This is a genomic window from Hirschia maritima DSM 19733, from assembly GCF_000378345.1.
GTDB classification, from domain to species: domain Bacteria; phylum Pseudomonadota; class Alphaproteobacteria; order Caulobacterales; family Hyphomonadaceae; genus Hirschia; species Hirschia maritima.
Genome location: NZ_KB899544.1, coordinates 807,403 through 865,073, shown reverse-complemented (window position 1 = coordinate 865,073; position 57,671 = coordinate 807,403). Strand labels below are relative to the sequence as shown.

Here is a 57,671-nt window from a genome sequence, read left to right as displayed (position 1 = left end):
TTCCATAGCAAAAGCACCCAGGTCTGGCGTTTCCCAATCCGAAACCGTCATCGGGTCACCATCAAACCTTCGCCACACAACATCTCCTTCATCTACGAACTCAGTGTTATCCAGCAAACCTAATGTCTTGCGTATCTCAGCAAGGCTACTCACATGGCGTTCAATCTGGGTGTCTCTTTCTTCCCAGTTTAACCAAGTCGTTTCGTTATCCTGAGCATAGGCGTTGTTATTCCCTTTTTGAGACCGCCCAAACTCATCTCCTGCTGTAAGCATAATAGGCCCACGAGACAAAAATAAGGAGGAAAGAATCGCTTTTAAATCAACTCGGCGTTTCGTAATGATTGCTATATCGTCTGTGTGACCTTCCACGCCATTATTCCACGATATATTTTCATTGTGGCCGTCCCTATTTGACTCGCCATTCTCGAAATTGTGCTTCTCTTCGTAGGAAACTAAATCCAACAAAGAAAAACCATCATGAGCAGCTACAAAATTTATAGAGCGCGTCTTGTTTTCAGATGAAAGATCAGATGTCTGAAAAATATCAGCAGAGCCACACAAGCGCGTTGCAAACTTGCCCACCATGTTATCTTCATTCCGCCAAAACCGTCTTACATCATCGCGATAGGCATCATTCCACTCATAAAAACGTGACGGGAAGTTTCCAAGTTGATACCCTCCCGGGCCTATGTCCCACGGTTCAGCTATCAGCACACAATCTTTGAGCACATCGTCAGCGAGTATTTCTTGCAATAATTCCGCTTGTGGATTGAATTTTCCATTGTTTTCATCTTCTCGCCCGAGAGCCGGTCCAAGATCAAACCTAAAGCCATCAATGCCTGCATATTCGACGAAATAACGCATAGAATCCAAGATCAATCGACGAACTATTGGGTGGCTGCAATCAATTGAGTTTCCACAGCCTGTATCATTAATCAAATGCCCTGGTTCGTTCTCAAAATTACGAAAATAAGACTGGGCATCCAACCCACGAAAACTCAATGTTGGGCCATGTTTATCGCTTTCACCATTATGGTTGAAAACAACATCCTGAAATACAGATATTCCAGCTTCATGAAGGGCTTCGATGGCTTTACGAAGTTCAACGATACCGCCAGGCGCTATTTTCGGATCAAGTGCAAAATAGCTTACAGGATTATATCCCCAACTATTATTCAATCCCAATGGAATGAGGTGGCGTTCATCAATCCATGCTGTAATTGGCATCATCTCAACAGCATTTACACCAATGCGTTTTAAATGTTCGATCACAATCGGGTGACCTAATGCAGCGATAGTTCCCCTTATATCTTCAGGAATATCTGGATGCTGTTTAGTAAAACTCTTCACCTGAAGCTCATAGATTAAGCCACCAACAGGAAACTTGGCGTCAAATTTCTTAGCTTTAGGCAGTTCTCCGCAAACGACTGCTTTGGGCACCAATTTAGCAGTATCTATGTTTGCTTCACGTGACGCAGTTAGATCATCATCATATAAGTATGCGCGATCAATCTTGGTTGCGTATGGGTCCAATAACAATTTACTGGGATCAAACCACAATCCTCGATCGGGGTCATAAGCACCATCGGCGCGAAAGCCGTAACGCGTTCCCTCTGACAGCCCCTCTATCTCAACATGCCAATAACCTTTAGAATCCCTGTCCATCGGAATGCTGTCATTTTCCTCATCTCCGGAAAACAAGCACACATGCATTTTCGAAGCTTTAGGAGCCCATACACAAAATGATACGCCATTGGATGTGATATGCGCCCCCAAGGGCACGTTCGCTGTCATCTTACTCATTGACTACTCTACACACTCATTGAGCCGCACGAATTGATCTTTGCACAGGCTTGATCGTTTTCTTTTCTTGATACGTCGCCAACACTTGACGATACAGATCTACGTAGCGCGCCGCGCTTCTTCCCCAAGAAAAGTCCGACCTCATCCCAGCGCGTTGCATGGAATTCCAAGCTGTCTTGTCATTGTACAATTTAATCGCACGCACCACTGCCTGCTTCAGTTGAAAATGATCAGGTGGATAAAATTGAATACCAGTTGCTGAACCTTGAGCCACCGCCGCTTCGTTTGCATCAATGATTGTATCTGCCAAACCACCGACCCGCGTTACCACAGGCACACAACCATATCTCAACCCATAGAGCTGTGTTAGGCCGCAAGGTTCAAACCGAGAAGGAATAAGAATGGCATCACCACCGGCCTGCATACGGTGCGCTATTGGCTCTTCATAGCCAACTTTCATTCCTACTCGCCCAGGATGCCTTTGTGACGCAGCCAAAAAACCACGTTCAATTGCATGGTCACCTTGTCCAAGTACTGCAAACTTAGCACCCAGCGGCACCAACTCATCCAGCAAATCAACGAGCATATCCACACCTTTTTGCCAAGTCATACGTGAACACACGACAAAAAGGGGATCTTCATCATGAAACAGACCAAACTCTGTTTCCAGATCAAATCTGTTCTGACGACGATTAAGATAAGTCAACTGAGAGTATTGTTTCGTTATGTATGGATCTTCAGGAGGATTCCACACTTCATCGTCAATTCCATTGAGTATTCCGTGCAAATCTTTAGCCCGGTGATTGACCAATCCATCCAACCCCATCCCGTTTTCAGGGCGACGAATTTCATGCGCATATGTGGGGCTAACTGTGGTGATAACATCGGCAGATGTGAGGCCGGCTTTCATAAAGCCAGTCCCGCCATAATACTCCACGCCATTCATTGCCCACGCTTTTTTAGGCAATCCTAGTTTTTTGAAAATCGAGGCATCATAGCGTCCCTGAAACGCTAGATTATGGATCGTAATAATTCGCGGAATATCGGCCAATTTTGAATACCGAACATAGGCCAGAGACAATGCAGCCTGCCAGTCATGTGCATGGATTATATCGGGTTGCCAATCTTTGAGGCACCCCAACGCAACATCCGCTGCTGCTTTTGATAGCGCTGCATATCTACGCCAGTTATCTTCCCAATCTACCCCCGTTTCATCAACGTAAGGGCCACCTGGACGGTCAAAAAATTTAGGACAATCCAATACAAATACGTCATGTCCTTCGACATGATCTGATAAAATTGCTGCTTTTTGTCCAAACAAATTGCGATAGGTTTTTACCACTTTAGGGTTTTGCAATTTCCCCATAACGATGCGGTAACCAGGCAAAAATGAGCGTACGTGTACGCCCTGCTCTTTTAGCGCAATGGGCAGTGCTCCAGCAACATCGGCCAACCCGCCCGTTTTTATCAATGGATACAATTCAGAAGTCACGGACAGGACTTGCATCGTACTCCCGCCGCCATCAGAGTGCTGTATCAGCATCTGGCTCTCTAGAAATTCCAAACTCTCTTTTGTCGTCATTACCGGTGCCGCCACAATCATTATGACTCCAATTTCAAAATGAGTGTTCCAAGGGGTGGAATATTCAAATCTACTAATCCGTTTGCATCGGTTTGGATCTCTCCAAGATTACCAACGCCTGAGCCTCCGTACAGGTCTGCATCTGTATTGAGTAATTCTTTCCAAATACCTGCTTGCGGCAATTGAATTTGGTATCCATTGCGCGCAATCGGCGTAAAGTGACTAATAATTAGGATTGTTGGCGCATCCGGTGCTTTTCTTTGCCACGCAAAAACGGAATCAGCCGCCGCATCAACAAGTACCCACTCAAACCCGTCACCTTCACAATCGCGCGCATGGAGAGCTACCTCAGTCTTGTAGAGATGGTTCAAATCCTTGACTAAAGATTGCACGCCTTGATGAGGCTCATGCTCAAGAAGCCCCCAATCGAGTTCTCTTTCCTCACTCCATTCATCTCGTTGAGCAAACTCCTGCCCCATGAATAAGAGTTTCTTTCCCGGATATCCCCACATAAATGCGTAATACGCTCGCAAGGTTGCAAACTTCTGCCAATCATCCCCCGACATTTTGTTCAGAAGTGAACCTTTACCATGGACAACTTCATCATGGCTCAATGGCAGTACAAAATTTTCGGTAAAAGCATACATGAGACCAAAAGTAATCTCATCATGATGATGCGCTCTATGAATTGGATCACGGGCTAGATAGCGCAGCGTGTCGTTCATAAAGCCCATATTCCACTTAAAACCAAAGCCAAGCCCACCTTCATGCACTGGATGGGAAACTTTCGGCCAAGATGTAGATTCTTCTGCCATGGTCAACACACCAGGGTGACGACCATATAATTCCTTGTTCATCTGTTTCAGAAAATCGACAGCTTCTAAATTTTCACGCCCACCAAATTGATTTGGGATCCATTCTCCAGGTTCGCGCGAATAGTCCAGATACAACATCGAGGCGACAGCATCCACACGAAGCCCATCTACATGAAAACGTTCGGCCCAAAATAGAGCATTGTTTACGAGATAAGAGACAACTTCTTTACGCCCAAAATCAAATATCGCAGTATTCCAATCAGGGTGAAATCCTTTGCGCGGATCTTCGTGTTCATAAAGCGCAGTACCATCAAAACGCGACAACCCATGCTCGTCCGTTGGGAAGTGAGCTGGCACCCAATCAATCAATACACTAATACCAACTTTATGTGCGCCCTCAACAAAGCGAGCGAAACCATCAGGGTCCCCAAAACGCGCAGTCGTCGCGTACAAACCAGTCGTCTGATACCCCCAACTTGGGTCGTAAGGAAATTCGCTAATCGGTAGAAATTCAATGTGCGTAAACCCCATATCCAATACATATGGAATAAGGTATTCGGCTATTTCATCCCATGAATAAAAGCTACCGTCAGGATGTTGTTTCCAAGAACCTGCATGTACTTCATAAATTGATATTGGTTGTCGGCGTGCATCAGCATTAGCCCAAAACTCTCTGTGTTCTGAATCATTCCATACTCGTTCCGTTGGAGTCTCGACTATGGACGCAGTTGCTGGACGTAACTCTGACTTAAACGCAAATGGATCAGCTTTTAATGGTAAGCGATTTCCATCAGGTCCAATAATTTCATATTTATAGGAAACACCCGCATCAACATCAGGAAGGAAAATCTCCCACACTCCTGTGTCCACGCGCTTTCGCATTGGATGACGGCGGTTATCCCAATTATTGAAACCACCGACTACTGCCACACGTTGTGCATTTGGTGCCCAGACTGCAAAATGCACTCCTTTCGCACCTTCATGGTCGATGACATGAGCCCCTAGCTTATCAAACAGTCTCAAATGCGAACCTTCAGAGACGTAATAATCGTCTATCGGCCCAAGCACCGGACCAAAACTGTATGCATCCGCGATATCGTACACACTGCCATCTGCGTATTTTGCCTTGTATCTGATCGGTTGTTGCTCATCTAAATCGACAACACCCTCAAACAATCCCGCATCATGCTCTTTGTTGAGCGAACCAATACTTTTATCTTCTAGTGAAAAAGCTTCCACACTGATCGCATCTGGAAAAAATGCTCTGGCCACAAAGACCTGCTTGTCATTTTCCACGCCTTCAGGATGAACTCCCAAAATGGAAAATGGATCATTCTCTGTTGCAGAAACAAGTGCCTCCAAACGATCTGTGTAAAACGTCATTAGAGGCCCACCTTCCAGATATCTTCAGCATATTGTCGAATAGTACGGTCTGAAGAAAAGAACCCTGCGTTGGCAGTATTTTTGATTGCCATTCTCGCCCACGTTTTCTTATCTTTCCAAATCTCATCAACATGTCGTTGTGCATTGGCATAACTGCCAAAATCAGCTGCCACCATGAACCAGTCATGCTCGACGATTCCATCAATCAGGCCCTGATATCTAAATGGGTCATCGGGAGAAAAAGTTCCCGTCTGAATCGCTGTAAGTGCTTGCTTCAACTCAGGCGAACCTTCAATTACATCACGCGGGTTATATCCACCTGCGCGACGCGCAGTAACTTCATCCGCATCCATGCCAAAAATAACGATGTTATCATCGCCCACATGCTCTTTGATCTCAACGTTGGCACCATCTAGCGTTCCAATGGTGATGGCCCCATTCACTTGGAACTTCATGTTTCCAGTACCCGATGCTTCCATTCCGGCTGTGGAAATTTGCTCCGATAAATCGGCAGCAGGGAAAAGCCATTCAGCCTGAGACACATTATAATTTGGCACAAAAACAACCTTTAAAAGTCCCTGCACCGCTGGGTCTTGATTGATAACTTGCGCAACATCATTAGCTAATTTTATCGTGAGTTTTGCATTGTGATAACTTGACGCCGCTTTCCCACCAAAAATTTTCACCCGAGGTGCCCAGTCTTTTTCAGGGTGGGATCTAATCTGATCGTAAAGTGCAACAGCATGAACAATGTTCAAGAGCTGGCGTTTGTATTCGTGGATACGCTTAATTTGAATATCAAACATCGCATTTGGATCAATCCGCACTCCACAGTAATCACGCAAGTGAGTTGTCAGCTGTTCTTTTTTCTTAAACTTTACAGCAAGAAATTGTTCTTGAAACGCTGCATCATCTGCGAACTTATTCAAATCAGCCAATCTCTCTGCATCATCTTTAAATGCCGGGCCGATTGCATCTTCAATAAGGTGCGTTAGCTCTGAATTACACTGCATCAACCAACGACGGAAGGTCACGCCATTAGTCTTGTTATTGATACGTTCAGGATACAATGAATGTAGATCTTTAAAGACCGTTTGTTTCATCAAGTCAGTGTGAAGTGCCGATACACCATTCACTTTGTGCGAACCCACAAAAGCCAAATTTCCCATACGAACGCGGCGTTCACCACTTTCATCAATTAGGGAGATAGCAGACACAGCTTCCTCACTAATTTTTTCAGACTTCCTGACCTGTTTCAGAATGTGTGCATTAATTGCGTAAACCAGCTGCATGTGGCGCGGCAATAGGCGCTCGAACAGTGGCACTGGCCAGCTTTCCAACGCTTCTGGCAGCAATGTGTGGTTTGTATAGGAGAATGTTTTACGGGCGATATCCCATGCTTCTTCAAACTCAACATCGTGCTCATCAACCAATAAACGAACCAACTCAGCGACCCCAACGGCAGGGTGAGTATCATTCAATTGGATAGAGGCGCGCTCATGTAGTGTCTTTATATCCCCAAAGTCCTGAATGTGACGGCGTACAATGTCTTGTATGGAAGCTGATGTGAAGAAATACTCCTGACGCAGACGCAGAGATTGCCCAGCAATAGAAGAGTCAGCCGGATATAATACTCTCGTAAGAGAGCTAGCACGATTGCTCTCCCGCAACGCTCCCTGATGCTCTCCGGCATTGAATTTATCGAGCAGAATCGGATCAATTGGTTGCGCACTCCATAATCTTAGAGTGTTGACCTGATTTCCCCGCCATCCCACGATTGGTGTATCATAAGGCGTCGCAACAACTCTCTCTTGCGGACTCCAAGTCATTTTCCCGGGTGTACCTAGAGTTTGCTCGGCTGCTTCTACTTTTCCAGCAAAACCAATCTCGTATGAACATTCTCTGCGTTCAAATTCCCAAGGGTTTCCATGCGCAAGCCATGTTTCTGGCAACTCTACCTGCCAACCATCAGATATTTCCTGACGAAACATACCGTTTACGTATCGAATGCCGTATCCATATGCGGGCACGCCAACAGTCGCCATACTTTCCATAAAACAAGCAGCAAGACGCCCCAACCCGCCGTTTCCAAGCGCCGCATCCGGTTCTAGTTCAGCGACAACATCCAGATCAGCACCAAGGCTAGCCAATGCTTCCTGCATCTGATCCAACATTTCCATATTGGACACAGCATCACGCATCAATCGTCCGATAAGAAACTCAAGACTCAGATAATAAACACGCTTACCTTTATCATCGTGAAACTCTTTTTTGGTGCGAATCCACGCATCGATAATCCGGTCACGAATCACCAAAATCACGGCGTGCAGCCAGTCATGCTTGTGTGCATTTGCGGCGTCTTTACCGACACGATATGTCAGGCGCTCCACAATCTCTTTCGACAGTATTTCTGCGTCAAATTTACGAGGTTCAGGACGAGGCAATCCATCTTGCTGCTGGTTCATATCGAATCCTCAAAGTCTTATTGGATCAAACTAAAATTAGTACGCGTTCTTTGCTCTACTAACTCTACTCGTTTGGTTAACAAGATTAGGGATACGCTATTTTTTTCGATTAGAAAGCGAATTTTTTATGATGCAATCGCCAAATTCACTAATGTGATGAATTTTGAAGCGTAAGTTTTGCCTACAGCCCAGATTTTTCCTCTAACCCAAGCGCGATGTTCAAGTTCTGAACTGCCGCTCCCGAAGCACCTTTTCCCAGATTATCCAATCTAGCAACCAGCCTAACTTGATCGTCACTACCAAACACAAACAATTCCATCATGTTTGTTCCGTTCAAAGCTTCAGGTTCTATGCTTCCAACTGAATCACATTCTTCAAGTGATTTAACATCAACAAAAATCTCATCACCATAGAAAGCACTCAACACGTCATGGATATGTGAACGCGATGGTGAGTTCGGTAAAGACCTTGTGATCAAAGGCACTTCCACCAACATGCCTTGCGCATATCGACCAACAGCGGGTGCAAACATGGGCAGAAAACCCAACCCTACATGAACTTTCATTTCTGGAGGGTGTTTGTGACTTTGCGCTAATGCATATCCACGAAAAGCTTCTTTCGTGTGATTTTCCGATGCTTCGTCTTCAAACATCGAAATCATACCTTTACCACCACCAGTATACCCAGACACAGCATTCGTTGTCACAGGATGATCAACTGGAACTATGCCCGCTTCCACCAATGGACGCATCAAACCGATAAAGCCAGTTGGGTAACAACCTGGGTTCGAGATACGCTTTGATTTTGCGATAGCTTCTCGTTGTCCCTTCGCCATTTCAGCAAAACCATACACCCAACCATCCGCAATACGATGAGCCGTTGAAGCATCAATGATGACTGTATTCGCATTTTCAACAAGCGACACAGCCTCTATTGCCGCCGCATCGGGCAGACACAAAACAACAGCATCGGCAGAATTGATCATACGCGCGCGTTCATCGGCGTCTTTACGCCTGGTAGGATCAATCGAAACAAGCTCTAAATCCTTGCGATCACGCAACCGATCTGCAATCTGAAGACCTGTTGTTCCTGCTTCACCATCGATGAACACTGTGGGGGCCATGTTCTAATTCCTCGAAATCGTAAAAACGAATAAACCAGACAAAAGAAAGGGCGCTGTGACAAATGCCAAGCGCCCTCTCCAGAAATATTGTTTCGAAACTTAACGTTTGGAGAACTGGAAAGAACGACGCGCTTTTGCACGACCGTATTTCTTACGCTCAACCTCACGTGAGTCACGTGTCATGAAGCCGTGTGGCTTCAATGACGGACGCAATGTAGGCTCATAAGCTACCAATGCGCGTGAAATTCCGTGGCGAACAGCACCAGCTTGTCCAGAAAGGCCAGAACCTTTCACAGTACAAACAATGTCGAACTCTGTGCGGCGCTCAGCAGCAACCAATGGTTGCTCGATGATCAGACGAAGCACTGGACGTGCAAAGTATTCTTTTTCATCTTTACCATTGATTGTGATCTTACCAGTTCCTGGCTTGATCCAAACACGTGCAACAGCAGATTTACGACGGCCTGTACCATATGCACGACCTTGTGCATCGATAGTTGGCTCAACAGGAATGACAGGAGCAGCTGCAACTGCAGCAGAACCTGAGTTCAAATCTTTTAGGTCTTCTAGGCTTTCAACAGCGTCTGACATATTTAAGCAGCTTTCACGTTTTTGCTGTTCATAGAAGCGAAGTCAACGACTTCTGGCTGTTGAGCTTCATGAGGGTGCTCAGTGCCAGCGTAAACGCGCAACTTAGAAAATTGTGTACGAGACAAAGAGCTCTCTCTTGGCATCATACGCTCAACGGCCTTCTTAAGAACGCGCTCAGGGAAGCGTCCATCAAGAATTTCTTCCGCACGGCGAGATTTAATCCCACCTGGGTGGCCAGTGTGCCAATAGTAAGTCTTGTCACGGCGTTTGTTACCAGTGAAGACTGCTTTATCAGCGTTAATAATTACAACGTGGTCGCCTGTGTCAGTGTGTGGCGTAAAATCAGCGCGGTGCTTGCCACGTAGGCGCTTTGCAACGTAAGACGCTAGACGTCCTACAACAACGCCTTCAGCGTCAATCACGACCCACTTGTGTTCGACCTCGGAAGGTTTTGCAGAATAAGTTTTCATCGCTCCCTCACGGGGCCTCTTATAATTAGAAAGTTGATTGTTCAGATGAACGAGCGAGTGTGGCTACAGTCCAAGGTAACCTTTGTCAACACAAAGCTAGCAATCTCATTAGGATTCCTAGCAACATTTTTGACTTTTAGCTGTTCACCAGCCGAAAATAAGGAAGAACCAGCCCAAATTCAACCTGTTTCAGAAGTAATTGAGGAGAAAACACCTCTCCCCTTTCTACCGATTATATGGGAATCTAAACCCGCTTCAGGCGAAATTATCGATCTAGCCATTGGAAAATCCGTCAACGGATCTTTTTACATCACAGCGATTCTTAATGATGGTTCAGCTGAGACGTTTGATATTGATGGAATCCCTGTTGCGAGATCAAAGGAAGGTTTGTTTTCGGAAATTTCAACCGGTGTGCCGATTGAAGTTTCTGGTGCAAACCTTCTTGCTCATGTAACGAAATCTACTGACGGGCATTTATCACTTGCATTGGCGTCTCCTGAAAACCAAATTGTCGGTTTTGCAGCTCTGCCAAAAATAACAGATAACAGTTCTTTTGATATTCTTTGCCCAGGCTTAAGTGAATTTGCTGATGATCAAATCCACGGGAGCTATATCCGTGATGCAGTAACCTACAATTTCACGGTGGACATCTCCAGCGACAGCCCAAGTTATGATGAGCGTACTGCGGAAAAAGTTCCCGAACTAAAAAGCCTCTGTACCTCAACGTCAGCTCTTTTAAATCATGAAAGTAATGCCCAAGACGCTTTCGCTTGGTTGAATGTAAACGCTGATAACTTAATCAAAGCAACCAATACCAAATTGGGCCGAGAAAAAACATTCACTCTTAGAGAAGGCATGTCTGTTTCTGCTCCCACCCAAATTAGCTCAATAGCTACCTATACGGGTTTCATATCTATTGACTATCCCAAAGGCCTTGTTGCTATAGCTGGCAAGCACTCAGACAACATCCACAAAATCTCGTTTGTAAGTGCTGCGTCAATCATCGAAAATTTTTCAGATGATCTTGATGAAGAGTCTTCTGCATCTGAGGTGAACATCGAAGCACTACAGGAAGCTCTTCGAAATGCGCAGGAGAATTAACGCTCTCTCTGCGCTGAACAATTCCAAACAAGGATAACTGTTGAAAGGAATACTATTGTTCCCAAGGCTTGGTGCGCGAGACCAAGCCACAAAGGCGCGCCGAAGATAAGCGTAATGACACCTAATATGGACTGGCCAACCACGGCATGAGCGGTCCGTTTATACCAACCGCCTGCCGCACGTGTAAATTTGAAAGCTGTGTATATCGATAGCCCTAAAAGAATGTATGCGAAAATGCGGTGATTAAACTGAGTTGTGGCTACATTCTCAACAAAATTTCTCAGACCAAGTGAGCTATCCCAAAAAGCTTGCGGCACGAGTGATCCGTCCATCAAGGGCCAATCAGTATAGGTGCGTCCTGCATCCAGCCCCGCCACCAATGCGCCAAGCATCATCTGCAAACTTGCAACCACCAACAATGCAATTGCCCAATTTCGTGATCGATTGTCATCTATAAAACGAGGTTGTTCGCGCATAGACAGCCATGTCCAAACACATCCGCCGATGATCAAAAGCGCCAACGAAAAATGCGTCATCAAACGATATGGTGCCACATCAACGCGGGATGTATCTCCCACTCCAGACGACACCATCCACCAACCGATAAAGCCCTGCAGGCCACCAAGTGCAAATAGTGCCCACAGGCGCTTTCTCAGTTTTGGCGTGGTATATCCCATCGCCCAAAACGCAAGGAATGGAATAAGGAACACAACGCCGACCAAGCGGCCCAATAATCTGTGCCCCCATTCCCAATAATAAATGAATTTGAACTCAGATAAGGACATGCCCTTATTTTGGAGCTTGTATTCATCTGTCTGAGTTTTGTATTTTTCAAACTCAGATGCCCAATCATCGCCATTCAATGGTGGAATTGCACCAGTGACAGGTTTCCATTCCGTAATGGATAACCCGCTATCAGTTAGGCGGGTCACACCTCCTACAAGGATCATCGCGTAAACGAGTGCAGCGATGACCAGCAACCACACGCGCACCGCGCCTGCGCCACGCTCTGGGCGGATACCTTTTAAGCCAATATCAGAAGAAGAAACTTGAGAATGCATGAGTGTTTCTATAGGCCTGTTACTTGAATTGAACAAAAGCTGTTTTGCATACAAGCAATTTTTATGCTCAGTGCAAACCAACACGGGACAAGTGTTTGAATTTGCCGCAGCTGTAAACGGAGATACGCTTTGCGCAAGGTATTTGGATCAATCGGCCTTTTAACTTTTCTTGCAGCTTACATTGCGGTGGCCGCAATTATTGGCGAAAAACTACAAGGCCAAAAAATCCTGTCTATCCTATTCTACTGCATAGCGGGTATCGGTTGGGCAATCCCGTTAAAGCCTCTCCTTCAATGGATGCACGCCAAGGATGAGCCTCTGCCAGAGAACAAGATTGGTGAGTAATTTTGATTGTTGAACCGCCATTTATGCAGCACCAATATCCAAAGAACACAATGATGATGGGTCACCCTTCGATTATCGCTGTGAGGAGTCTGTTTTAGTTGTAGCTTAATTGGAATTCTGATCCACAAGCACTTTCTCAGCTTCATAAGCAAATGCCTTTACATCGGCAGAACTATCCGTGAAGAGATTTGGCATTGATAATCCCTGCTCTAATGCGAATAACTCAGCTGACATAAATGTTCCTGCGTTTATCTCGCCATCGATCTCACCATCATAAAACTTCAAATCTTTCAAAACGGACTGTAATCGCCGAATAGCTTTGCTGTGTTCAATTTTGTTAGCTTCATCAACCACTTCGCTTTCTGGCACCTTGCCAGCAAACCTTTCCTCAATTTGAGAAAAATCAGGTGCTGCCCCAGGCACGTTTGGATCGACAAGGTCTGCAAACGGTTCGGACATTGAGGCAGGTTCAGAACTTGTTTCATCCAAACTAATTGGTGCCATATAATTATAAACACCCATGCTCGCTATCGCTGCCAGTGCAACAGCAAACACCAAAGCAGCAACTAGTTTTAAGGCCGTAGATAAAAGACTCTTCTTATTGCTTTCATGTTGTTTGGTTGAGGCTTTATTTTCTTTAGGAAGCCCCGCTACCAAGCGCGCAACATCCGCGTTAAAACTCTCATGGTCGATTCGTTCGCTATTGCGCCGTGACAAAGCTTTCAAGTCGTCAGGCAATTCATCTGCTCTGGGAATTGGTGTGCCATCTAAAACAACAGGTACGACTGGAATGCCTCGTCGAAGCGCTGAGGACACTTCAATTCGAACAAAGTCATCGGGATCGTCCAGTCGACGTTGCCCAGTTGTAGGATCAACTATTGAAAGCCAATTAGCCCCAATTACAGCCAGCATCACATCACATTGGCTAACTTGGCTTTCTAAATGTTCGACAAAATCAACGCCATTGGGGATGTTATCTATATCAATAAAGATATCGCGTTTAGAATTTTTTACATGCGGTTTGAGTGCTGCATGTAAACGCCCAACAGCATGCTTACTGTCATCTCGTCGGTATGAAATGAATATCTTCGTCACGACAACTCCCGGCCAAACCAGCTGGCTAATTAAAACAGTATAAGACAGATGTGGAAGAAGTACTATTCTTAAGACAAAAGATCAGCCCTACGCAATTTTATCTTCTACCACTTTTTCATCACCGCCTTTTGATTGACGTTCCCACATTTCAGAATAGATACCATCTTGCGCGAGCAAGTCTTCATGACGGCCCTGTTCTGCAACAACGCCCTCTTTGAGAACTATGATTTCATCTGCATCAGCGATTGTGGACAAACGGTGAGCTACCACGAGAGTGGTTCGCCCTTTAGAAGCAAAATCCAACGCTTTTTGAACCTCTGCTTCAGTTGTTGAATCTAACGCAGATGTGGCTTCATCCAACACAAGAACAGGTGGGTTCTTCAATATAGCGCGAGCAATACCAAGGCGTTGCTTCTCACCGCCGGATAATTTCAAGCCACGCTCCCCAACACGTGTATCCCATTTGTCTGGCAGCCCATTCACGAAATCGAGCAATTGAGCCTGATCCGCCGCAGCCTCTATCTCCTCCAAGGTAGCGTCAGGCGCACCATAAATAAGGTTGTCTTTGATTGTGGAGTTAAACAACACGACTTCTTGAGGCACTAACCCAAGCGATTCTCGCAATGATTTTTGAGTAACAGAACGAAGGTCCTGACCGTCCAATAAGATCTCACCTTTTTCAACGTCATAAAAACGGAAAGCCATTTTCAATAACGTGGATTTGCCTGAACCCGATGGGCCAACTATGGCGAGTTTCTTTCCTGCTTCCGCTACAAAACTCACATCTTCCAATCCAGACGCACGGCTATCATGGGAAAAAGCAACATTCTTGAACTCAACCCGACCGCCCTGCACATCTAACTCTTTAGCATCAGGTGCGTCCGCCACTTCCGGCTTCATATCCATCAAGCCGAATAGTTTTTCCAAATCGACGCTACCTTGTTTAATCTCGCGCCATGCCCAGCCAAGGATATTAAGCGGGCGATATAAATTCATCAAAATAAGCGTCACCGCCGCCACATCACCCGGTTTCAAACCTCCTTCAATCGCCGCCCAAACACCCAGCCCTGCAACCCCAAACAAGCCAAGGTTCATGATGAATTCTTGACCTGCATTAAGCAAAGCCAGTGAACGCGCTGTGGACACAAAAGTCTTATTGTAAGTTAGGAATGATTCGTTGTGGCGTTCTGTTTCGCGATCTTCCGCAGCAAATGCTTTGACAGTCTCAAAATTGGTGAGACTATCTACCATGCCCCCGCGCAATTCAGTGTCTTCTTCATTCAGCACACGGCGTTGCTTCACCCGCCATTCAGTGATCGCCAAGGTAAACACCACATAGCAAATCACTGTCACAATCGCGATGATCGACATTCCGATACCGAATTTCACTCCAAGAACAATGGACGCCAGCGTGAGCTCAATCATTGTCGGGCCAATATTGAACGCAAGAAACCGGATCAGAAAATCAATAGCGCCTGAACCACGCTCAATCATACGATTTAGCGCGCCTGTCCGTCGTGTCAGGTGAAAGCGGTATGAAAGCTTTTGCGCATGACCGAAAGCTTCTACTGCCACGACGCGCATAGCATCCTGACTAATGGGTGCAAAAAACACATCTCTTAAATATGGAAACCCCGTCGATAAAAAACGGGCTCCTACCCACAATCCTATTCCAATCAATACTGGCAATAAAATAGGCTGGTCTTCAGACAGTGCATTAATGGCATCACCGAAGAATAATGGCGCAGACACAGCAAAAAGCTTAGCCGTGATCGTCAGCAATATCGCCAACACCATCATAGGCCGCCATTTTGACAATTCAGGTCGCGCCAAAATTTTCAAAATTCGGCCAATCGACGCAACAAGCCCAGCATCTGAGCTTTCAATACCGTCTGTATCTGCTGTGGCAGCTAGTTTTCCATGCCCTCTAGGACTCATAAATTCTCTCTCTGGGTGCAAACAATGAAATTTCTATGTTTTGCACTCTCCCTTTTAACACCAAACCCATATATATGATTCAGTCTTATAAATGGAGATTGTATATGTCCGGAATCAAGTCTGTATGCGTTTATTGTGGGTCTTCTAACGATGCTGACCCCGCCTATATCGAACTAGCACAAGAATTAGGTAGAGCAATTGCCAAACGTGGATGGAGACTTGTTTACGGTGGCGGAACTGTCGGCTTGATGTTCGCAGCGGCTGAAGCTGCCCACAAAGCTGGCGGTGAAGTACTGGGCATTATTCCACAATTTTTGCAACGCATTGAAGGCAATTATGATGATGTGCCTCACATTGTTGTGGAAACTATGCACGAACGCAAAAAAATGTTGTTGGACGAATCCGAAGCATTCGTTGTTCTTCCGGGTGGTATTGGCACACTCGAAGAGGCTGTAGAAACCCTTTCGTGGGCGAAACTTTCACTTCACGCCAAGCCTATGGGTTTCCTTTCCAAAAATGAATATTGGACACCATTTTTTGAATGCCTTGAGAAAATGGTCGAGCACAAATTCGCGCCCGAAAGCATGCTGGATCTCGTCTTCAAATCCGACGACCCAGAATACACATTGGATGAATTCCTCAACCGCTTTGTAGATGTGGGGTAATTCTGAATGAGCGGGCAGCCAAGAAAAGCAACCCGTTGGCGACGTAACAGAAAGTTTGGCGATGCCTACGGAGGTAGAGCAAAAGTAAAATTAGCGGAAAACGTTTTTGCCAGATGCCATAGTCTTTCTCCTCCATCTAAATTTGAAACCAAACCTATTTTAATCGAGGACAACCCTTCAAAAGGTTATTTTTTTCCTCTTACAGTGTCTGAATGCTGGCAATCTATTCAATCGCTTCCTGACTTTGAATATTCAGGTCTTACGCACATTTGGTGCCGTCGTCCTTCAAGTAAAAAACAACAAAAAGAAGAACAACCTTTTGCTGAATTTGTCTGCGGAAGCGGCGTCAGAGCTATAATTATTTATCCGTGGCCGATAAACATGGTTATGCCTCTTGGCACTAAAAAGCCAAATAACTCTGTACTAAATGAATTCAAAAAATTTGATGCGGAAGTCATACGCACAGCTCAAAATTGGGTTGTAAAATTTAGTTTACACAACCTTCGAAAATACTACGTTGACGCTCTCATTTTGCATGAAGTCGGTCACCATGTAGATTGGTACCAGCGTCACTGGAGCAAAGCAAATTCAAAAAAACTAAACGACTTTGCCAATCAGTACGCTGTGCAGAGAACCGCCACTTCCAGAGTTGTTTTCGATCATTTCGAAGAAAAACATAGCTCTTAAAATCTTGCTTTCTATCCAAGAAGACATTCACCCCGCCGAAACAGCAGGTATAACCGCAGCGGCGATGATGATCGACATCATGGCCGCTTCAGTGTCCTTGATAACTTTTACAAACTCTTTAGAGTTGATGAATTCGGCGTTCTTCATGTCTTTCAAACGAGATTTTGAAGCTTTGTAAAAGTCTTTATCCAAATTGTATTTCAAGAAACCGCCCGCCTCGGCCAAAACAATTAAAAGACCGACCTTATCGTCTATATCTTCGATTGGCAGCGAGGGATTGAGCGCTTTGCGAATCTCTTCAATCAACCCAGTTTCTATGCGGCCATTCACTGTTGGCCATTTCGTTGTTGGGAATATTCCAAGAATTTTGGATTTTTCTTCTGCGACAGCTCCTAGATCACACAATTCACTGCCGAGTGTTTTAATGAACTGGCTTTTCTGAGAAATACGTTCAGCCAAGTTTTTCAGGCTACGCGGTTTTCCATCTTCACGGATGTAATTCAAAATCTCGTTCAGGAATTTGCTATCCAACTCCACATTTTCAGCGCAGCCATATTTGGGTTTGGCTTGCTGCTGGCTTGCCAAGCTTTTGGCAAGCAATAATTCCGTCAGCGCAGCTCCCGCCAAAGCCTGCGGAAAGTATCCAGAATACAAAGAGCCTTTATCATCACGCAATGCCAACAACATAAGGGCTTGAGGTAAAGTCAGTGATGATTTCATTGTACGCTCCCAGAATGAATATTTATTCATCTAGGAGCATCACGCATGATTTTGCCGAAAAGATGGCGGTAGATGGGCGAGCTAAAAACGGTATATTATACTGCCTGAGACCATGTCCCAAGTATCTTTATCATTTCTTCTATACCCGTCACCTGATGTCTCTAGTGGCGTATAAAATGTGACATCAAACTTAGCACTCAAAGGACCTTCTAAAATTTGATATTCAGCGCCAACCCCGTATGCCACTCCCAGATAGTTCGCTGTCCCGCTACCATAACTAGAACAACGATTCGAACCGCAAAAATTTACGGCTTCTCGATTGTGTACAAATGCACCTAACCTGCCATGAAGCTTCAAACTTTTAAAAACAGGAAACTTTCCTGAAGCGAAAACCGAAGCCCCATAGTTCGTTTCCCCTCCGATTAGCAGCTCGCCTTCAATACCCAAATTCTTATTGAAATCAATTCCTCCAACAATCATACCAGATATCTCAGTCTGATTATAAGGCACCTCTTCAACTGAAACACCTCCACCAACATAAGGTTTAATTTCAGCTAAAGCAGCAGGTTGCACAACGAATAGCACCGCCAATGCGGATAAAAATTTTCTCACAATAAATTCCCCCAATGAACTCTCAGCAAACATACAATCTGAGATTTATTATTCGAATTACAAAACATTCTCAAAAATTACAACATAAAAAAAGCTATTAATTTCATGGCATTAAATAAATTATGGTTAATTCTAGACTATATCAATCACGCCACTTGTCTCTTTCCATTTACACCAAATTACTTCCCTGATACGCATTGGAGATGACTTACTGTCCATACGTACCTCTTGCTGAACACGTACTGAAAGACTGGCTGACTGGCCACGTCTGATTTCTTCCATTCTTCGCACCACCTAACGAATGAATGGAGAGAAACAATGGATAGAAAAAAATACACAGACCTTATGCGCGGTGCTGGACAGCTAGACTATGAAATCTATCTGAACACCGAAGCTTTGCTTGCTTGTCAAAAAGAACCTGAAGAACTTTGCAATCCAGACGAATTGCAATTCATGATCGTCCACCAAGTGGAAGAATTATGGATGAAATTGATGGGAACAACACTGCTCGACATTGATGACGAGATGCAAAAGCGAAACTCATTTAAAGCACTCACCCTATTTCGCCGCGTGCATATTTGTCAGGAAATGATGAGCACCCAATTGGCGTTGCTTGAAACAATGTCACCCAAGGATTATCAAGAAGTTCGTCTGCTCTTGGGCAATGGAAGCGGGCAAGAAAGCCCGGGTTTCCGAGTGCTGCTTAAAATGCCAGATGATCTGTGGAAGACTTTCACTGATGTTTATCTTGAAGATGGGTCTCGTACGCTAGAGCAAGTGTATGACAGCGAATATTCGCATGACGATGCCTACATGATCGCCGAAGCTTTGGCAGAATTTGATGAGCAATTTCAAAAATTCAGGCATGCGCACATGCAACTCATCTATCGTTCAATAGGTGTGGCCGCCAACTCTTTAAAAGGCCGTCCGGTGGAAATATTAAATGCGGGGATCAAACACAAATTCTTCCCCGACCTTTGGCAAGTTCGCGCGGAAATGACCGATCGTTGGGGAGGAATGTATGGTAAAAAACGCGACAAGCTGGAGAAGTCCGACTAATGCGTGAACTGTTTCATGTGCCTAACAATTATTTCCTGTCACACAGTGTAGGGTGTTTGCCAAAGCAGACACCTCCAACCATCACCAACAGTTTCATTCAGCCCTGGCAAAACAAAGGTGGCCACGCTTGGGAAGATTGGATGGGGATTATAGAGCAATTTCGTTCCAATATTGGGTGGTTCCTCAACACAACAGCTCAAAATATCTGTCCTCAAACAAATATCTCCAGCGGGCTAACAAAAGTCATTTATTCGCTGCCTGATTTAGGTCATCGCAACACTATTCTATGCAGTGAAGAGGATTTCCCAACCATTGGCTTTGTCCTCAAACAAGCGGAACGAATGGGATTTCAAATTCACTTTGTTAAGGGAGATGTTAGCAAAGCATCCACATGGACTGAAGCGATGGATGAAAGCGTGGGTATCGTTCACATAACACACGCATTTTCAAATACATCACAGCTCTCTCCTATAAGAGAAATATGTAAGACAGCTCGCCAAAAACACATTGTCAGCATTGTTGATATCGCACAGTCAGTTGGTGCTGTTTCAATTGATTTGAGCAAAGTTCAACCTGATTTTGCACTTGGAACATCTGTCAAATTCTTGTGCGGTGGTCCAGGGGCATGCTTTCTCTACGCCTCAGATGAAATGCTATCTAAATGTGATCCAATTGATGTTGGATGGTTTTCTCATGAAAATCCATTTGAAATGGATATCCATAATTTCAAATATGCAGATTCTGCTATGCGTTTCTTTGGTGGAACGCCATCCCCTCTTCCATTTGCAACAGCAAATAGTGCACTGGAATTATGGAAGAATATAGAACCGCCCCGAGCGCATAAACACATTCAAACCTGCCTAAATTATCTGACTGATCAAACCCCAGTTCAAATTCAGGTATCACCCGCTGAAAGTCATGTTCGCGGTGCAACTCATGTTGTTACGCCAACAAACCGAGACAGGGCGAAAACCCTTTTTTCAGAACACAATTTCCAGTTTGATGAGCGCAATGAGGGTTTCCGCTTCTCTGTGCATGGCTACACAAGTCAGAACGAAATCGAAAAACTAGGCCAAGTTTTAGCTTTGCTGGATTAGCTCAGACGCGCCAACAATTTTTCACGGCCCAATAATGCAATCACTTTATTCATTTGCGGGCCGTGGGACTGACCCGTCAGCGCAAGACGCAATGGCATGAAGAGTTGCTTGCCTTTACGGCCAGTCGCTTCTTTCAGAGCGTTGGTCCACTCTTTCCATGTGTCTTCTGTAACTTCGCCTTCTGGAAGATGTGCTGCCGCTCCCGCTATGAATGAGGCATCATCCCCTTCTAGCTCAGGCTTTGATATATCGCCGAAAAATACAGGTAACCAGATAGCCGCTTCACTAACCTTTTGCAGGTTTTCAGAAACCAGCGTCCAAAAAGCTTCGTTTGCCTGATCACCCATTGGCAATTCTTCAAGACGCGTTTTTACGTCCTCAAAAGATAATCCGTGCGTGATCTCTGCATTTAGACCCAATAGTTCTTTTTCATCAAAACGCGCTGGCGCACGCCCAATTTTGTCGAACGAAAATTCTGAAGCCAATGTCTGTAAATCATCGCGCAGTTCGACAGCGTCAGATGTTCCAATCTTGGCAAGAAGGCTAGCAATCGCCACTGGCTCAATACCGTCTTGCCCAAGCTGCTGAATCGACAATGATCCAAGACGTTTAGAGAGTCCTTGGCCATCCGCACCGATAAGCAAAGGCGTGTGCGCCATTTGAGGTGTGGTGCCACCAAGAGCTTTGAAAATCTCAATCTGCGCACCAGAGTTTGTTACATGATCTTCACCGCGCACAACATGGGTAATGTTTGCATCAATATCATCAACGACTGATGGAAGCGTATATAAGTAAGACCCATCAGCACGGATCAAAACAGGGTCAGATATAGATGATGTATCGATAGATTGTGGCCCGCGTACAAGGTCTGTCCATTCACATGGGTTTCCTGACAGTTTGAAACGCCAGTGCGGCTTGCGGCCTTCAGCTTCAAAAGCTGCTTTTTCTTCTTCCGTGAGGTTCAATCCTGCGCGATCATATACTGGTGGACGTCCACGCGATAAAGCAATTTTACGCTTACGATCCAGCTCTTCTGAAGTTTCATAACAGGCGTAAAGCAGGCCATCAGCTTTTAGCTTCTCGGTTGCCTTATCATATTCAGCAAAACGATCTGACTGTTTGAAAGTGTCATCCCATTCCAGACCAAGCCAAGATAAATCTTCCTTGATACCGTCCTCATATTCCTTTGTGGAACGCTCTAAATCTGTATCATCAATTCGCAAAACAAATTGACCACCCTGTCCTTTCGCGAACAACCAGTTGATCAGTGCTGTACGCACATTTCCGACATGAAGACGGCCAGTTGGTGATGGAGCGAAACGGACTTTTACAGTCATGGACAAAGATCTCGGATAGTTTGTGGACAGCGATAAAACGATTCATCGACATCCTGATTATTTGGATGGAGCGTGGATATAGAAAAACATGCTCAACTGCAATGGGCGGGATTAGACTTCATCCTGATCAGTCAGTGCTCATTGCTAAAACGCGGCTAATTTCAGTCAGAGAACGCCCAGATTCTTCGCGCCATTTATTAAAGGCTTCCTGCGTGGCTGCCAAAGCTTTTTTCGACGTTGGCGCTTTATCAACAATGCCTTCAGCAATCAGCCGATTAGTGACGCTTTGAGAGAGAATAAATCCATCAACACCGGAAAATCTCAAGAAGTAGGCACCTGAATAACCTCCAAGACGCGATCCTTGTTTTTTTAAGACTTCCAGTAAACCAATGTAATTGTCAGAAGGCCATTGAGCTAAAAACTCTCCGAAAGATCCATGATCTGCAATGATATCAAAAATAAAGCTCGCATTTTGCTGAACGGACCTGATTTTCGTGCCATGCCGAACTATGCGTGTGTCAGACACTAATCGATCAAAATCCTCATCATGCAACATGCGACATTTATAAATGTCAAAGCCTTCAAAAGCGGCTTCAAATCCCGGCCACATGTTTTCAACGACTTGCCAATTAAAACCAGCTTGGAAAATGCCCTTCGTCATTTGAGCCAGAAAACGGTCATCAGGCGTATCGGAGATTTCTTCTTTGCTTTTGGGAAACTGTAAAAGCTCATTCAAAGCTTTTTCACTACCTTTACGCTGTACTGAAATATCCCAAATTTCTTCAAATGAACGCACAATCATCCCCTGTCCAAAACAAGTATGTCGTTAAATATTGGAATATTTACGTTCTAAATCAAGCAATGCCGATTACTGATTATCGAGCGGCTTTCTTCCAGCCAGCAGACCAAGCTTCCTGTTCCGTGCAGAACCACCGCTCACCTTTTTTGGTATTAATGCTCGTGCGTTCATAGTCACGCTGCCCACGTACGTGGAAAATACGATTACCTGAACCAGAAGAAATGTTTCCCTTGATGTCACATCCAGCTTTGACAGGTCTAGACTGGTTTTGACGCGCACGTTCAGCATTCACCTGACGGATCCGGCGACGATAATCTTCTGGTCTTTCAAATTCGGAACGCCAAATTCCGCGCTGATTAGCATGTGCATCTTTTTCAGCCGACGCATATTTCTTAGAATACTTGGTGTAAGCGACAGCCCAGCCATTGCGGACTTGTCCTTCATTTAAATCTGTCTCGCCTACGCGGCAGATTGAAACCGAACGCTTGTATTTGTCTTTGTCATATACAGTACAAGATACAGCGTTGCGCCCGATTGCACGTTCAAGTGCTTTCCTTGAAGAACGACCACAAGCCCATTCATCACCACTGAAATTACAAGTTTGTTTCCCTTCCAGCGCATCAATACCGAACAAACGAATACGCTCATCACCGATGCGTAAGCTATCACCGTCGGTCACTTGTGCACGACCTGATATGACCTGCATGGAACCATTTGTGATTATGGGTTTATCAGTGCCTGCAATGCTCAAAGAGCCTAGTACACCAAGTACGACAGAAAAGAGAAAGCCAAGAATTTTCATACCCGCAAAATTAGCGAGCAAGCCTTAATGAAAAGCTGACAATCCAACGTTTCCTTTCAATATTTATTTATCCCATATCAATTGCGCCCGATTGCCTCATTCGACCTTAGCCCAATTCAAAAAGAACTCATTTTCCTGATAGGGTCACCAAATAAAAACAAATAGGGCTCGGGACAGGACAACAATATGAATGCGCCAGTATCAGTAGACACTCTGCGTCAACAGGCATTAGAGGCACCTGAGGCTTATTGGCAAGAAGCATCCAAACTTGTGGATTGGATGATTCCGCCTGAAACCATTCTGGATGACAGCCAGGCTCCTTTTTATCGCTGGTATCGCGGCGGTGTGATGAACACCTGTTACAATGCGGTCGATCGACATGTCGAAGCAGGTCGCGGCGAGCAGGTCGCTATAATCTATGATAGTCCTGTCACCGGCAAAAAGCGCGAATACACATATAAAGATTTGCAAATAGCCGTCGCTCGTACTGCAGGTATGCTTGTCAAATATGGTGTAACTAAAGGCGATCGCGTTGTCATATACATGCCAATGGTGCCAGAAGCGATTTTTGCAATGCTGGCTTGCGCTCGAATCGGAGCTGTTCATTCAGTTGTATTTGGTGGTTTTGCAGCAAAAGAGCTGGCAAAGCGAATAGAAGATGCAAAGCCCAAAGTCGTTATGTCTGCGTCTTGTGGGATCGAACCCAACCGCATTGTGCACTATTCTCCGTTGCTCAAAGAAGCACTCACTTTGTGCGAACACAAAGTTGAAAAATGCATCATCCTTGAACGCCCACAGAGTCCCGTTGCTTTAAATGAAGAAACTGATGTGGATTGGCTCACAGAAATGCAATTCAACCGACAGGTCGATTGTGTACCTGTCATGGCGACTGACCCGCTCTACATTCTTTATACATCTGGTACGACCGGAGTTCCCAAAGGTGTCGTCAGAGACAATGGTGGGCATGCTGCAGCTCTATGTTGGTCCATGAAAAACATATATGGCGCCCAAGCGGGTGATGTTTATTGGGCAGCATCAGATATCGGTTGGGTTGTAGGTCACTCATACATCACCTATGCGCCGCTTTTGGCAGGATGCACGACTGTTATCTACGAAGGAAAGCCTGTGGGCACACCTGACCCCGGCGCTTTTTGGCGAATGATCGAAGAATACAATGTAAACATCTTCTTCACCGCCCCCACCGCCATTCGCGCAGTAAAAGGTGAAGACCCTGATGGTGAATTCCTCAAAGGCAAAAACCTTTCCTCCCTTAGAGCCCTTTTCTTAGCCGGAGAGCGCGCAGATCCTGATACTTTGAAGTGGGCTGAAACAAAACTACAAAGACCAGTGATAGATCATTGGTGGCAAACAGAGCTTGGATGGCCTGCTTTGGCCGCCTGCATGGGTTTGGGTGATACGCACACGCTTCATGGAGCAGCAGGTCGTGCAGTCCCCGGCTTCGATGTCCAGATTATTGACGAAAACAACCAACCTGTTTCAGTTGGCGAAACGGGTGATATTGTTATCAAGCTACCTCTGCCGCCAGGTTGTTTGCCTACTTTATGGCAAGGCAATGATAAAATGCACGATAGCTATCTTGCCGAACATGAAGGATATTATTCCACTGGTGATGCGGGATTCATCGATGAAGACGGTTTCGTCCATGTTATGAGCCGAACAGATGACCTCATCAATGTGGCTGGTCACAGGCTATCCACTGGTGGGATGGAACAAGTCCTCGCTAGTCATCCTAGTGTAGCTGAATGTGCTGTTATTGGTGCAGCAGATGCCTTGAAAGGACAAACGCCAGTGGGGTTTGTTGTCCTAAAGACCAACAATAAAACAGCTGATGAACAACTCAAAAAAGAACTTGTAACAAGTGTACGTGAAACCATCGGACCAGTGGCTGCATTCAAACAAGTTCATATTGTAGGAAAACTGCCTAAAACACGAAGCGGCAAAATATTGCGTAAGACAATTCGTCAAATAGTCGATGGTGAAAAATGGGAGCCGCCTGCCACGCTAGATGATCCGGCAGGGCTAGACGCAATCATCAATATTTCAAACACCTAGAGATTTAAAAGAATGTTTCTGCCTCCTAGAAACATAATTGCCTGCTTCCATTTTCTAACCCCTCGATTTGGAAGCAGGCCCCTTTTTTTGTTTAACTATCACCTTCACCACCGACAGCGGCGGCTAGAGATGCTGCAAGGAATTTATCAAGGTCTCCATCCAGAACACCTTTAGTGTCAGATGTTTCCACGCCCGTGCGTAGATCTTTTATCATCTGATAAGGTTGTAGCACGTATGATCGAATTTGATGTCCCCATCCAATATCTGTCTTAGCATCGGCATTGGCTTGCGCCGCTTCTTCGCGCTTGCGCATTTCTAATTCATAGATACGTGCACGAAGCATATTCCAAGCAGACGCACGGTTTTTATGTTGTGAGCGATCAGACTGACACTGCACCACAATACCGGTTGGTTCGTGGGTCAATCGAATGGCAGAGTCAGTTTTGTTGACGTGCTGACCACCAGAACCCGACGCCCTGTATGTGTCGGTACGAACATCTTTTTCTTCAATATCAACGTCAATAGTATCGTCCAATACAGGTGACACTGAAACTGAAGAGAAACTCGTGTGTCGTTTTGCATTCGAATCAAATGGAGAAATCCGAACCAAACGATGCACGCCTGACTCGCTTTTTAGCCAGCCATATGCATTCTCGCCTGAAAATTTCAAAGTCGCGGATTTGATGCCCGCTTCTTCACCATCATGGCTATCTAGTTCTTCCACCTTCATGCCATGCGCATTTGCCCAGCGCACATACATGCGGCGTAGCATATTTGCCCAATCCTGACTTTCCGTACCACCGGCACCCGCATTGATCTCAACGAAGCAATCATTGCCATCAACTTCACCTGACAGTAGCGCACTCAACTCGGCACGTTCCGCTCGCTCGAGCGCTGCTGTCATTGATTCGACAATGTCTTCTTTCAGGCTGTCATCTTCTTCCAACTCAGCCATTTCATACATTTCGGCGGCATCTGAAACCTCAGATTCCAACGCCTTAATGTCATCCATTGCGTTGACGATTTTTGTACGTTCTCGCATCAGTTTTTGCGCATTTTCTGCGTCATTCCAAAAAGTTGGATCTTCGGAAAGTGCGTTCAGTTCATCTAGTCTTTTACTGGCAACATCCCAGTCAAAGACGCCTCCTTAGCAATTCAACAGATTGCTTTATTTTATCGGCCATAGCCTGAAGTTCAGGTGTCATAAATTTCTCGACAATAAACAAGCGCCCCAAATCATTCGAAACTGGGGCGCAAAAATTAGAATGCTAGCAATAGCGCTTAATAGGTGCCGTATTCAAGCTCTTGTTCAGGCTCTTCTTCAATTGGCTCTTCTTCAGGAACCAATTCATCCAGTATTTCTTCACCTTCACCATCATTGGAAAATCCCAAATCCCGAAAAGGAGTAACTTCTGGTTGAGGTTCAAATACTTGCCCTTCAGGTGCAGGAAATCCAGTTTCGTTACCACCCAAGTCCACATTGCCATTTAATGAGCCCTCATTGGATGTTGGTGTTGATGTTTCAAATCCATCACCTTGCTCATAAACACCTTGAGTTGTGTTCACGTTTGAATACCCTTGCTCATCGCCTATAGCATAGTCATTCGCTGGCAAGCTTTCACCCAATGCAAGGCGGCGCTGCATTTCGAAAAAATCATCCAAATCTTCAGCATTTCCGCCCGGTTCAGTTCCCGGTTTAAAAGCTTCAAGAATTTTGCTGAATGTGTCTGGGCCGGGTAACTCACCCGTTTTTGCATCTACTTCAACGAGGCGTACACCAGATGGTAATCGGAATGGCATTTTGGGTGCATCTTCCAACGCTTTAATCATAAAGTCTCGAAATATTGGAGCTGCAACACGTCCACCCGATTCGCCTTCACCCAATGTTTTAGGCGAATCATACCCAATCCAAACGGCTGCAACGAGGTCTGGAGAAAATCCAACAAACCAAGAGTCAAAATAATCATTTGTCGTACCAGTTTTACCCGCAACTGGTTTGTCTATGACACGAAGTCTGGAGGCCGTTCCGCGCTGGATCACCCCTTCCATCATCGAAACACTTTGATAGGCCGTAATTGGGTCAAGCACTTGTTCACGCGTATCTTCAAACACAGGTGGTAGCTGATTATTCCACGGTGCATTACAATCGACACATTCTTTTGTTTCGCGGCGTTGAATTGTCGTTCCATAACGATTTTGAATACGATCGAGGAATACAGGCTCAATACGTTTTCCGCCATTCACGAACATCGCATATGCCGTTGCCATTTTCATCGGTGTTGTATCACCAGATCCAAGTGTGCGAGAAAGATAAGTCTGTGGGCCAAGGATACGACGCGCTTCTTCTTCCGTCGCATTCGCAGATGGATAAGGGTATATGCCCAATTTGCGGCCATATTCCGCAATCTTCTCCATACCAACATCCTGCGCCAAACGCGCTGTCATCAAGTTACGAGACTTTTCGATACCAAGGCGAAGCGTTGATTCACCATAAAAACGACCGGCGGCGTAATTGCCCGGTTTCCACAAACCTTGAGGCGTATCAATAACAAATGGCGCATCCAAAACCGTACTTGCCGGCGTAAAGCCTGAATCAAGGGCAGCAGCATACACGATTGGTTTAAAAGATGACCCCGGCTGGCGTTGAGCCTGCACTGCACGGTTATACTGTGATCTCCAGAAAGAATATCCACCCGCCATTGCTAAAACACGACCTGTGTGAGGGTCCATGGCGACCAATGCACCTTCAGCGGAAGGAAGTTGGCGCACATGGTATGGAGCGTCATCTTCGATCTCTACTACGTCCGAAATTGTGCGTTCCAATACATTTGGAGGCAATTCCTGCGTGACAAGAATAACATCTCCCTTCTTCAAACCTTCAGTTTTTCCATCTTTAGATTTGAAGCTCTTCACCCAATTTCGACTTTCTTCAGCAAGCCAAGTCGTTTTATTCTCTTCCAGCCCGAGTTTTACAGCGTCTTCGTCGACAGCGAGAACGACTGCTTTTTCCCAATTACCTGATCCGCTGGGAGTTTTTATTTCATAAAGGGCTTCATCCCAGTCGTCATCGAGATCATCGATACTTGAGAAAGGGCCGCGATAATCTTGAGTTCGACGATCGTAGGATTCTAGCCCCATTTGCAGCGCATTCTGTGCCGCTAATTGAAATCGAGAATCCAATGTCGAACGGACAGACAATCCCTCTTCATAAAGCAAGCGCTCAGCTGCAGCTTGTTGTTCGGCTTCTTCTGCATAAGGATCAAACTCGACACCCTTAAGTTCACCTTCACGGGCACGTCGCAAAATATCGCGACGAACTTCTTCCACGAAATAGGCAGAGGCCAGTACTTCATCTGAATTCAGGCGATCAACAGTTGTTAATGGCTCTTGTTTAGCTGCTTCTGCTTCTGCTTCTGTGATGTAACCATTCACAGCCATGCGGCCGATAACCCAATTACGACGTGCGATAGCAGCATCTGGTCTTCTATATGGATTCACTTTACCCGGTGCTTTAGGCATTGCTCCAAGCAATGCAGCTTCAGCAATCGTCAATTCCCGTAAAGGCTTCCCAAAATAATTGATCGCCGCGGCTCCAACACCATATGAGCGACCACCAAGGTAGATCTCATTAAGGTACAGCTCGAGAATTTTTCCCTTTGTGAAAATTTGCTCCAACCTACGTGCAACAAAAGCTTCTCGGATTTTCCGAACAACCGAGCGTTCAGACCCAACCAGCATGTTTTTCACAGTCTGCTGAGTGATAGTGGAACCACCTGTAATGCGTTTCCCACGCAAACCATTCAAAACAACACCACGAACAAGTCCCTTTGGATCAATACCATTGTGTTCGTAGAAGGTTTTATCTTCTGCCGACATAAACGCATGAATGACACGTTTGGGCAGCTCTTCTTCGGGAATAAAGATGCGGTGCTGGCGTGCAAACTCAGCAACTAGAGTTCCATCTCCCGCATGAACACGGCTCGTAATGGGTGGCTCATAAGTACGTAATTCTTTAGGCGCAGGTAGATCTTGCGTGATAGAATATACCCAACCGATAATCCCAGCCCCAGCAAGGCCGACACAAAAAGCTGCGAAGAAAAGCAGTTTTCTAAACATGAGTTACACTAACCTATCTACATACGCGCGCCACATCATTAAAGGCACATAAAGTGATGTAATTTCAATTTGCCAAGAATCATTCGGCAATCAGGTTTCTTTATGACGCGTTTGGAAAAACTTTTAAAGCTTATCGCTGAGCGACGTAAAATTCTTGATCTGCAAAAAACACATTCACGGCATCTACAATGCCCCTAATAAGCTTTTTTCTTTTTCGAGGAGAAGTTAAAATAGCTTCATCCGATGGATTTGTCATAAAACCCATTTCAAAAAGTACTGCTGGAACATCAGGTGCCAGCAAAACAAAAAAACCAGCTTTACGGTGGGTATTGCGCAAGGTTGGCCATTTCTGCTTTGTAATTGAAGGTATCAGAAGCTCTGCAAACTCAGCTGACCTACTTTTAGTTTCCCGTTTAACAAGATCAACGAGGATGGCTGTCACTTCTTCTGAGCGATCATCATCTTTCTCTATATCCAAAACCCAGTTGTTCGAATTTTTTAGCCGGTCGGAACGTTGCTCACCTGAAGCAGAAAGCGTGTAAACAGATGCACCACGAGTGACAGATTTTTTACCAGCGTCAGCGTGCAAAGAGATAAACAAGTCCACATCATAAGATCTTGCTATTTTTACTCGATCTTCAAGCTCAATAAAAACATCCGTGTCACGCGTCATTGCCACATCATACCGCTTGGTAGCTAACAATGCGCGACGTAATTCCAAAGCCGCTGCTAAGGCTATGTCTTTTTCTTGGGTTTTACTTACCCCGATTGCACCAGGGTCTTTTCCACCATGCCCTGCATCAATAAAGATGAGAGGTTTCCTGCGTTTATGATTTACAACCGCCTTTTGCCGCTTTTTATCCTCGGCATTTGCTTTGGCTTCAAACTTTTTTACCGAAACAGATTTTAGGTCCAGCACGATACGATGGCTTTTTCTGTCACCTTTTGGCTTTAAGCGAAACGCATTGACGACGTCTGCAGGGCTTTCCAGATCCAATACCAATCGTGACGTTGTGGGAGAATTATGCCCATAGCGATATTGCACCACATGACCAAATCCGTCTCCACCTCCGGATTCACTTGTTAGCCCATCAATACTCCAACGAAGGCGTGGCATGTCCAAAACAATACGACGCGCACCATTAGAAAGAATGAAATAATCATAGTCGATTGGTGTGTTTGCATCGATCACAACGCGAGTAGCAGCGCCGTTCTCTCCAAACCTCACATTCGTGATTCGAGCGAATTTTCCGGTATCTGCATGGGCAAATCCGTAAAACACTCCAAAAAACATGAATCCGAGTGCAAAAAACAAACGATGCATAAAATCCACCAATACATAGCCTAGAACGGCCTAAAATAGTTGTTGAACCTATACGAACAATGAATTAAGGCAGTTTAAACACCAATTAGCGGCAAACTTTGTCTTTATTTTTTCAAAAAGATTATGCAAATTGGTAACCTGTTGCATTTAAGCAGCATAGAATGGTGCAAGTCCTTATTGGCGGAAAGACGCTAGACTGCCCATTTAATAGATTCGAGTTTCAAACGTGCGAAGCTGGCCGATCCAAATAGTTAGGAAGCCAGTCGCTAGATAAGGAAAAAGATGGGCCAGCCCCTATCACAATCTAAAATCTGCTTTGCGCGCTCTGGAAAGCGTCAAACGACGCATCCCCTATTCAGACATCGCGGGTTGCTGGTCGCCAACATCTGCGCCGCCCCGCTCACTAACAATGAGGCTAACCTACATGAGCAAGCTCATGTTGATCGACGCCGCTCATCCCGAGGAAACTCGGGTGACTGTCGTCGCCGACGGACAAATCGAAGACTTCGACTTTGAGGCGCGTGATAAGAGACAATTAAGAGGCAACATATATTTAGCAAAAGTAACTCGCGTGGAGCCATCGCTCCAGGCTGCCTTTGTTGAATATGGTGGCAACCGGCATGGTTTCTTAGCATTTTCGGAAATACATCCAGATTATTACCAGATCCCCAAAGAGGATCGTGAGGCATTAATTGCTGAAGAATTAGCGTCCTCTCAAATGGATGAAGACGATGTTGATGAAGAAATCACCATCGATGTCGAAGCTGAAGAAGAACCCGATACTGCAGAAGCATCTGAAAATGATGATGCTGATGAGGGCAATGCTGAAGCAGCCGAACTAACTGCAAAGACCGATGATGCATTGGTGGAGCCATCTTCCGAGGATGAATCCGACAGTGATGATGAAACGGTTGAAAAATCTGAACGTCCTAGAAAACGTAAAAAACCAACTCGTCGTTACAAAATTCAAGAAGTCATCAAACGTCGTCAGGTTCTTTTGATTCAGGTTGTAAAAGAAGAGCGCGGCAATAAAGGTGCTGCGGTCACTACATATCTGTCTCTAGCTGGTCGTTATGGCGTGTTAATGCCAAACACTGCACGTGGCGGTGGTATTAGCCGTAAAATAGCAAATGCAGCTGACCGTAAGCGCTTGAAAAAAATTATGGGTGAATTTTCTGTGCCAGAAGGCATGGGATTGATCATCCGTACCGCGGGTGCAAAACGAACAAAATCTGAGATCAGCCGCGATTATGATTACTTGATCAGGCTATGGTCGACGATTCGAGAACAAACCCTAGAATCTGTTGCCCCCTGCCTCATTCATGAGGAAGGCGATTTGGTGTTGAGAGCAATCCGAGACCTCTACGATCGAGACGTCGACAATATCATCGTCGAAGGCAAACAAGCCTATGTTCAGGCTAAAAACGTGATCAGCATGCTCATGCCTGACCACGCTCAAAAAGTTATAGAACACAAGCACAAAGCTCCACTCTTCATTTCCCAAGGTGTAGAAGCACAACTCGACAATATCTATTCGCCAGTCGTGCAATTACCATCTGGTGGATATCTGGTGATCAACCAGACAGAAGCTCTAGTCGCTGTAGATGTGAACTCTGGGAAAGCAACTCGCGAACGCAATATTGAGGCTACCGCGGTTAAGACAAATCTGGAAGCAGCAGCAGAAGTCTGTCGCCAAATGCGTCTTCGTGATCTAGCTGGCTTGGTTGTTATCGACTTCATCGATATGGAAGAATCGAAAAACAACCGCGCCGTTGAAAAGAAAATGAAAGAATGTCTGTCAATTGACCGCGCTCGTGTTCAAACTGGTCGTATCAGTCAGTTCGGTCTGTTTGAAATCTCTCGTCAACGTAGGCGTGCTGGTGTTTTGGAACTTTCTTCAGAACCATGTAAAGCATGTCACGGTACCGGACGTACCAGATCTATTGAATCAGCTTCACTGCAGATGCTTCGCGCAATTGAAGAACGCGGTGCTGATGATCGAGTGGACCGTGTGACAGCTCAAGCGCCGTCAGAAGTTGCTCTATACATATTGAACCATAAACGTGATTCCATCACGAAAATGGAATCCACGACCGGTGCAGATATTCTTATTTCTGCTGATGCGGAAATGATGCCGGGTGACTTTGCGATCGAAGCCACAAGCAATGGCAACATTATCGCCTACAAACCAATCGTGCCAGTTGATGCGACACCGAAAAAACGTCGCCGTCGCAAGCATGAAGAAGATATCGAAGAAACAGAAGACACATTAGAAACTATCGATTCTGATGATGATTCTGACGATTCTGACGAGAACAACCGCCGCCGCCGCCGTGGTCGTCGTGGTGGTCGTCGTCGTAGAGGGAATGAAAACGGCTCAGAAACGACAGATGGCTTGGAAGTCATCGATAGCGAAAACGAGGAAGAGGAAGCTTCAAACGAAGATAAATCCAAATCTCGTCGCTCACGCCGTCGTCGCCCTCGTCGTCGTACACCTGATGTAGCAGTTGATGGGGGGGAAATGTTGGATGCTATTGCATCTGCGCCCTTTCTCGCAATCCCAACGCCCGAAGAAGAGGAAGAACAAGAAACCTCGGAACAAGCAGGTGCAGGGTCAGACGAATCTGCAAACGAAACAGGACGTTCACGAAACAAAAAGAGACGCAAACGCAAAAAGTTCTCCAATTCTGACGCACCTGAAAACAATGTGGCAGACGCAGTCGAAAGCCCTTCTGAAGCTGTTGAAGAAAAAGTAGCTGAAGAAGCGCCACAGAATGCGCCAGAACAAGAAGCACCTTCAGCTGATGTTGCGGCTTCTGAACAAGCTGCATCGGCGGACACTGAAACCACGCAAGAAGTTGCTGATAGTGCAGATGTGTCAGAGCCTTTGGAAAGACAAGAAGACGAACAGGTAACTCCTCCTGTGCCTGCTGAAGACACAGCTCAGGCGGAGAAGAAATCAACTGATGTTGATGCTGATAGATCAACTTCTTCACCCGCTAAGGAAGAAGTTCAACCATCAGCTGATGCCGATGTAATTGTTGAAGAAAAAGAGGAAGAGCCTGCTCTTCATTCTCTTCACACGATTGAGCCCAAATCGGATAAAAAGAAAGCGCCCAAAAAGCGAAGAATTGGTTGGTGGAACCGTAAATAGGCTCCTCATTGCCATAAGTTAGACACACACCTCTGAGAACAATTGATCAATATTGATTGAACTCAGGGGTGTTTCTTTTTGTATCAATCCAATATGATGCAAAAGACTGGGAATATGTTGAATACCGTGGGGGTATGAAGGAGACCGTCTATATGGACGTGCTTAAACGTTTGCCACGTGCCTTGGCTCTTGCTAGCGCACTTATAATCACGCCTGTCGTTTCAGCCCAAGCCCAAGGCTTTGGTCTCATTCGTGATGCAGAAATTGAAACAACACTGCAAGATTATGGACGCCCTCTATTCGAGGCAGGTGGATTAAACCCAAATGAAGTTGATATTTTCATAGTCAACGACAATCGCCTAAACGCGTTCGTAACCGGTGGTCAAAACATGTTCTTTAACACGGGAACTTTGATCAAAGCCGATTCTCCTCAAGAAATCCTCGGTGTAATGGCTCACGAAGCCGGCCACATTATCGGTGGACACAACATTACACGTACACAAGCGATGGGATCTGCTGCTGGAACCTCTTGGATTGCATTAGGGCTTGGTGTTTTGGCAATCGCTGCTGGTGCTCCTGATGCTGGAGCAATGTTGATGGCGTCTTCCCAACACGCTGCGGCTCTAACATTCTTTAAATACACCCGTGTTGAAGAAAGTTCCGCAGACCAAACTGGCCTCCGCCTACTTGAACAAACAGGTATTCCTGCAGATGGACTCGTTTCGTTTATGGAGAAGATTCGTGTTTCTGAAGTTCTCTCAACACAAAGACAAGACCCATATTATAGAACTCACCCAGAAACAGGGCCACGCATTGGAGCACTGCGCCACCGTGCTAAAAGCATCACAGAAAACGCAGAGCCTTTACCTCCCATCTATCAAAAACAATTAGAAATGATGCAGGCAAAGCTTGTTGGCTTTCTTCAACCACGCGCAACATATACAAAATATCCTATGAGCGACATGTCTACTCCTGCAAGATATGCAAGAGCGATAGCAGCTCACAGAAACAATGACGAAACAGCCGCTCTTAAAGACATTGCTGCATTGATAGAAATTGAACCTGACAATCCTTACTTTGAAGAATTATACGGTCAAATATTGTATGAGAATGGAAAATTCGAAGAATCAATTCCTCATCACAGACGTGCATTGGAATTGTCCACAAAGCATTCTCTTTTGTATGTGAATTTAGCTCAATCTTTGATCGCTTTAAAAACTAAAGAAGCAAATGAAGAGGCTGAAGAATTATTACATATGGCCCTCATCCGTGAACCCGGAAATGGTTACGCTTGGCATCAAATGTCGTTTGCTCTGGGCGCACTTGGCAGACAAGCAGAAGCTGAATTAGCTACTGCTGAATCAGCATATGCCATAGGCGATTATCCAAGAGCAAATGTGTTTGCAAATCGAGCCCGTGAGGACCTTGAACAAAACACCCCCAAATGGCGTCGCGCTGATGATATTGCAGCTATAACCCAAGTTCAAATGCGCAATAATGGAGTTCGTGGCCAAAGACGACGCATCAATGGTGACTTCACAGCACGTATTCACGGACATGTGAACGCACACTAATACATTTACAAGACTATCTGCTGTATATAAACGCAAAACCATTAAACACGTCTGCAGGAATGTCTTGGCAATGCTAAATAGCTCTTTTTTTAAAACTACTATCGCTGGTGCAGCAATCGCACTTACATCGTGCTGCGCTCAAGCTGTATCCGAGCCAACGTCTGAAATATCTAAGAAAGACAAAGCTGCGCTGGAAAAAATCGTTCACGAATACATCGTCGAAAACCCAGAAGTTATTATTGAAGCCCTACAGGCATTGGAAGCGAAAGAAGAACTTGCTGATGCCAAACGAAAAGAGGAATTCTACCCTGCATTCCTTGAAATGGAAAACCTACCATCACTTGGGGATGAAAACGCACCCATTACTGTCATAGAGTTTTTCGATTACAATTGTGGTTTCTGTAAACGCTCGACTGATTGGGCTTTAAAACAAGCAAACGAAAAAGATGTTCGCTTTATCTTTGTTGAACTTCCAGTGCTCGATTCAGGTTCCAAGACATCAGCACTCGCAGCCCGCGCTGCACTCGCAGCAAACAATCAGGGCAAATACATTGAAATGCACATTGCCTTGATGAAAGCAAACGGCCTCACCAAAGGCAGAATTCTAAAAATTGCAGAGAATGAAGGCATTGATGTTCAGCAGCTATCCACAGATATGGAAAGTGCAAAAGTGTATCGTCAACTTGATGATATTATGAAGCTCGCACAAAAAGCTGATATTATGGCCACGCCTAGCTTCTATCTGAACGGTAAATTCGTATCAGGTGCGAATATTCCACTTTTGGAGAAACACCTTCGCGAAGCGCGCGGCTAGCGCATCTGCTGCCAAGATCAAATTATTCAGCGGAAATCAGTTTTCTGATTTCTGCTGATACACCCGAACCCAATCAATTAAAAAACGATCTGGATAATTCAAATCATTGATTTTACCTGACCAATATTCTTGGGTATTCTTGTCAGTGGCAATTTCTCCTGTGAATTTCAGCCAAACTGCTGACTGCGAAACACCGCCTGCCCTGCTGCGCCATGTCTCTTTTCCATCAACAAAAAAGACATAAGCCTCAGGCGTCCATTCCAGCGCGTATGTATGCCACTCATCTGTATCAGAAAGAAACCAAAGCTTTTTGCCTTTCACTTGATGAGCTCTGCCATATCCATCCCAATGCAAGGCATGTTGTGGACTACGAAGTCCGCCAAAAAGTTCGATAATGTCTATTTCAGTGCCATCTCGGCCTGAACCATCTATCTGCTCGACAGCATCAGAGAACAACCAAAAGGCGCCCCACCAGCCAGTCTGCCTTGGCCCTTTTAATCTTGCTTCAAAACGACCGAATTTCTGTTCAAAAATTCCTTCTGTAGACACCATGCCAGTGGCATAGTCCTTTGGATCATTGTCTTGATCATCATTTTGATTTTCAACAACTGAAACCAAAATCTCCAAATGTCCGCGCCCATCAAGCCTGACTTGATCTTTAGACCACCAGCCATCTGGTCCGTTTGAATTAGGTTTTCTGTTGTATTCCTGCGAAATCCACTTTTCTGGATCAGGCTGCCCTTCTCCATCAAATTCATCAGAAAAAGTCAGTTCCCACTCTGTAACAATCGGCGCATTCACGGCGCACTTTTGAAAACACGAAAAGCCCCCCAAAAACACTGCACTCAATATTGCTATTGAAACTGCAATGAATCCGGTTGTCGGCCATATCGACCAAATAATACGAGGCATAAAATCCGTAATCCGATTAAAAGAACGGTATTATTGTCTAAATCAATCCAGCCAATGGCGAAGATGGATCCGCATACATTTTCTTTTTCATACGTCCAGCAAGGTATGCTTCGCGCCCAGCAATCACTGCATGTTTCATTGCACGCGCCATACGGATAGGATCTTTAGCTTCAGCAATGGCTGTGTTCATCAACACACCGTCACACCCAAGCTCCATCGCAATGGCAGCTTCTGAAGCTGTTCCGACGCCCGCATCAACAAGTACAGGTACTTTAGCCTGTTCGACAATCAAACGGATATTGATTGGGTTCTGAATCCCCAGCCCCGATCCAATAGGTGCACCTAATGGCATGATTGCACAACATCCGGCATCTTCTAGACGGCGTGCATAAACGGGGTCGTCAGTACAATAAACCATCACGTCGAAACCCTCTTTAATTAGGACTTCAGCGGCACGCAATGTTTCAACCATATCAGGATAGAGCGTTTTTTGATCAGCTAGGACTTCAAGCTTTACCAGCTTCCACCCACCCGCCTCACGTGCCAAACGCAAAGTACGAAGTGCATCCTCTGCCGTAAAACATCCAGCAGTATTTGGAAGATAGGTGAATTTCTCAGGACTAAGATGATCGCTCAATCGTTCTTGTGTCGGATCCATCACGTTCACACGACGTATTGCAACCGTGACTATCTCTGCACCAGCAGCTTCAGCAGCCTGAGCATTCTGCTCATAGCTTGCATATTTTCCCGTTCCAATGATCAACCGAGAATTATACTCAACCCCAGCAATGGTTAGCGTATCTCTTGTTTGTGAATCAGCACTCATCAGCCGCCTCCTACAAATTGAATGACTTCCAAGCGATCACCGGCTTCCAACTGTGTGGAATCATAAACTGACTTTGGAACAATTTCTAAGTTGCGTTCTACAGCTAGTCCTTTCTCTGGCAATCCCAGTTCTTTCAAGAATTGCCCTAAAGTCACACCTTCTTCAGTTTCTTTTGGACTTCCATTAAGGATTAACTGCATTTTTAACGTCTCTTCTATCGTTTTTTTTCGTTTTTCTTCAAAATTACACAAGAACATGCTTGCGTCTTTATTCTCATCTTGCGAGTTTGCGAAAACTACGAGGGTGATAATGAGTCTTAATCTTTTTTGTCTAAATGGTCCAAACTTAAATCTTTTAGGTGAAAGAGAACCTGAGATTTATGGCAAGGATTCACTGAAAGACATCGAGAAAATCGCAAGCAAAAAAGCTCAAGAATTAGGAGCGAAACTTACGTTTCGTCAATCTAATCACGAAGGCGAGCTTATTGATTGGATTCAAGAAGCAAGAATTAGTGCTTCTGCGTTGATTTTAAATGCCGCAGCGTATACTCACACCTCCATCGCAATTCACGATGCATTAAAGACATTGGAAATTCCAATTATTGAACTGCATCTATCCAACCCACACTCTCGCGAGTCATTTCGCGCAAAAAGCTATATCGCTCCAGTCGCAGACGGAGTAATCGCCGGTCTAGGATCTGCTGGATATAGCCTAAGCGTCGAAGCGGCCGTCTCGCTCGTGAATAAATGGAAGAAAACACATGGCTGATAAAGTGGAAAAGCTAGACACAGCACTCATCCGCGAACTTGCTAATATCTTAACTGATGGAAATCTTGGCGAGATCGAAGTTGAACATGGCGAATTGCGTATTCGCGTTTCAATGCCTGAACCTGCTGCAGTTTCATATGCAGCAACTGCAGCACCAGTAGCAGCCGCTCCTGCGGCTCCGGTAGCTGCTGCAGCTCCAGTCGCTGCAGCCGCACCGGCAGCGCCTGCCGCTGACAATCCAAACGCTGTAAAATCTCCGATGGTTGGTACAGCCTATTTTGCTCCTGAACCAGGTGCAGCTCCATTTGTTGAAGTCGGTACTTCAGTGAAAGAAGGCCAAACAATCCTTCTTGTTGAAGCTATGAAAACCTTCAACCCTGTGACCGCACCAAAATCTGGTACTGTTAAAGAAATTCTCGTGAGCGATGGTCAACCAGTTGAATATGGCGAGCCACTCGTCGTCATTGAATAGGCTGGGCCCAATGATCAAAAAAGTACTCATAGCAAACAGGGGTGAAATCGCACTGCGTATTCACCGCGCCTGTAAAGAGATGGGCATTTCTACCGTCGCTATTCACTCCGAAGCAGACAGAAATGCAATGCATGTACGTCTGGCTGATGAAAGCGTATGTATTGGTCCTGCCCCATCTACAAATTCATATCTGAACATTCCTGCGATTATGGCAGCAGCTGAAATCACAGGCGCGGACGGTATCCACCCAGGATATGGTTTTCTGTCAGAAAATGCCAAATTCGCTGAAATCGTAGAAGCTCACGACATAGCATTCATCGGTCCTACAGCAGATCACATCCGCTTAATGGGTGATAAAATTGCTGCTAAAGATGCCATGATCCGTACAGGAGTGCCTTGTGTTCCTGGTTCTGATGGCGGTGTGGCTGATGTAGCTGCAGCTAAAAAAGTTGCAAAAGACATTGGCTATCCGGTTATCATTAAAGCATCCGCTGGTGGTGGTGGACGTGGAATGAAGGTCGCAATGACCGAGGCTGACCTCGAAACTGCGTTCCGCACTGCACGTACCGAATCAAAAGCTGCCTTTGGTGATGATGCCGTTTACATCGAAAAATACCTTCAAAAACCTCGTCACATCGAGATTCAGGTTATAGCTGATACGCATGGTAACGTGGTTCACTTAGGTGAGCGTGATTGTTCACTTCAACGTCGCCACCAAAAAGTGTTTGAAGAAGCTCCGTCACCTGCCCTTTCTGCCGCCGAACGCACAGAAATTGGTAAGCGCGTTTGTGCTTCTATCAAAAAGCTTGGATATCGCGGTGTTGGGACTATCGAATTCCTTTGGGAAGATGGTGAATTCTACTTCATCGAGATGAACACTCGTCTTCAGGTGGAACACCCTGTTACTGAGATGATTACGCGTAAGGATCTTGTTCAAGAGCAAATCCGTATCGCAGCTGGTGAAAAACTGTCTTTTAAACAGAAAGATGTACAATTCTTTGGTCATGCAATTGAGTGTCGTATCAATGCTGAACATCCAGAGACGTTTGTTCCTTCACCAGGTACGGTCAAGGAATTCCATGCTCCTGGCGGTCTGGGTGTACGTCTGGATTCTGCAATGTATACTGGCTACAGCATCCCGCCGCACTATGACAGTTTGATTGGTAAGCTAATCGTGCACGGTATGACGCGTGAAGAATGCCTTCTTCGTTTAAAGCGTGCCTTGGATGAAATGGTTGTTTCAGGCGTTGAAACGACACTTCCGCTGCACTTGCGTCTTGTTGAAAACAAAGATGTAGCCAAAGGTGATTATGACATTCACTGGCTAGAGCAGTTTCTGGCCAAAGAAGCTTAAGGCCTAAAACATGACTGGTGGCTTCGGCCCAAACGACCTATTAAACCTATACCGTCGCGGCGTTTTCCCTATGGGGGAAGACGCCGATGACAGTCAGGTATTTATCGTTGATCCGGATTTGAGGGGAATAATCCCCCTCGACGGTTTGTATGTTTCAAAAAGCCTTCGAAAAACTGTTCGCCGAGATGAGTTCCAAGTAACTTTCGATACAGCGTTTACTCAAGTCATGATTGAGTGTGCGACACCTGCAGAAGGACGTGAATCAACTTGGATCAACACTCCAATTATCAATCTTTATTCTGCCCTTCATAAGCAAGGAAATGCACATAGCGTTGAATGCTGGAAAGATGGCGAACTCGTTGGCGGCCTATACGGTGTTAGCCTTGGAGGCGCTTTCTTTGGTGAAAGCATGTTCTCAACGCAAAACAACGCATCAAAGGTCGCTCTTGTTCACTTGGTTGCACGTTTGATTGCAGGTGGATACGCCTTGCTCGACACACAGTTTATCACCCCTCACCTTGCTAGCCTTGGTGCAGAAGAAATAACGCGTGTAGAATTTCAAAAAAGATTAGCAGACGCGCTCAGAATCGAAGGAAACTTCTACTCTGACCTATTCCTTAGTTCCAATGAAGGTTCTTCATCTGAAATTTCGTCTGAGGCATCCGGTGCAGGAATCACTATTGAATCAATAAACGAAGAATTTGATGTTTCAGACGGTGGAGATGCAACGACATCCGCTTCTTCTATAAAAATCGGTTCTGCATTGTCGAGTGACAATTCTGCACCCCCATCCTCCGAGGAGCCATCGGAAACTTCCGACGAAATCGCTTCAGCAGATACAGAAGACGTGTTGCCATCTAAACCTAATCCAGCTTCATCATACAACTCCAGAGGCGCGGTTTCACTCCCAGGTAAGGCCGCACTACAGCTGATAACCCAGACATCATAAAGAGAGTGTTCCAGCGCGTTTAAACCAGGTGAACTTGCAAACATCCAGCCAGAAAACAAGCGTGGATCATCATCTTTCGCTGTTCCAGTTTCCGCGTTCACACCCATTGAAATTACTTCAAGATATGCTGCGGATTCTGGCGGTTGCTCTTCAGGTGGCGATTGATGGCAAGCTCGCACCGTGAACCCCAAACCTCCAAATTGAACGGTGTCGTCCAATTCTATTTCAATATCAGTTGCTTTACCGGTGACTTTTTCCAGCGCACGAACTTTTACTCCAGGTCGTGGATCCAATGCATACGCCTGTTGCACTCCTAATATTCCAACACATGCGATCGCTGTTAGACTATTTTTCAGCATATATCGAAAACTCCGGTAAAAGCGCGATTCTATTCTATCATTGCAATATCATATGCCCAAATGTGTTGGGCATATGTCAAACTCTATGTTTTTCAGCTTGTTATTGGCCAGCTGTGGAACGATTTGCAGAAATCGCATCCGCAATATCTTTCAAACGACCATCCAATTGCCCTGCAAATTCAGTCAGTAGTGGTCCAAGTTCAACTGATCCACTGGTGTAGGTCAGTTGATCACCAGGTTGAAGCATGTCGAAGCCACCGCCCGGCAATAGCGCAATGTGTGGCCCTGATAAAAGACTGTCGGATGAGATTTTTGCGGTTGTATCCTCATCCAATTCTATGCCTTCAGCTACAGACAAAGTGATCATCGGAATAAGACGTGATTTATCAAGCTCCACACTTGTCACCACTCCCACTTTAACTCCCATAAGACGCACATCTGTTCCTTGGGATACACCGTTAATGGGCCCAGTGAACTGAGCTTTCAGTTCGTAGCTGCCATTTCCGACAGCCGTTTCTGTTTGCTGCATAGAAAACCAGACAAAAGCGCCTGCTACAGCTACAACAACGATACCTACTATCGTTTCAAACATTGAATCACGCATTGGGGTCCCATGCCTCATAATCACTTGCAGTCTTAGTACGGTCATCCTGACGCGCTAAACTGCCTTTTGGTTTGTATGCCATCAGCGTACCTGTCAGGTTGGGCTGATGAGGTTGTTCGAAAGACTTTTTCTCCAATGGTTCTTCCGTTGGAGGTTTGTCAAAAGTATGGTGAAGCCAACCATGCCAATCCGCCGACACGCGAGAAGGCTCTGCAGCACCATTGTAAATTATATATCGCCGTTTTCGGCTTTCTTGGCTCGGTTTCTTTTCTTCATAGAACTTATTGCCCCACTCATCTTCACCAATGAAAATTGCTCGTCGATTCACATCAAATCGAGTTCCTACAGTCGCATTCTTCCACCAGCCAATAACAGACATGAGCGCTCCTTTAGCGATTTGATGTGAATGTAGTGATCCCGAGCCTCCACGTCCACCTTGAAACACGCATTGATTTCATCAATCATACGTGATTCAAAATCTTGTGGGAAAAACCACACATTCACACAACATATATTGCACTATTGCCCTGATTTGCGCAGATTAACCATATTCAGGGAGATTTTTTATGGCGCAACGCAGGACTAAACAGCCGACTCAAATGCTCGCTCCACTTATGGCCGCGGGAGAAATCTGGTTAAAAACAGATAGATCGGCATCCATGAACTCTGCTGAAGCAACAGATTATCTCAATGGTCTGGCTACAATTGATGCCGAATCATCTGCAAAATCATCTATAACAAACGCTCTCACAAAGGGGCGTATATCCCCCCTTATTCCACTTGGCACAGCGATTGGTAGTGTTAGTCCCGCTCCCATATCATCGGGTGGCGCTGAAATGGCCATTGCTGAAGCTGCAACAGTGGCCGCTGCACGCGCTGCAACAGCGCAAGGTTTTGCGTCTCTGGCAGACGCCCTTGAAGGTCTAACCATCGATACTGATGATGAAGGGATTCCCACAGAAGATGCTCTCACTGATGCATTGCGATGCGGTGCCGATGCAGATCTTCTCGAAATTGCGCTTTCTACTCCCGGCGGGCCTCGCGCAGCAGCAGCAGCACTGAGGAAACAAGCAGCCGCAGCAAAAGACACTGGAACAGTTCATCTAGGATTGACCAACTGGTCAGACGCATCAGCTGAAAAACTTGCCGATGCTGCCAACCGATTGGCTGGTTTAAGAATTGGGCTCCAAGTTAATCACACAACTAAAACCGCTCCCAACGCCAAAGCTCCAGCTTTAGTTCTGAATCTGGGAGCGTACTTTGATGAGAGAACATTCGCAGAAGAATCTCTTCGCTCTGATTTAGTGGATATAAAAGCAACTTTCCCTGGTATCGTTGTGATTGTCGCTGGATTGGCAGCAACTATCATGTCTGAAGGATTGGCTTTCGATTCTCCGCAAGGCCGAAACCGAGCCAAAGAGATTTCAAATATTCTCAAAGAATATCACGTTGCAGATGCAAAAGATAAATCAGGCATTCGCTTCGCTTTCTTGCGCCCATCGCCCGATGCGGTCGCTTGGTTAAACCTTGAAAGCCTTGGTGTTGATCCAGTAGTTTCTCTAATTTCCTCAGCTGAAGAAGATGAAAACCGCTTTTCTCATTGTGCGGGTTTGGCTCTCAACAGTGCAGCAACAGAGAGCCAGAGACAGGATGTTGCTCTGCGTGTTCTTGGTGCGCGGTCATTAGATCAGATCGACGGATTAGAACGCAATCGGTTGGCTGAACGCGGCCTTACCAATGAAGCGTTGGACCGTATTGAGCAAGCCATCCGCGATGGTTTGCCTCTGCGCAGCGCATTTTCAAGATGGGTAGTTGGTGATGACACCATCCGTAAACGCCTAGGGCTTGCGCCTGAAGCTTTTGAAACAGATGGCGAAGCACTTTTAAAAGCGCTCGGTATATCTGCACGAGAAATAGAGGAAGGTCGCTCTGCCGTTCTAGGTCGTAGACGGCCTGTCTCAGATCCAAATTCAGATCTCGCACATGTCTTCTATCTTGCACACCAAGCAAGAGCAGGTGCCTGCATAAGGTTTGCCTTATGCATCAAAGAGGTTTTCGATGCACCTCTTCTACTCACCGTACCAACGAAGGAAACTTCTGCGGCAACTCGGCAGGATCTTCAGCTTTGTTTTGATGCAGCCATTGAGAACGACCTGAGTCTTCGTATTGAGCCATCCAAACCGCAAATCAACGAGACTATTCTCGAGCGGTTGGCAGAGGCTGAAAAGCGCGCATCAACGCCACCTGCATTTGTACAAACACAAACAATTGCACCACCTCAAGCGCAACCCTTAATTCCAAGCTCTGTCCAGGCTCCAGAAACTAAAGTTGAGCCTGGCCAATTTGCGTCTCGCGAACGTCTTCCAGACCGCCGGAAGGGCTATATTCAAAAATCCTCTGTCGGTGGGCACAAAGTCTATCTTCACACAGGAGAATTCAAAAATGGGAATCTGGGTGAAATATTCATTGATATGCATAAAGAAGGCGCTGCTTTCCGATCATTGATGAACAATTTTGCCATCGCAATTTCCATCGGTTTGCAATACGGCGTTCCACTTGAAGAATTCGTAGATGCATTCGTTTTCACCCGATTTGAACCAGCTGGTGAGGTCACAGGTAATGACTCGATCAAATCAGCGACTTCTATCTTAGACTATATTTTCCGTGAACTGGCTGTTTCCTATCTTGACCGTGAAGACCTTGCAGAAATGGATGGTCTATCTTCAGATGGATTAGGCAAGGGAGAAGGTGATTCAACTCGCAATGCGCCTACCCCGCAGGATGCTGTGCAGTTAATTTCCAAAGGATTTAGTCGCGGCGCTATTCCTGACAACATCGTGTTCTTGGATGGCGCTGGTGCCCGATCAAATGACGACATGGAGATCACAGAAGAAGCTGAACAAGATGTTGAAGCTGCACGCCCTGCTCCCATCACTCCTCCTTCTGTGCCAGATGACGAAGATCAACCCAATTATCTAGGTGATGCTTGTCCCAATTGCGGTCATTTCACTCTTGTTGAAGATGACGGAGTTGCCATATGCGATGCTTGTGGTGCCACGGTGCAAACAGCTTAGAATTCACTCGTATTCAAGCTGGCTTCATTATTGCTATGATACAAACAATATCGTTGAATCCTTTGAAGACAGGTATCGAAATGAAACGCGCCCTAACTGCTCTTGCTTTTGCATCACTCATCGCATCTCCTGCTTTCGCTCAGGATGCTAACGACATTGCTTCAGTGAAAAGTGGTGCAAAATCTTGTTCAGGCTGCAACTTGTTTCAGGCAGATTTCAGCATGGATGACCTGTCAGGCAGAAACCTAAGCGGTTCCCGCCTACGCCAAGCCGACCTTGAAATTGCAACAATGGATAAAACCAACCTTTCGGGCGCAAACCTAAGCGTTGCCAACATGTTTGGTATCCGCATGCAAGATGCGAACTTGAAAGGTGCAAACCTAAAAGATGCAACTCTCGTTGGTGGCTGGTTTGGGGGAGCTGACTTTACAGGAGCGAACCTCGAAGGCGCTATCCTTTCAGGTTCATACTTGAAGACTGCCAAAGGCCTAACACGCGCCCAACTATCTGCTGCCTACTGCGACGCTTCAACCGAGCTACCCAAAGGCTTAAGCGCTAGTATGTGCAGAAGATAAAGCGCAAAAAAAGGCAGCCATAACAAATGACTGCCTCCTAATCTTAATCCACCACTTCAACAGTGATTTTTTATTTCTCGACTTGAACCAAGCGGAGAGAAAGTTCTCTCAGCTGTGCATTTTCTGCTGGCGATGGAGCGCCTAGAAGCAAGTCTTGTCCTTGCTGGTTCATTGGGAACATGATCACATCGCGGATGTTGTCAGCTCCAGCTAGAAGCATGACGATACGATCAATACCCGGTGCGATACCACCGTGCGGAGGTGCACCATATTTAAACGCATTCAGCATGCCGCCAAATTCTTGTTCTACAACCTCAGGCCCATAACCAGCTAGCTCGAACGCTTTGATCATAATATCTGGGCGGTGATTACGAATAGCACCTGAAGATAGCTCTGTTCCGTTACACACAATGTCGTATTGGTACGCAAGAATTTCGAGTTTTTTCTCGTCTGTGTCAGCAGCTTCCAAAACTTCCAAACCACCTTGCGGCATTGAGAATGGGTTGTGTGAGAAGTCCACCTTCTTGTTGTCTTCATCCCATTCATACATTGGGAAATCAACAATCCAACAGAATTTGAAGATGTCTTTTTCAACGATGTCGAGCTCTTCACCAACTTTCAAACGCGCAGCACCCGCAAGCTTGTAGGCATCAGACTTCTTACCAGCTGAGAAGAAGATACCGTCTCCAGCTTCAAGACCCATTTTTTCCAATAGCTCGTTAAGAAGCTCAGGTTGGAAGTTTTTCAACACCGGGTCTTGGCTGTCTACGCCGCCGCCATCAGCTTCTTTCAGGCGTGCATACCCAAGACCTGGGGCTTGCATTTCTTTCTTCGCCCACTTGTCCATGTCGTCGAAAAATTTACGTGATTTTTCAGCAGCCGCTTTTGGTGCAGGCACAGCAATAACTTTACCGCCACCCGCGATAATCTTAGCAAATATGCCAAAACCAGTTTTGCTATCATCAGCAAAAAACTCAGTCACATCACAAAGCTCAATTGGGTTACGAAGATCTGGTTTATCAGAACCATATTTTTCCATTGCTTCTTTATAAGGGATGCGCGGGAATGGAGCAGGTGTTACTTCTGTTTCGCCCGAGAATTCATCGAACACGCCATGCATAACAGGCTCGATTGCAGAGAATACATCTTCCTGCGTTACAAAGCTCATCTCAATATCTAGCTGATAGAACTCAAGAGAACGGTCTGCACGAAGGTCTTCATCACGGAAACATGGTGCAATCTGGAAATAACGGTCGAAACCGGACACCATCATCAGCTGTTTAAACTGCTGAGGGGCCTGCGGCAGAGCGTAGAAATTGTTCGGGTGCATACGTGAAGGCACCAAGAAGTCTCTAGCGCCTTCAGGAGAAGATGCAGTCAGAATTGGAGACTGATATTCTGTAAAGCCTTGCCCCTTCATACGTTCACGCAAATACGTGATTACATCTGCACGAAGCTGAATGTTTTTGTGAAGAGTGTCACGACGCAAATCCAAATAACGGTGCTTTAAACGAATCTCTTCTGGATAATCTGGCTCACCAAACACAGGAAGAGGCAATTCGTCAGCCGCAGATTGGATCTCTAACTGCTCAATAACCACCTCGATCATTCCGGTATCGAGGTTTTCGTTAGCAGTTTCTTCAGAACGAGCGACCACATTTCCTGTGATAGATACAACACTTTCGACGCGAAGGCGCTCTAAAGTGGCAAAATGTGCATTATCTGGCTGAACTACGCATTGCGTTAATCCATAATGATCGCGTAAGTCTATAAATAACAGACCACCATGGTCTCGCTTACGATGAACCCAACCGCTTATGCGAACGGTTTCACCTACATGTTCGGATCTTAGTTGGCCACATGTGTGCGTACGGTAAGCGTGCATTCTTGGAGTCTCCGTTGAGAAAGTTTGGCGGACAAGCACACCCTTTAGGGCCACTTGTCAAGCGATAGCGATTAGGAAGGAGCTGGTGTGCCATCAAACACCCGCGATGAATTGAAGTTAGTAGCAGACACTGACGAGCTTATCAAAGCCTGTGAGGAGCTGAAAAAGGGCGAATTTATCGCCGTAGATACTGAATTTCACAGAGAATCGACCTTTTGGCCGAAACTCTGCCTGATTCAGGCAGCCACACTCGAGTTTGACTGCCTGATTGACCCATTATCACCAAACATAGATTTAAAACCATTTTTAGATCTTATGGCTGATACATCGCGTGTGAAAGTTTTTCATGCTGCGCGTCAGGATATGGAAATCTTCACAAAACTGATCGGCACTCCTCCTGCTCCAATATTTGATTCGCAGATTGCAGCTATGGCCTGCGGTTTGGGCGATTCCGTTTCTTATGAAAATTTGGTCTCTCAACTATTGAAGGCCCGAATAGATAAATCTTCTCAATTTACAGATTGGCAGCGCCGCCCTCTTACTGACAAGCAGCTAGATTATGCGCGCGGAGATGTAACTCATCTACGTCACTGTTATGTAAAGCTGAAGACAAAGCTGGAAAAGCTAGATCGCATGGCGTGGATCGAAGAAGAAACCGAAATTCTAGTCAATCCACAGACATATGACACGAACCCAAAGAATGCCTGGAAACGGATGAAGATTCGTAAGCCTCGCAAAGACTATCTGGCATTGATCGCTTCTGTTTCGGAATGGCGTGAGGGACTTGCGCAGGAGCTGGACAAACCACGCTCACGTATCCTCAAGGATGACGCTGTGCAGGAAATTGCTCAACAAAAGCCTCGCGATGCAAATGCGATGGATCGCCTAAGAGCAGTGCCTAAAGGGTTTGCCAAGTCTAAGCATGGCCAAACACTGCTGGACGCGATTAATGCCGCCATAGACAATCCTGATGATTATGCGCCTGTAATACCAAAACGCCCTAATAACACTTCACCACCCGGTGCCGTGGGCGATCTATTGAAGGTACTTTTAAAGCACGTCGCGGAAGATGCTGAGGTTGCACCTAGATTAATCGCCAATGCCGCGGATGTAGAACGTATTGCGTGCGATGATGAGCCAGATGTAGCTGCTATGCGTGGCTGGAGACGTGAAGTTTTTGGTGATCTCGCACTGCGTCTGAAGGAAGGCAAAATCGCCCTCGCAGTGTCTGATGACGGCGTCAAAGTTTTTGATGTTTAAAAAAAGGCTACTTTAATTGCCATATTCTTGGCACCTTAGACATTAAGGTGCCAGACTATCCAACAAGCGTTGATACATAAATTTTACAGTTGGATTAGAAAAAGTCTCACCTGCATTAGGGTATTCACTTTGAAGTTTTTGAGAAACTTCACTCTTGTCTGCCCCCTCTACGACGTCAAGCATTAGCTCCGTCAGAAAAAGATTGTGCATATGAGGATGATCGATCGGCACCTGCATTTTTAAAACGTCATCTTTTGCGCCTTGTAATTCTTGTCGACTAGCTTCCACTTTTCCCAACCGCATGAGAACTTCGGAACGTACTGCTCGAATTCCTGGCGAGCCTTCCGCTGGAAGTCCGGCATATTTTGCCATCAATTCTCCCGCCTTTCCCAAGTTTGAGAAGGCTTTGTCATAGTCGCCCAATTCTATTTGAACCATTGCCAACAATCCATGGCACTGACCTATAATTCCGTTTTCTCCTAGAGCTTCGGCATCTTCTGTTGTACATCTGGAAAGGTAATTTTCCGCAAGCTCCAAATTCCTATAATCAAACAGGTACATAGCGCCAATTCGAGCCTTAAGAATCGGCCGCGATGGACTAATATGTTCTGGATTGCGATCATACACATCGTGACTTTTAACTATGTATTCAAAGCTCTTTTCCATCTCCCCCATATATTCATATAGCTCTCCTTTGATACCTAAGCCTTGAATTTCCATCTCAGGACGCTCTGCAGTTAAAATTAATTCGTCGACATGGCGCATTCCCACAGCAATATCTTCATCCGCGAAAGTTATACCAGCGATACGATTTGCTGCTGCGGCACGATCAAAAGCAGGTCGTTTTCTCATTTCTAATTTTGCAAGAGTTTCACGCAACACGGGTAGAGCTTTTTCGTATTGGCGGCTGTCATACAATGCACTCGCATAAATCTCCTGGCCCGCTTCCACAAGCGCTTGATTTCCAACTTTGTCCTTTAGCCATTCACTTGCGATTTTCTCCAGCGAAACGTAATCATGCCGATTAGCAAAACTACTAACCAGCGCATAACTTGTTGATGCGGCAAGGTCTGGGTCTTCTTCTCGGTTTTCATAAGCCTTTTCCCATTCGGCCATGAGCGTCTCAGTCAAGGCTTCTGTATTTTCATCGCCAAATGCTTTTTGCAAAAGCCCAGAAAAAGTCTGTTGCGACAAAAGAAGCGCCGAACCGCGCTCATACTGCCATTGTACTTCTTCCAACGCTGTTTCAGCCCTATCGCGTTCGGTATTCGCTGATTTCAGCGCGAAACTTGTAGACGTTAGACCTCCAACCAATGCCAACACCAAAGCAGAAGCTGTGGCAGATACAACGGGATTACGTTTAAGGAATTTTGAGAGCTTATAGCTTCGCGTATTCGAATAAGCCGCGACAGGTTCTCTGTTTAAATGACGTTCTAGGTCAGCGATCAAGCTACTTACAGAACTGTAGCGATCATCTGGCGAAGTAGCTACGGCCCGAGAGATAATAGCCTTTAGCTCTTTATTGATTTTGGCATTGCTAATAATCACCCCGGCATCGGATTGACGCTTGGGTAGATCGCCCAACAAAACCTTATGCAGAAGAACACCTAGCGAAAAGATATCTGTCGCTATTGTCGCTTCATTATTGGTAAGTTGCTCTGGCGCAGCGTACGCAAAAGTCATTGCGCGTGGTGTATGCACATCTTCAGAAATTTCGGATGCGATACCAAAATCAATAAGCTTTACCTGTCCGTCTGCCGTAACCAATACATTTGAAGGCTTCAAGTCACGGTGCAATATTGATCTTCTATGAACGTATTCAACAGCTTTTGCGACGTCCAGAACTTTATCTAGTTTTTTGTTTTCATTTATATTATTTCGTTCGAGATATTCATCCAATGATATCCCGTCCACGAAATCCATAATTAGATAGGATAGGTCGTTCTCAAATACCCCCCCATCAATAATTCGGACAACAGCTGAATGTTCCAGATTTGCTAATCTCTGTCTTTCTTGATCAAAACGCTTCCTCTGGGCATCAGATTGTATTCGAACAATTTTCGCAGCCGCAACATGCTCATAAACGCCATCTGCACGTTCTGCTTTGTACACAGCCCCCATTCCACCAAGGCCCAACAATTCACCTAGTTTCCAATTCCCAATCTGTGTCCCAGCGGAAATAGAATCTATAAAATCTGGGTATTGAGCTTGAGGTGACGAAGTCTTTAAAAAAGAATCCGCCGATCTCTTTCGATTCACAAAAGAAGATACAGCCTTAGCAATATCAGGCTCTGTTTCTTCAAGTTGTTCAAAATGCCGCGTGGCTTCTTCAAATTCTAATGTTGCTAATGTTTCAAGCTCAAAGTCTACACGATCCCACACAGCATTGCCCCTAAACTGCTAACCTAAAATTCCCTTCACAAGCCTTGCATATGTTATCTTGATTTGTCCAACATTCCTGTAACATTAGAGTAAGTTAAATGAAAAATCGCTCGATTATTGCTGTTTTGCTTACAAGAACAACAGTACTCAGAAACTAAATCAAAGCTGAATAGAACACCTTGCAAAAGTAATCAGATTTCAGTTCGCTAATTTGCTTCGATCAAAGCACGTATTTCTCGTACGACATCTTCCTTTTTATCGAAATGTGGACGATGCCCAATATTGGAATAAGAGATAACCTTCAAATTGTCCGAGGCTGCTTTTAAATCAGATACAAGCTCCGGGGTAACAACGCGGTCCTCTTCTCCATAAATAAAAATGGCGGGATTTGTTAGACGCACTCCTCGCCCAGGATAAAAGTCCAAATCAGCCAAAGAGCCGAAATCTGGAAAATTCACACGATACCAATTGATAAATTCATTCAATCGCTTCGCATTTCCGATATCCTCTCGATATCTCTCTCCTTCCTCTAGAGAAATAATGCCTTTTTCTACAAAAGGCTGAAACGTCCCTTCCCAGATAGATTTCTTTGCATTCATAACTTTTATGAGTATGGGATTGCCGCTTTTAAAGTAATCTACATATGAATACACTTCTTTATGTTTATCATCGGCATCAATTCGAGGCATCACAATGTTGTAAGGTAGTGCGCTCATCGCTGTGACAGTGCTAACTTTGTCAGGATTGACTTGCGCATAACCGGTTACCAATGATGATCCCCAGTCATGCCCTACTAGATGTGGCTTTTCTAAACCAAGCTCATCAATCAGTAGCCCTAAATTCCCGACTAAATTTTCCATTTCATACGCGGATTTCGATGACGGCACTTCTGAACGACCGACACCCAAACCATCTACTGCTATGACCTGATAGTCCGATTTGAACGCCTCCATCAAACCAAACATCGTGAACCAATAAGATGGAAACCCATGCACAAAAATTATGGGCTCTCCTTCACCAGCCGTCACATAGTGAATTCTTTCACCTTTTTCACCAACATAACCTTCAGTGTATGATGCGTTTTGCATTCCAAGTTTGTTTGCTAAAACTACTGCTGGGTCAGGCTTGTTTATATCTGTTGATATTGGCCATACCGACCAAGCTAAGGCTCCTGTCAGAGCAATTACTATAATTGCAATTACCGTCAAAAATAATTTCGCAACTGACATTAATGCAGCCTCCCACTCATTTTTTGAGTGATACCGTACATAATTAGATGAAAACTGCAATATTTATTGACCAATTTTACAATAAAGTATTTTCACCAATTCAGTGTGAGTTAGAAGAAAGACGCAAATTCGGTCATTAAAAAGCACCTCTGTCAGCGACAAAGGTGCTCAATTTTAAAAATCAGTTTAAAGCTAACCGTGCTCAACATTCTTAGGTAGAAGTATCAACGCGATAACAGCAACAAACGACCCAATTGCCATCAAGGGAAACACTGTAAATATTGTCATTCCGGCAGTGAACAAAACCCCAGCTAACCATGGACCAATCATGGCACCTCCACGTCCTGTTCCCAGCACTAATCCAGAACCTGAAGCAAGAACACGCGGCGGGAAAGCCAGAGCAAACATGCCAAACCCTCCACTAATCACACCATAAAACCAAAACCCAGCAATACCGGCTACGATATGCATTGTTTCCATACTGCCTGTTGAAAACGGGAATGCGACAACAGATATACCCGCTCCAATTAATGAAATAATCATCAGATTTTTCAGAGGGAATATTTTGGTTAGGAATGCAATTGCAAATGAACCTAAAAGCCCCGTCAGACTAATAGTCGCTAGAATTTCAGTTCCCTGTAGCTTTGTATAACCTAGATCAACAACTTCAGGCGGAACCCATTTGATGAAGAAGTAATAGGTTGCGATCTGACTACAGTAGAAAAAGATCATCAAAGTCGTGATTTTTCCAACACTTCCTTTGAAGAGCTGAGAAGGTTTAATGATTTCACCAACAGCAAACTCAGTTGTCACTTTGTATTCTTTTGTATGCCCAAACCGTTTGAGGGTTTTATCAATTTGATCATTCGCTTTGTCAGACTTCTTCTGCTCCAAAAGCGAAATAGATTCAGGAACAAAGAAGAAAACTATTGGCACAAACACAACACTCATCAGTGCGCCGAATTTAAAGATATCTCTCCAAGAACCAACCTCCAACAAAACACCAGAAAGTTTGCTGGCGATAAACACGCCAAACGTATATCCACCCGCGATGAGCGTAACACACAAGCTCCGGTTCTTATCGTTACTATATTCGGATGACATTGCTGTTGCCGAAGCGAGCAAACCACCAATACCAAGGCCAGTGAATACGCGAGAGCCTCCCATAACCCCCATGCTTTGAGCCATGCCCGACACCAGCATTCCTCCGGTGATAATTAGCAAACATACAAGCATGATAAAGCGTCGACCGACAGTATCTGACAAACGCCCCATGAAGATCGCCCCGATAGCCATCCCCAGAAATTCAAGAGGCAAAATCAACCCAAGCTGTGCTTTTGATAAGTCCCACTCTGCCTTTAGTTCTGAAGCAGCTAAAGCAATGGACATCACATCATACCCATCAAGCGCCATTGCTAATATACAGATGATAACAACCAACCATTGCCCCATCGTCATTTTAGACTGGTTTAAAACTTCATTTGGACTGGGCAGCATCTTCGCGCCGCCGTCATCACCCTCTGTTTCGATATTCATATAGACCTTTTCCTCCCAATGAAATTGGCAGCATGGGCGAGCTCTAATCGTCTCGTTTTATCATGCTGTTACAGGCTGTATCTAAAGTCGGCCCAAAGCAGATTTTGAAAAAAACTGCATCATAAAGGACTGCAAAGGCCCACGAATTAAACTCGCCAACCTTCACTATAGTCTCAATTACTCAGCTCAACCATTCAATGATGGTAATTCGTTGTAAGTATAACGAATTCATTTTGATAGGCTAAGTATCAAAGCCCTTAGGGCAAATGCTCGTGATACACTTAGTGTTAAAGCTCAACCTGCTCACCAGCAATGCTAAGGCGAGGCTCCATTCCCATGGTCATTGCAGCTTGCGATAGTCTTTTGCGAACCATATCAGACATTAGTGCCTTCATTTTAGCATCCACATCAAGGTTCAAACTACCTTCTGAAACCTTGAGCCGAGAAAACTTCAATAAATCAGCAGAACGCCCCGAGAAATGCGCGCCCAATCGCATTAAAGCACCCAAGCTTCTTGCTTGCCCAGTCAATTCGCTTCCTAATAAGCCAACAAATTCGTGCCTGAAATTGCGTCGATACCTACAAGCGATCGCAAGAGCCACCGCAATTCTTTCAGAATGATTCCAGCCAGCCAGTGGCGCAGTAACTGATTGCTCAAATGCCATGTCTGCCCTGTAATCGGGATGCATCCTAGATCCCATATCGGCTGCCAAACACGCTGCAGCTGCCAATCTCTCTGGAAGTGTGTGTTTCGCAGCTTGCTCCAGCCACGCGCCTAGCCCGGCACCAAATTCCCAATTAGAAGGCGTCTCAGCAATCATCGCTTGCATACCCGCTATCAGTGGGTCTTGTCGTTGCAAGCGCTTGTCCATTTCCTCTAAAACAAGCCCTTCTCGCACTCCATAAGAACTTGTCAAAACGCGTTTGAAATTTCCAGCCCGCAAAACGCCATTCAGCACCGCTGCAGCAGTCGGCAAGGTTTTAGCACGTTTTGACGAAACAGAATGCATTCGCTCCAACAGTTCTTTATTTGGCGCTTGCAATTTCTCTGTCAGTTCGAGCAACTCTTTCGCATCGATTTCATATGTCTGGAGAATGATTAGCGGATAATTATTCAATTCCATATGCATACGCGCTATCGCACGCCATGCTCCACCCACCATATAAAGAGTGTCACGCTTTTCAGAAAGCTCTGCAGCTCCTTTTAGCTCCCTATCAATTTGTTTTCTCAATTTACTTGAAAGCGTAACAAAATTCGCAGGATCAGGCTTGTCTTGCTCCATTTGACGCAACCATTCAGGTGGCAATAACGCCAATGGCCCCAAAGGATAGGTTGTCCCGCTCGCGTATTCTCCACCTTTGATAATAGAAAGCTCAAGACTGGAACCACCAAGATCGCCACTAATGCCATGCGCCAAAGGTTGCTGAGCGATCACCCCGGTAGCAGCAAGACGCGCTTCATCCATGCCCGACATGACTCTTATTCTTAGGCCTATTTCGGTTCGTACGCGCTCTACAAAATCAGGCCCATCAGATGCTTCACGAACCGCAGCTGTAGCAAATGGCAATTCCTCATCTACACCTTGCGCACGCATAGTCGTTTTGAAGCGCGCCAGTGCGGACATGGCGGATTCTACACCGTCAGGATTAAGCACACCAGACTCGGACAATCCTCTCCCAAGCCCTGCCAATACTTTTTCATTAAAACGAGCTTGGATGGCCCTGCCAACAACGTCATAAATAACGAGGCGGACTGAGTTTGATCCAATATCTATAACCCCAACCCGACGTGCTTTCGCAGTAAATTTTAACTGCGATGACTTTTGAAGAACGTCGACAATATTCATCCGGCGCTTACCTTATCCCAGTGGCTTCAATTTCGGCGGCGGTGCATATTCCAATGCACTCCCTCGCCCAGAAAGACTGTGGTTTTCCATGAAATACTCATGCACATTAAACAGATTATCAGCCACTTCTTCGTCCTCAAGCGTATCAATCACCCGAAAGAAGTCTCCATTTGATTGTAGTGACCAGCTTTGCATACGATCATTTAAATTCGCGACCATTATCTGATCAAGTATCTGACGATGAACAGTTGGGTTTTCGATTAACGTCATTGCTTCAACGCGTCGATCCAAATTACGAGGCATCCAGTCCGCCGAAGTGATGTAAATCTTAGCTTCTGGTGAGGGTAATCCAAGTCCATTCCCGAAGCATACAATTCGAGAGTGTTCTAGAAAGCGTCCAACTATAGACTTAACTTCAATAGAGTCAGATAGGCCGGGTACACCAGGGCGCAAACAACAAATTCCACGAATGACTAATTCGATCGTCACCCCAGCTTGGCTAGCTTCATAAAGCTTATCAATGATCTGAGGGTCAACAAGCGAATTCATTTTCGCCCAAATAGCCGCGAGACGCCCTGCTTTTGCGTGTTCAATTTCAGCATCAATATGCTTGAGCATTTCAGTCTTCATATTCAACGGCGACATGAAGATTTTTTCAAGCTTTTCTGGCTCTGCATTGCCAGTCACAAAGTTAAATAAACGTCCTGCATCACGGCCATAGGCGGGATCTGCTGTGAATAGTGACAAGTCAGTATAGATGCGAGCGGTAATAGGGTGATAATTTCCAGTTCCAAAGTGAGTATATGACCGCAGTTCACCTTTTTCTCTACGTACAACCAAACTCACTTTTGCATGGGTTTTGTATTCGACAAACCCATAAACAACCTGAACACCTGCACGCTCTAAATCCCGTGCCCAACGCATATTTGCTTCTTCGTCAAATCGCGCTTTGATTTCAACAAGAGCAGTTACGTTTTTACCTGCTTCCGCAGCCTCAATAAGTGCAGCAATGATTGGGCTGTCTTTTGATGTGC

General features: G+C 45.4%; 47 protein-coding genes and 1 pseudogene (2 of these 48 only partly in view). 17 read left to right on the top strand and 31 right to left on the bottom strand.

Going from position 1 to position 57,671, the window contains the following annotated elements; genetic code table 11:
- From glgX to rplM, 7 genes are all read right to left on the bottom strand, one after another.
- On the bottom strand, window positions 1-1,794 hold the 5' portion of the coding sequence (gene glgX / locus F551_RS0104080) for a glycogen debranching protein GlgX (RefSeq protein ID WP_018996212.1). It extends 132 nt beyond the left edge of the window; only the first 1,794 of its 1,926 coding nucleotides appear in the window; the start codon lies at window positions 1,792-1,794; its stop codon lies off the left edge, out of view.
- 25 nt (window positions 1,795-1,819) lie between these two features.
- Window positions 1,820-3,346 (bottom strand): glycogen synthase GlgA, encoded by a 1,527-nt coding sequence (gene glgA, locus F551_RS0104075; RefSeq protein ID WP_407636363.1) that lies wholly within the window; start codon window positions 3,344-3,346, stop codon window positions 1,820-1,822.
- Window positions 3,347-3,405: 59 nt separating this feature from the next.
- Window positions 3,406-5,583, bottom strand: a complete 2,178-nt coding sequence (glgB, locus tag F551_RS0104070; protein ID WP_018996210.1) for a 1,4-alpha-glucan branching protein GlgB — start codon at window positions 5,581-5,583, stop codon at window positions 3,406-3,408.
- Entirely contained in the window at window positions 5,583-8,048 is a 2,466-nt protein-coding gene (locus F551_RS0104065; protein ID WP_018996209.1) for a glycogen/starch/alpha-glucan phosphorylase, read from the bottom strand. Before F551_RS0104065 ends, glgB begins: the two co-directional genes overlap by 1 nt.
- Window positions 8,049-8,229: 181 nt before the next feature.
- Complete coding sequence (argC, locus tag F551_RS0104060) at window positions 8,230-9,171, bottom strand: N-acetyl-gamma-glutamyl-phosphate reductase (protein WP_018996208.1); 942 nt, start codon at window positions 9,169-9,171, stop codon at window positions 8,230-8,232.
- 99 nt (window positions 9,172-9,270) lie between these two features.
- Window positions 9,271-9,762: a 30S ribosomal protein S9 gene (rpsI, locus tag F551_RS0104055; protein ID WP_018996207.1), complete on the bottom strand. Its 492-nt coding sequence runs from the start codon at window positions 9,760-9,762 to the stop codon at window positions 9,271-9,273.
- A 2-nt stretch (window positions 9,763-9,764) separates the two neighbouring features.
- Window positions 9,765-10,232, bottom strand: coding sequence for a 50S ribosomal protein L13 (gene rplM, locus F551_RS0104050; protein WP_018996206.1), 468 nt, complete (start codon window positions 10,230-10,232; stop codon window positions 9,765-9,767).
- 45 nt (window positions 10,233-10,277) lie between these two features.
- On the opposite strand from rplM, the gene F551_RS0104045 reads away from it, so the two are divergent.
- The gene (locus F551_RS0104045) at window positions 10,278-11,333 is read left to right on the top strand and encodes a hypothetical protein (protein WP_018996205.1); all 1,056 of its coding nucleotides are present in this window, start codon (window positions 10,278-10,280) and stop codon (window positions 11,331-11,333) included.
- Here the strand turns inward: F551_RS0104045 and F551_RS0104040 are convergent.
- Window positions 11,330-12,394, bottom strand: coding sequence for a COX15/CtaA family protein (locus tag F551_RS0104040; RefSeq protein ID WP_018996204.1), 1,065 nt, complete (start codon window positions 12,392-12,394; stop codon window positions 11,330-11,332). The two genes, F551_RS0104045 and F551_RS0104040, sit on opposite strands and share 4 nt — an antisense overlap.
- A 129-nt stretch (window positions 12,395-12,523) precedes the next feature.
- On the opposite strand from F551_RS0104040, the gene F551_RS0104035 reads away from it, so the two are divergent.
- The gene (locus F551_RS0104035; RefSeq protein WP_018996203.1) at window positions 12,524-12,739 is read left to right on the top strand and encodes a DUF2842 domain-containing protein; all 216 of its coding nucleotides are present in this window, start codon (window positions 12,524-12,526) and stop codon (window positions 12,737-12,739) included.
- 105 nt (window positions 12,740-12,844) lie between these two features.
- On the opposite strand, the gene F551_RS17045 is transcribed toward F551_RS0104035, so the two are convergent.
- Both F551_RS17045 and F551_RS0104025 read right to left on the bottom strand, forming a co-directional pair.
- Window positions 12,845-13,834: a toll/interleukin-1 receptor domain-containing protein gene (locus tag F551_RS17045; RefSeq protein ID WP_018996202.1), complete on the bottom strand. Its 990-nt coding sequence runs from the start codon at window positions 13,832-13,834 to the stop codon at window positions 12,845-12,847.
- 87 nt (window positions 13,835-13,921) lie between these two features.
- Window positions 13,922-15,772, bottom strand: a complete 1,851-nt coding sequence (locus F551_RS0104025; RefSeq protein WP_018996201.1) for an ABCB family ABC transporter ATP-binding protein/permease — start codon at window positions 15,770-15,772, stop codon at window positions 13,922-13,924.
- Between the two features lie 104 nt (window positions 15,773-15,876).
- On the opposite strand from F551_RS0104025, the gene F551_RS0104020 reads away from it, so the two are divergent.
- Window positions 15,877-16,437 (top strand): LOG family protein, encoded by a 561-nt coding sequence (locus F551_RS0104020; RefSeq protein ID WP_018996200.1) that lies wholly within the window; start codon window positions 15,877-15,879, stop codon window positions 16,435-16,437.
- Between the two features lie 6 nt (window positions 16,438-16,443).
- Window positions 16,444-17,124 carry a hypothetical protein gene (locus F551_RS0104015; RefSeq protein WP_018996199.1) on the top strand — a complete coding sequence of 227 codons (681 nt, stop codon included), beginning with the start codon at window positions 16,444-16,446 and terminating at the stop codon, window positions 17,122-17,124.
- A gap of 27 nt (window positions 17,125-17,151) precedes the next feature.
- Here F551_RS0104015 and F551_RS0104010 read toward each other — a convergent pair whose 3' ends face one another.
- From F551_RS0104010 to F551_RS17355, 3 genes are all read right to left on the bottom strand, one after another.
- Complete coding sequence (locus tag F551_RS0104010) at window positions 17,152-17,844, bottom strand: GOLPH3/VPS74 family protein (protein ID WP_018996198.1); 693 nt, start codon at window positions 17,842-17,844, stop codon at window positions 17,152-17,154.
- Window positions 17,845-17,925: 81 nt separating this feature from the next.
- Window positions 17,926-18,456 (bottom strand): outer membrane beta-barrel protein, encoded by a 531-nt coding sequence (locus F551_RS0104005; protein WP_169334121.1) that lies wholly within the window; start codon window positions 18,454-18,456, stop codon window positions 17,926-17,928.
- Window positions 18,457-18,588: 132 nt separating this feature from the next.
- Window positions 18,589-18,738 (bottom strand): hypothetical protein, encoded by a 150-nt coding sequence (locus tag F551_RS17355; RefSeq protein ID WP_155825759.1) that lies wholly within the window; start codon window positions 18,736-18,738, stop codon window positions 18,589-18,591.
- 36 nt (window positions 18,739-18,774) lie between these two features.
- Between F551_RS17355 and F551_RS0104000 the strand changes: the two genes are divergently transcribed.
- Both F551_RS0104000 and F551_RS0103995 read left to right on the top strand, forming a co-directional pair.
- Window positions 18,775-19,515: a tryptophan 2,3-dioxygenase family protein gene (locus F551_RS0104000; protein ID WP_018996196.1), complete on the top strand. Its 741-nt coding sequence runs from the start codon at window positions 18,775-18,777 to the stop codon at window positions 19,513-19,515.
- On the top strand, window positions 19,515-20,612 hold the full coding sequence (locus F551_RS0103995) for an aminotransferase class V-fold PLP-dependent enzyme (RefSeq protein ID WP_018996195.1): 1,098 nt from the start codon (window positions 19,515-19,517) through the stop codon (window positions 20,610-20,612). Before F551_RS0104000 ends, F551_RS0103995 begins: the two co-directional genes overlap by 1 nt.
- Here the strand turns inward: F551_RS0103995 and gltX are convergent.
- The 3 genes from gltX to F551_RS0103980 form a co-directional block, all read right to left on the bottom strand.
- Window positions 20,609-21,949, bottom strand: coding sequence for a glutamate--tRNA ligase (gene gltX, locus F551_RS0103990; RefSeq protein WP_018996194.1), 1,341 nt, complete (start codon window positions 21,947-21,949; stop codon window positions 20,609-20,611). The two genes, F551_RS0103995 and gltX, sit on opposite strands and share 4 nt — an antisense overlap.
- A 127-nt stretch (window positions 21,950-22,076) precedes the next feature.
- Window positions 22,077-22,751, bottom strand: a complete 675-nt coding sequence (locus F551_RS0103985; RefSeq protein WP_018996193.1) for a DNA-3-methyladenine glycosylase I — start codon at window positions 22,749-22,751, stop codon at window positions 22,077-22,079.
- A 73-nt stretch (window positions 22,752-22,824) separates the two neighbouring features.
- Complete coding sequence (locus F551_RS0103980) at window positions 22,825-23,550, bottom strand: thermonuclease family protein (protein ID WP_018996192.1); 726 nt, start codon at window positions 23,548-23,550, stop codon at window positions 22,825-22,827.
- A gap of 186 nt (window positions 23,551-23,736) precedes the next feature.
- On the opposite strand from F551_RS0103980, the gene F551_RS0103975 reads away from it, so the two are divergent.
- Entirely contained in the window at window positions 23,737-25,623 is a 1,887-nt protein-coding gene (locus tag F551_RS0103975; protein ID WP_018996191.1) for a propionyl-CoA synthetase, read from the top strand.
- A gap of 91 nt (window positions 25,624-25,714) precedes the next feature.
- Here F551_RS0103975 and prfB read toward each other — a convergent pair.
- The 3 genes from prfB to F551_RS0103960 form a co-directional block, all read right to left on the bottom strand.
- Window positions 25,715-26,828 (bottom strand): peptide chain release factor 2 gene (gene prfB, locus F551_RS0103970; RefSeq protein ID WP_155825757.1). Its coding sequence is split into 2 segments (ribosomal slippage): window positions 25,715-26,758 and window positions 26,760-26,828, totalling 1,113 coding nucleotides; the frame shifts between segments, so codons are not numbered across the junction.
- Window positions 26,829-26,904: 76 nt separating this feature from the next.
- Window positions 26,905-29,739 (bottom strand): penicillin-binding protein 1A, encoded by a 2,835-nt coding sequence (locus F551_RS0103965; RefSeq protein ID WP_018996189.1) that lies wholly within the window; start codon window positions 29,737-29,739, stop codon window positions 26,905-26,907.
- A 130-nt stretch (window positions 29,740-29,869) separates the two neighbouring features.
- Window positions 29,870-31,063 (bottom strand): N-acetylmuramoyl-L-alanine amidase, encoded by a 1,194-nt coding sequence (locus F551_RS0103960; RefSeq protein WP_018996188.1) that lies wholly within the window; start codon window positions 31,061-31,063, stop codon window positions 29,870-29,872.
- Window positions 31,064-31,487: 424 nt separating this feature from the next.
- Here F551_RS0103960 and F551_RS0103955 point away from each other — a divergent pair, with 424 nt between their 5' ends.
- The 3 genes from F551_RS0103955 (at window position 31,488) to F551_RS0103945 (ending at window position 36,605) form a co-directional block, all read left to right on the top strand.
- On the top strand, window positions 31,488-34,217 hold the full coding sequence (locus tag F551_RS0103955) for an Rne/Rng family ribonuclease (RefSeq protein WP_018996187.1): 2,730 nt from the start codon (window positions 31,488-31,490) through the stop codon (window positions 34,215-34,217).
- 152 nt (window positions 34,218-34,369) lie between these two features.
- Complete coding sequence (locus F551_RS0103950) at window positions 34,370-35,791, top strand: M48 family metalloprotease (protein WP_155825755.1); 1,422 nt, start codon at window positions 34,370-34,372, stop codon at window positions 35,789-35,791.
- A gap of 70 nt (window positions 35,792-35,861) precedes the next feature.
- The gene (locus tag F551_RS0103945; protein ID WP_018996185.1) at window positions 35,862-36,605 is read left to right on the top strand and encodes a DsbA family protein; all 744 of its coding nucleotides are present in this window, start codon (window positions 35,862-35,864) and stop codon (window positions 36,603-36,605) included.
- Between the two features lie 36 nt (window positions 36,606-36,641).
- Here F551_RS0103945 and F551_RS0103940 read toward each other — a convergent pair whose 3' ends face one another.
- Genes F551_RS0103940 through thiS form a run of 3 tightly spaced genes read right to left on the bottom strand, consistent with a single transcriptional unit; the run spans window position 36,642 to window position 38,600 of the window.
- Window positions 36,642-37,517 carry a glycoside hydrolase family 16 protein gene (locus F551_RS0103940; RefSeq protein WP_018996184.1) on the bottom strand — a complete coding sequence of 292 codons (876 nt, stop codon included), beginning with the start codon at window positions 37,515-37,517 and terminating at the stop codon, window positions 36,642-36,644.
- A gap of 37 nt (window positions 37,518-37,554) precedes the next feature.
- A complete protein-coding gene (locus tag F551_RS0103935) occupies window positions 37,555-38,343 on the bottom strand; it encodes a thiazole synthase (RefSeq protein ID WP_018996183.1) in 789 nt (262 codons plus the stop codon).
- Window positions 38,343-38,600 (bottom strand): sulfur carrier protein ThiS, encoded by a 258-nt coding sequence (gene thiS, locus F551_RS0103930; RefSeq protein WP_018996182.1) that lies wholly within the window; start codon window positions 38,598-38,600, stop codon window positions 38,343-38,345. Before thiS ends, F551_RS0103935 begins: the two co-directional genes overlap by 1 nt.
- A gap of 52 nt (window positions 38,601-38,652) precedes the next feature.
- Here thiS and aroQ point away from each other — a divergent pair, with 52 nt between their 5' ends.
- The 4 genes from aroQ to aat are packed head-to-tail and all read left to right on the top strand — an operon-like array spanning window position 38,653 to window position 41,886.
- On the top strand, window positions 38,653-39,111 hold the full coding sequence (gene aroQ, locus F551_RS0103925; RefSeq protein ID WP_018996181.1) for a type II 3-dehydroquinate dehydratase: 459 nt from the start codon (window positions 38,653-38,655) through the stop codon (window positions 39,109-39,111).
- On the top strand, window positions 39,104-39,583 hold the full coding sequence (gene accB, locus F551_RS0103920) for an acetyl-CoA carboxylase biotin carboxyl carrier protein (RefSeq protein ID WP_018996180.1): 480 nt from the start codon (window positions 39,104-39,106) through the stop codon (window positions 39,581-39,583). The genes aroQ and accB overlap by 8 nt, the downstream gene beginning before the upstream one ends.
- 10 nt (window positions 39,584-39,593) lie before the next feature.
- Window positions 39,594-40,937, top strand: coding sequence for an acetyl-CoA carboxylase biotin carboxylase subunit (gene accC / locus F551_RS0103915; RefSeq protein ID WP_018996179.1), 1,344 nt, complete (start codon window positions 39,594-39,596; stop codon window positions 40,935-40,937).
- 10 nt (window positions 40,938-40,947) lie between these two features.
- Window positions 40,948-41,886, top strand: coding sequence for a leucyl/phenylalanyl-tRNA--protein transferase (gene aat, locus F551_RS16185; protein WP_018996178.1), 939 nt, complete (start codon window positions 40,948-40,950; stop codon window positions 41,884-41,886).
- 35 nt (window positions 41,887-41,921) lie between these two features.
- Here the strand turns inward: aat and F551_RS17620 are convergent.
- From F551_RS17620 to F551_RS0103900, 3 genes and pseudogenes are all read right to left on the bottom strand, one after another.
- Window positions 41,922-42,245 (bottom strand): annotated as a pseudogene (locus F551_RS17620) (DUF2155 domain-containing protein); the annotation flags it as partial.
- 100 nt (window positions 42,246-42,345) lie between these two features.
- Window positions 42,346-42,849: an MlaD family protein gene (locus F551_RS0103905; protein WP_018996177.1), complete on the bottom strand. Its 504-nt coding sequence runs from the start codon at window positions 42,847-42,849 to the stop codon at window positions 42,346-42,348.
- Window positions 42,842-43,228 (bottom strand): NADH:ubiquinone oxidoreductase subunit NDUFA12, encoded by a 387-nt coding sequence (locus F551_RS0103900; RefSeq protein WP_026296634.1) that lies wholly within the window; start codon window positions 43,226-43,228, stop codon window positions 42,842-42,844. Before F551_RS0103900 ends, F551_RS0103905 begins: the two co-directional genes overlap by 8 nt.
- 187 nt (window positions 43,229-43,415) lie before the next feature.
- Here F551_RS0103900 and F551_RS0103895 point away from each other — a divergent pair, with 187 nt between their 5' ends.
- Window positions 43,416-45,923, top strand: a complete 2,508-nt coding sequence (locus F551_RS0103895) for a TSCPD domain-containing protein (RefSeq protein ID WP_018996175.1) — start codon at window positions 43,416-43,418, stop codon at window positions 45,921-45,923.
- Window positions 45,887-46,498, top strand: coding sequence for a pentapeptide repeat-containing protein (locus tag F551_RS0103890; protein WP_233355201.1), 612 nt, complete (start codon window positions 45,887-45,889; stop codon window positions 46,496-46,498). The genes F551_RS0103895 and F551_RS0103890 overlap by 37 nt, the downstream gene beginning before the upstream one ends.
- A 70-nt stretch (window positions 46,499-46,568) precedes the next feature.
- Here F551_RS0103890 and aspS read toward each other — a convergent pair whose 3' ends face one another.
- Window positions 46,569-48,383, bottom strand: a complete 1,815-nt coding sequence (gene aspS, locus F551_RS0103885; RefSeq protein ID WP_018996173.1) for an aspartate--tRNA ligase — start codon at window positions 48,381-48,383, stop codon at window positions 46,569-46,571.
- An 87-nt stretch (window positions 48,384-48,470) separates the two neighbouring features.
- Here aspS and rnd point away from each other — a divergent pair, with 87 nt between their 5' ends.
- Complete coding sequence (gene rnd, locus F551_RS0103880) at window positions 48,471-49,643, top strand: ribonuclease D (RefSeq protein ID WP_018996172.1); 1,173 nt, start codon at window positions 48,471-48,473, stop codon at window positions 49,641-49,643.
- Window positions 49,644-49,685: 42 nt separating this feature from the next.
- Here the strand turns inward: rnd and F551_RS0103875 are convergent, their stop codons facing one another.
- The 5 genes from F551_RS0103875 to F551_RS0103855 form a co-directional block, all read right to left on the bottom strand.
- The gene (locus F551_RS0103875; RefSeq protein ID WP_018996171.1) at window positions 49,686-52,025 is read right to left on the bottom strand and encodes a serine/threonine-protein kinase; all 2,340 of its coding nucleotides are present in this window, start codon (window positions 52,023-52,025) and stop codon (window positions 49,686-49,688) included.
- 206 nt (window positions 52,026-52,231) lie between these two features.
- A complete protein-coding gene (locus tag F551_RS17040) occupies window positions 52,232-53,254 on the bottom strand; it encodes an alpha/beta fold hydrolase (RefSeq protein ID WP_018996170.1) in 1,023 nt (340 codons plus the stop codon).
- 192 nt (window positions 53,255-53,446) lie between these two features.
- Window positions 53,447-54,790, bottom strand: a complete 1,344-nt coding sequence (locus F551_RS0103865; RefSeq protein ID WP_018996169.1) for an MFS transporter — start codon at window positions 54,788-54,790, stop codon at window positions 53,447-53,449.
- A 287-nt stretch (window positions 54,791-55,077) separates the two neighbouring features.
- Window positions 55,078-56,637 carry a Ppx/GppA family phosphatase gene (locus tag F551_RS0103860; RefSeq protein WP_018996168.1) on the bottom strand — a complete coding sequence of 520 codons (1,560 nt, stop codon included), beginning with the start codon at window positions 56,635-56,637 and terminating at the stop codon, window positions 55,078-55,080.
- Between the two features lie 12 nt (window positions 56,638-56,649).
- Window positions 56,650-57,671: the 3' portion of an RNA degradosome polyphosphate kinase gene (locus F551_RS0103855; protein ID WP_018996167.1), read on the bottom strand. Its footprint extends 1,234 nt past the window's final position; only the last 1,022 of its 2,256 coding nucleotides appear in the window; the start codon falls outside the window, past its right edge; the stop codon is at window positions 56,650-56,652.

Excerpts from the sequence above, each read along its gene's own strand:
- F551_RS0104045 (WP_018996205.1), top strand. The coding sequence starts at position 10,278 with ATGAACGAGCGAGTGTGGCTACAGTCCAAGGTAACCTTTGTCAACACA.
- F551_RS0103860 (WP_018996168.1), bottom strand. The coding sequence starts at position 56,637 with ATGAATATTGTCGACGTTCTTCAAAAGTCATCGCAGTTAAAATTTACT.
- accC (WP_018996179.1), top strand. The coding sequence starts at position 39,594 with ATGATCAAAAAAGTACTCATAGCAAACAGGGGTGAAATCGCACTGCGT.
- F551_RS0103865 (WP_018996169.1), bottom strand. The coding sequence starts at position 54,790 with ATGAATATCGAAACAGAGGGTGATGACGGCGGCGCGAAGATGCTGCCC.
- F551_RS0103890 (WP_233355201.1), top strand. The coding sequence starts at position 45,887 with ATGCGATGCTTGTGGTGCCACGGTGCAAACAGCTTAGAATTCACTCGT.
- thiS (WP_018996182.1), bottom strand. The coding sequence starts at position 38,600 with ATGTTCTTGTGTAATTTTGAAGAAAAACGAAAAAAAACGATAGAAGAG.
- F551_RS0103895 (WP_018996175.1), top strand. The coding sequence starts at position 43,416 with ATGGCGCAACGCAGGACTAAACAGCCGACTCAAATGCTCGCTCCACTT.
- F551_RS0104040 (WP_018996204.1), bottom strand. The coding sequence starts at position 12,394 with ATGCATTCTCAAGTTTCTTCTTCTGATATTGGCTTAAAAGGTATCCGC.
- F551_RS0103900 (WP_026296634.1), bottom strand. The coding sequence starts at position 43,228 with ATGTCTGTTATTGGCTGGTGGAAGAATGCGACTGTAGGAACTCGATTT.
- accB (WP_018996180.1), top strand. The coding sequence starts at position 39,104 with ATGGCTGATAAAGTGGAAAAGCTAGACACAGCACTCATCCGCGAACTT.
- aat (WP_018996178.1), top strand. The coding sequence starts at position 40,948 with ATGACTGGTGGCTTCGGCCCAAACGACCTATTAAACCTATACCGTCGC.
- aspS (WP_018996173.1), bottom strand. The coding sequence starts at position 48,383 with ATGCACGCTTACCGTACGCACACATGTGGCCAACTAAGATCCGAACAT.
- F551_RS0104065 (WP_018996209.1), bottom strand. The coding sequence starts at position 8,048 with ATGAACCAGCAGCAAGATGGATTGCCTCGTCCTGAACCTCGTAAATTT.
- aroQ (WP_018996181.1), top strand. The coding sequence starts at position 38,653 with ATGAGTCTTAATCTTTTTTGTCTAAATGGTCCAAACTTAAATCTTTTA.
- F551_RS0103905 (WP_018996177.1), bottom strand. The coding sequence starts at position 42,849 with ATGCGTGATTCAATGTTTGAAACGATAGTAGGTATCGTTGTTGTAGCT.
- F551_RS0103960 (WP_018996188.1), bottom strand. The coding sequence starts at position 31,063 with ATGCATCGTTTGTTTTTTGCACTCGGATTCATGTTTTTTGGAGTGTTT.
- gltX (WP_018996194.1), bottom strand. The coding sequence starts at position 21,949 with ATGACTGTAAAAGTCCGTTTCGCTCCATCACCAACTGGCCGTCTTCAT.
- F551_RS0103975 (WP_018996191.1), top strand. The coding sequence starts at position 23,737 with ATGAATGCGCCAGTATCAGTAGACACTCTGCGTCAACAGGCATTAGAG.
- F551_RS0104025 (WP_018996201.1), bottom strand. The coding sequence starts at position 15,772 with ATGAGTCCTAGAGGGCATGGAAAACTAGCTGCCACAGCAGATACAGAC.
- F551_RS0103980 (WP_018996192.1), bottom strand. The coding sequence starts at position 23,550 with ATGAAAATTCTTGGCTTTCTCTTTTCTGTCGTACTTGGTGTACTAGGC.
- F551_RS0103985 (WP_018996193.1), bottom strand. The coding sequence starts at position 22,751 with ATGATTGTGCGTTCATTTGAAGAAATTTGGGATATTTCAGTACAGCGT.
- F551_RS17355 (WP_155825759.1), bottom strand. The coding sequence starts at position 18,738 with ATGGAAGAAATCAGACGTGGCCAGTCAGCCAGTCTTTCAGTACGTGTT.
- rplM (WP_018996206.1), bottom strand. The coding sequence starts at position 10,232 with ATGAAAACTTATTCTGCAAAACCTTCCGAGGTCGAACACAAGTGGGTC.
- F551_RS17040 (WP_018996170.1), bottom strand. The coding sequence starts at position 53,254 with ATGTCAGTTGCGAAATTATTTTTGACGGTAATTGCAATTATAGTAATT.
- F551_RS0104020 (WP_018996200.1), top strand. The coding sequence starts at position 15,877 with ATGTCCGGAATCAAGTCTGTATGCGTTTATTGTGGGTCTTCTAACGAT.
- rpsI (WP_018996207.1), bottom strand. The coding sequence starts at position 9,762 with ATGTCAGACGCTGTTGAAAGCCTAGAAGACCTAAAAGATTTGAACTCA.
- glgB (WP_018996210.1), bottom strand. The coding sequence starts at position 5,583 with ATGACGTTTTACACAGATCGTTTGGAGGCACTTGTTTCTGCAACAGAG.
- F551_RS0103935 (WP_018996183.1), bottom strand. The coding sequence starts at position 38,343 with ATGAGTGCTGATTCACAAACAAGAGATACGCTAACCATTGCTGGGGTT.
- F551_RS0103940 (WP_018996184.1), bottom strand. The coding sequence starts at position 37,517 with ATGCCTCGTATTATTTGGTCGATATGGCCGACAACCGGATTCATTGCA.
- argC (WP_018996208.1), bottom strand. The coding sequence starts at position 9,171 with ATGGCCCCCACAGTGTTCATCGATGGTGAAGCAGGAACAACAGGTCTT.
- F551_RS0104010 (WP_018996198.1), bottom strand. The coding sequence starts at position 17,844 with ATGAAATCATCACTGACTTTACCTCAAGCCCTTATGTTGTTGGCATTG.
- F551_RS0103995 (WP_018996195.1), top strand. The coding sequence starts at position 19,515 with ATGCGTGAACTGTTTCATGTGCCTAACAATTATTTCCTGTCACACAGT.
- F551_RS0103945 (WP_018996185.1), top strand. The coding sequence starts at position 35,862 with ATGCTAAATAGCTCTTTTTTTAAAACTACTATCGCTGGTGCAGCAATC.
- F551_RS0103955 (WP_018996187.1), top strand. The coding sequence starts at position 31,488 with ATGAGCAAGCTCATGTTGATCGACGCCGCTCATCCCGAGGAAACTCGG.
- F551_RS0103950 (WP_155825755.1), top strand. The coding sequence starts at position 34,370 with ATGGACGTGCTTAAACGTTTGCCACGTGCCTTGGCTCTTGCTAGCGCA.
- F551_RS0104000 (WP_018996196.1), top strand. The coding sequence starts at position 18,775 with ATGGATAGAAAAAAATACACAGACCTTATGCGCGGTGCTGGACAGCTA.
- glgA (WP_407636363.1), bottom strand. The coding sequence starts at position 3,346 with ATGCTGATACAGCACTCTGATGGCGGCGGGAGTACGATGCAAGTCCTG.
- F551_RS0104015 (WP_018996199.1), top strand. The coding sequence starts at position 16,444 with ATGAGCGGGCAGCCAAGAAAAGCAACCCGTTGGCGACGTAACAGAAAG.
- F551_RS0103965 (WP_018996189.1), bottom strand. The coding sequence starts at position 29,739 with ATGTTTAGAAAACTGCTTTTCTTCGCAGCTTTTTGTGTCGGCCTTGCT.